This window comes from Streptomyces sp. NBC_00344, assembly GCF_036088315.1.
Lineage (GTDB): Bacteria > Actinomycetota > Actinomycetes > Streptomycetales > Streptomycetaceae > Streptomyces.
Genome location: NZ_CP107996.1, coordinates 4,578,601 through 4,636,271, shown reverse-complemented (window position 1 = coordinate 4,636,271; position 57,671 = coordinate 4,578,601). Strand labels below are relative to the sequence as shown.

Genomic DNA, 57,671 nt, shown 5'->3' with positions numbered 1-57,671 from the left:
GTTCTCGTACTGGGCGGCGCCCCGGATGACGCTCAACTGGTTCTACCGCGGCACCAGTTCCGAGCAGCTGGGCGTGGGCTGGTGGGAGGGCGTCGTGATGGCTCTCGGCCTCACCGCCTGCTCGATCGTGCTGACCGCTTGCTTCCTGGCACTGGTACCGCGCAACAAGACCTGGTTCACCTCACTCGGCGCGGGAACGCTCTGCGGCTATCTGCTGCACGGTCTGCTGATCAAGACCATCGAGTACACCGGCTGGATCGACGACTACGGCTGGCTGAAGAGTCCCCTCGGTGAGGTGTTCTCGACGCTCTTCATGGCGGCTGCGGTGACGGTGTTCTGCACCAAGCCGGTACGCCGGGTGATGCGTTTCGCCACGGAGCCCGAGATGGCCTGGGCCTTCCGGCCCGACCCGGTGGAAGGCGCCCGTCGGCGCGAGAAGGTCGCGGCCTGACAACCGGCCGCGGGGCCCGGCCGGCAGGTACGTCCGGCGGGGCCCCGCAGGTATGTGCGGGGCCCGCGTTCCCGGGCCTCCGAGGGGGCGGCGTCAGGCCACCGCACCCGCGTACGCCGGAGCGGTGAGGGCCGTCATACGCGCCGCGATCCGCTCCGCCGAGGTGCGCGGCAGGCTGTCCGCGATCTCGCCGTCGGCGAGGAAGAGCACCCGGTCCGCGTAGGCGGCGGCCGCCGGATCGTGGGTGACCATCACCACGGTGGCGCCGAGCATGTCCACCGCCTCGCGCAGCAGGGACAGCACCTCGGCCGCCGTCGTGGTGTCGAGGGCGCCGGTGGGTTCGTCGGCGAAGATCACATCGGGCCGTGTGACCAGGGCGCGGGCGATGGCGACGCGCTGCTGCTGGCCACCGGAGAGTTCACCGATGCGGCGTTTCGCCGTGCCGTCCAGGCCTACCCGGGCGAGGAGTTCGGCGGCCCGCCTGCGGTCCTGGCGCACACCGGCGAGCCGCATCGGCAGCAGGATGTTCTGCTCGACGGTGAGTGCGGGCAGCAGGTTGAACGACTGGAAGACGAAGCCGAGGCGGGAACGGCGCAGGGCGGTCAGCTTGTTCTCGCTCATTCCGGTGATCTCGGTGCCGCCCAGCCGTACGGAGCCGCCGGTGGGGCGGTCGAGGCCCGCCGCGCACTGCAGAAACGTCGACTTACCCGACCCGGACGGGCCCATCACCGCGGTGAAACCGGCGCGCGGCAGGCAGAGATCGATCCCGTGCAGGGCGTGCACCGCTGAGCTGCCGCGTCCGTACTGACGGCGCACTCCACGGAGCTCCACGGCCTGGTCCCCGTCGGCGGCGGGCTCCTGGATCCCGCGTCCGGCCTGCTGTGTGCCGCGCCGAAGCCCCATCGTGTCCGCCTTCCCGTGCTTCGCCCGATGTTCCACGCCTCCGACGCTACGGAGAGCGGCCGCTGCCGACCATGGCGGCTGCTGGCGGACCAGGGGTGGGGTTCTCCCCACCCCTGGGGCTGTCCCGCCCTCCTGGTGCCACGCTCCTCGCGTCCGTCCCCAAGTCCGCAGACGCGCGCCGCATCCGGAGCCGCGCGGACCCGAAAGGGGTGGCGCGGCAGCCGTCAGAGCACCGGTCCCGCGTCCGCGTCCCGGCAGATCAGCAGCAGCGCCCTGTCGTCATTGACATCCTTCGCCACCGCCTCGATCAGATGCCATGCCGCCCCCTCGAACGTCGAGGAGACATAGCGGTCCGCCTCGCCGGTCAGCCGGTCGATGCCCTCGCTGATGTCGCGGTCCGGCGCCTCGACCAGGCCGTCGGTGAACAGCATCAGGACGTCGCCGGGACGCAGTGTCCCCTTGGCGGGATCGAACTGCGCGCCGTCGTAGACGCCGAGCAGCGGGCCCTCGCCCGACTTCTCCTCCCAGCGACCGCTGCCCGCGTGGAGCTGGAGTGCGGGGAGGTGACCGGCCGAGAGCAGCTCGTAGTCGCCGGAGTCCAGGTCCAGGACCAGGTGGATCGAGGTGGCGAAGCCTTCGTCCCAGTCCTGGCGCAGCAGATAGCCGTTGGCCGCGGTCAGGAAGCCGTGCGGGGGGAGCGAGCCGAGCAGTCCGCCGAAGGCTCCGGAGAGCAGCAGGGCCCGGGAGCCCGCGTCCATGCCCTTGCCCGAGACATCCGTGAGAACGACTTCGAGGGTGCGGCCGCCGTTGGTGCGGGCGGCGACCACGAAGTCGCCGGAGAAGGACTGTCCGCCGGCCGGCCGCAGCGCCATCTCCCGGTGCCAGCCCTGTGGCAGCCTGGGAAGTTTGCTCTGGACCCGGATCCGCTCGCGAAGGTCGAAGAGCATGGTCCCGCCGCGCCGCCACGGCACCCCGACCCTGCTGCGGAACTGGGCGATCAGCAGTCCGAACAGCCCGCATGCCGCCACCGTGAGGACCGTACCGGGAGTGACCCGCCCCGGCCCCTGGGTGTAGGGGCCGAGTGTGACCGACTCGACGATCAGGGCCGCCGCGGCTGCCGCGTAGAGCCCCAGCAGGCTCGCCGGGCGCAGCAGCAGTCCGCCTGCCACGATCGGCAGGACCAGAGCGGAGGGGGCGCACCAGACCGGCGTGAACATCGTCGCGCAGGCGAGCGCCGGGACGGTCAGCAGCAGACCGGCCAGGGCGATCCAGTCCGAGCCGTCGCCCCTGAAGTAGTCGACGCCTGATCTGCGCAGCGCGATCCGGACCCGGTGCGCCGACTTCCGCATCCGGGCCGTGAATGAATCTGCTCCAGCGCCACGGGTCATTGCTCGGACCTTATCCACCCGCGCGGGCCCCGTGGAGGGGACCCCTCTGACATTGTGTTCGAAATCGACTCGCTCGGTGCGGGCCACGCTGGTAGGCATGGCCCATGAGTACAGAGCTGAAAGTACTGCGTCGCGCCGACTGGGACACCTGGTATGCGGGATTGATGCGTGCCTTCGGCGGTGTGGCCGAGTCCGAGCAGGAGCGCGCGCTCTGGAACGATCTGACCGAGTTCGAGCGGTCCATCGGCGCCTGGGACGGGGACCTCTGCGTGGGCACGGCAGGAGCGTTCAGCTTCCGGATGTCGGTGCCGGGAGGGGCGTTCGTGCCGGTGGCCGGGGTGACCATGGTCAGTGTCGCGGCGACGCACCGCCGCCGCGGTGTCCTGACCTCGATGATGCGGCGGCAGCTCGACGACGTACGGGCGCTGGGCGAGCCGCTGGCCGCGCTGACCGCTTCGGAACCTGCCATCTACGGTCGCTTCGGTTACGGCATCGCGAGCCGGCAGCTGTCCGCCGAGATCGACACCTCACGGGTGACGCTCTCGGTCCCGGCGGGGACCGACGCCGTGCGGTTGCGGTACGCGCCGGTCCAGGAGGTGGCCGAGCAGTGCGAGGCCCTGTACGTACGGTCGATCGGTTCGCGCCCCGGGATGCCCGCCCGTACGCCCGGCTGGGAACGGCTGCCGCTGCTGGACCCGCCCGAGGAACGTGACGGGGCATCACCCATGCAGTGTGTGGTCGCCGAGCGGGACGGCGGGATCGTGGGGTACGCCCGTTTCCATACGAAGCCCGAGTGGGACACGTCGGGTCCCAAGGGCTCGGTCGTACTGCGGCACATCGACGCGCTGGACCCGGCGGCGAGCGCCGCTCTGTGGCGCTTTCTCTTCGGCATCGATCTGACCTCGGCGCTGCATGTCCGCAACCGGCCCATCGACGACCCCTGGCAGTACCTGGTGTCGGACATCCGCCGGTGCCTGGTCCGGGTCCGTGATGTGCTGCATGTCCGGCTCGTGGATATCGGTGCCGCGCTCGGAGCCCGTGCCTACCGGACCCCGGTGGACGTGGTGTTCGGTGTCGAGGACGCCTTCTGCCCGTGGAATAGCGGGCGTTGGCGGCTGACCGGCGATACCGGCGGTGCTTCCTGTGTCCGGACCGATGAGGCACCCGATCTCGAACTGTCCGTACGGGAGCTGGGCGCCGCCTATCTGGGCGGTACCCCGCTCACCGCGCTGGCGGGCGCCGGTCTGGTGCGGGAACTGCGGCCCGGGGCGCTGGCCTCGGCGTCGCTCGCTTTCGGCTCGGAGCACGCGCCCTGGCTGCCGCACGGGTTCTAGGGGGCGAGGCCGCACGGGTTCTATGGAGTGAGAAGGAGCGGCATCCCCCAGCGAACAGCCCCTCGATCAAGGTCCGGAGCTCCGCGGCAGCCCTCGAGCCCCCTGCCGGCACCGGCTGGTGCGCTCAGGACCGCTGGCAGTCCGGGCACCAGAAGAGGTTGCGCGCGGCGAGCGGTGCGGTGCGGATCACGGCGCCGCAGAGATGGCAGGGCAGGGCGGCGCGCCGGTAGACGTACACCTCACCGCCGTGGTCGTCGACCCGCGGGGGCCGCCCCATGGCCTCAGGGGTGTGTTCGCTGCGGACGGTGTCGATGCGGTTGTTCCGCACGCCCTCACGCATCAGGGCGACGAGATCCGCCCAGACGGCATCCCACTCCGCGCGGGTGAGGTCTCTGCCTTCCCGGTACGGGTCGATGCCGTGCCGGAAGAGGACTTCCGCCCGGTAGACGTTGCCCACACCCGCGATGACCTTCTGGTCCATGAGCAGGGCTGCCACCGTGGTGCGGGAACGGGAGATCCGGGACCACGCCTTGTCGGGGGCGTCATCGGGCCGGAGCGGATCGGGGCCGAGGCGCTCGTGTATCGCCTGCTTCTCGCCGTCGGTGATCAGCGAGCAGGTGGTGGGCCCCCGCAGATCCGCGTACGCGCCGTCGTTGAGCAGCCGCAGTCGCACCGTGTCGGTGGGCGGGGGCGCCGGCACGGCACCGAAGCCGAGTTTGCCGAAGAGCCCCAGATGAATGTGGACCCAGCCGTTCGCGCCGAAGCCGAGAAAGAGGTGCTTGCCGTGCGCCTCCGTGGTGTCCATGACCTGCCCATCGACGAGCGAGGCGCTGTCGGAGAATTTGCCCTGCGGACTGGACGCGCGCACAGGCCGGCCGCCGAACCTCTCGAAGTGGTCGGCGGCCAGTCGGTGGATCGTGTGACCCTCGGGCATCAGGCCTCGGGCTGCGGGTGGTGGGCCGGGACGGGCGGCAGGTCTCCGGTCTCCTCGTAGGCGGAGAGCATGTCGATCCGGCGCTGGTGACGCTCCTCGCCGGAGTACGGGGTGGCGAGGAAGATCTCGACGAACTTCACCGCCTCCTCCTCCGTGTGCATCCGGCCGCCGACCGAGATCACGTTGGCGTTGTTGTGCTCACGGCCGAGCGCGGCGGTCTGCTCGCTCCAGGCCAGCACCGCGCGCACACCCTTGACCTTGTTGGCCGCGATCTGCTCGCCGTTGCCGGAGCCGCCGATCACGATGCCGAGGCTCTCCGGGTCGGCAGCGGTCCTCACCGCGGCACGGAGGCAGAACGGCGGGTAGTCGTCCACCGCGTCATAGATGTGCGGGCCGCAGTCCACGGGCTCGTGGCCCTGTGCCCTGAGCCACTCGACGAGGTGGTTCTTGAGTTCGAAACCGGCATGGTCGGAGCCGAGATACACGCGCATGCATCGAGTGTGGCACGAGGGGTAGGAGCCCCGCCTGACCGGGGCACGCAATGGGCGACCCGTTCGTGACGTTAGGGACGCAACGCATGGGTGTCACCCCTCCTCCGCAGGTCACCGGCCGGCCGTCTTCCGGCGACGCCCCCGACGGACTCCAGGCAGGCCTGAAGAACCGGCATTTGTCGATGATCGCCATCGGCGGGGTGATCGGTGCGGGTCTCTTCGTCGGTTCGGGAGCCGGCATCGCGGCCGCCGGGCCCGGCATTCTGCTCTCCTACGCGCTGACCGGACTGCTGGTCGTGCTGGTGATGCGGATGCTGGGCGAGATGGCCGCTGCCGACCCGGTCTCCGGTTCCTTCTCCACCTACGCCGACAGGTCGCTCGGCCGCTGGGCCGGATTCACCATCGGCTGGCTCTACTGGTTCTTCTGGGCGGTGGTGCTGGCCGTGGAAGCGACCGCGGCCGCCGGGATCCTGACGGGCTGGGTGCCCGCGATACCCCAGTGGGCGTGGGCGCTTCTGGTGATGCTGGTGCTGACCGGGACGAACCTGGTCTCGGTCGGGTCCTTCGGTGAATTCGAATTCTGGTTCGCCGGGATCAAGGTCGTCTCGATCATTGCCTTCATCGTGATCGGGCTGCTCGCCGTCTTCGGGCTGCCGCCCGGCGGCAACGCGTCGGGGATGTCGAATCTGACCGGGCACGGCGGCTTTCTGCCGAACGGCCCCGGGGCGATCCTCTCCGGGATGCTGCTGGTCGTCTTCTCCTTCATGGGATCGGAGATCGTGACGCTGGCGGCCGCCGAGTCGCCCGACCCGGTACTGGCCGTCCGCAAGGCCGTCAACAGCGTGATCTGGCGGATCGCCCTCTTCTACATCGGCTCGATCTTTGTGATCGTCACGCTGCTGCCGTGGGATTCCAAGGCGGTGGCGGCAAGCCCTTACGTCGCTGTGCTCGACTCCCTGGACATCCCGGGGGCCGGGACGATCATGGACATCGTGGTGCTGACCGCCGTGCTCTCCTGCCTCAACTCCGGTCTCTACACCGCGTCCCGGATGGCCTTCTCGCTCGGCCGGCGCGGCGACGCCCCGAAGGCCTTCGCCACGGTCAACAAGGGTGGCGTCCCGGCCGTCGCGATCTGGGCTTCCGTCGCCTTCGGCTTCGTCGCGGTCTTCTTCAACTACATCGCCAAGGACACCGTCTTCCAGTTCCTGCTGAACTCATCGGGTGCGGTCGCGCTCTTCGTCTGGCTGGTCATCTGCTTCTCGCAGCTGCGGATGCGCCGGAGGATCGAGGAGGAAGCCCCGGAGCGGCTGACCGTGCGGATGTGGCTGTATCCGTATCTCACCTGGGCGACGATCGCGCTGATCCTCTTCGTCGTCGGCTACATGCTCTACGACACCGAAGGGCGCAAGCAGATGCTGCTCTCGGTGCTGGTGGCCGCACTGGTCCTGGCCGTCGCCCTGGTGCGGCAGCGGAGCAGGAACGCATCGGGTGAAGCGGCCGCCGGGCCGGCGGCGCCGGACGTGGCCGGGCCCGGTTCCTGACATCTGGGCGGCCCGGCCCACAAGCCCGTCCGACGGACGGACGACCATACGAGGAGGGCCTGCACCCCTTTGTCCGGGTGCAGGCCCTCCTCGTGTGTTCCGCGCGGTACACGCGCCGCGGCCGGGGCCCGGTCAGCCGCGGCGGCCCGCCAGCTTCCAGGCGGCGGGCAGCGCGCCCATCGCCAGCGCCGCCTTCAGCGCGTCACCGATGAGGAACGGGGTCAGACCGGCGGCGACGGCCGCCGTGGCCGACATCCCGGTGGACAGCGCCAGGTACGGCACGCCGAGCCCGTAGATGATCGCCGAGCCCAGCAGCATGGTGCCCGCGGTGCGCAGCACCGACCGGTCGCCGCCGCGGCGGGCCAGCGCGCCGACCGCGGCGGAGGCGAGCACCATGCCCAGCACGTAGCCGAACGTGGCGCCGCCGGCGCCCGACGCGCCGTCCGCGAACCACGGCATTCCCGCCATGCCCAGCACCGCGTACAGCGCGAGGGAGAGGAAGCCGCGACGGGTGCCGAGCGAGGCGCCCACCAGAAGCGCCGCGAAGGTCTGGCCGGTGACCGGGACCGGGGAGCCGGGGATCGGCACGGCTATCTGCGCCGCGAGGCCGGTGAGCGCGGCGCCGCCGAGCACAAGAGCGATGTCCCGCGCGCGGGTGGCCGGCAGCAGATCGGCGAGGACCGCTCCGGGACGGGTGGTGACGGCAGCAGTGCTCATCGGGACTCCGCAGGTGAGGGCAGGTGGGAACAGAGTGACGTTAGCCCAGGGGGCGGCGCCCGATCACCATCAGCGGCCCACAAAGCGGAGGTTGACGGCTTGGTGGGTTTCATACAAAGACGGGTGTTCAATCTCCCGCCGACGTGATGCTTGTCACTGGAGGTAGCAGCGCCTCGATCATCATTGCGCATCACGCAGCCGGCTGGGGAGACTGTTGACTCCCACCAAATCACCAAGAGCATCGTGAGCGTCGAGCACCATGTCTGAGCCACTCCCCGCGGAACCCCTCTCCCACGGGCTGAAGCAACGCCATCTGACCATGCTCGGCCTCGGCGGGGTGATCGGCGCCGGGCTCTTCGTCGGCTCGGGCGCCGGGATCGCGGTCGCCGGGCCGGGCATCGTCATCTCGTATCTGATCGCGGGCACCCTCGCGATGCTGGTGATGCGGATGCTCGGCGAGATGTCGTCGGCGCTGCCCGCGTCCGGTTCCTTCTCGGTGCACGCGGAACGCGCACTCGGCCGGTGGGCGGGGTTCACGGTGGGCTGGCTGTACTGGTTCCTGCTGGTGGTCGTCCTCGCGGTGGAGGCGACGGCCGCGGCCGCGATCGCCGGCAGCTGGGTTCCCGGGATGCCGCAGTGGAGCTGGGTCCTGATCTTCATGGTGGTCTTCACCGGCGCCAACCTCACCGCGGTGCGCAATTTCGGCGAATTCGAGTTCTGGTTCGCGGCGTTGAAGGTCGGCGCGATCATTCTGTTCCTGGCGCTCGGACTGCTCGCGGTCTTCGGGGTCCTGCCGGACACCGATCCGGTGGGGTTCTCCCACCTCAGCGGTGACGGCGGCTTCCTCCCCAACGGCTGGCACGGCGTCGTCTCCGGTGTGCTGACCGTCGTCTTCGCCTTCGGCGGTCTCGAGGTGGTGACCATCGCCGCGGCCGAGACCGACGACCCGGCGCGCGCGGTCGGGCGGGCGGTGCGCAGCGCGGTGTTCCGGATCCTGTTCTTCTACGTGGGGTCGATGCTGGTCATCGTGACCGTGCTGCCCTGGACCGCGCAGCGGGCCGGCCTCTCGCCGTACGTCACCGTGCTCGACTCGATCGGCATCCCTTCGGCGGGAACCATCATGAACATCGTCGTCTTCGTGGCGCTGCTGTCCGCGCTCAACGCCAATCTCTACGGATCGTCGCGGATGATCTTCTCGCTGGCCGAGCGCGGCGAGGCACCGCGCGGACTGCTCAAGGTCGCGGGCAGCGTTCCGCGCCGGGCGGTGCTGGCATCGGTCGCCTTCGGCTTCGTCTCCGTACTGCTCAATCTGAAGTGGCCGGACAGCGTCTTCCTCTACATGCTCAACGCGGTAGGCGCGGTGCTGCTTTTCGTCTGGGCGCTCATCGCGGCCTCGCAGCTGCGGCTGCGCAGGAGGATCGAACGGGAGACACCGGAGCTGCTGCAGCTGCGGATGTGGGGCTTCCCCTGGCTGACCTGGGCCACCCTGGCCGGCCTCGCCGCCGTTCTCGTACTGATGCTGACCGATGACACGGCGCGGCCGCAGCTGCTGTGGTCGCTGGGTGCGACAGCGGCAGTGCTGGCGGTGGCCGGCGTGCGGGAGATACGCGGACGGCACACCGCCGACCGTGACTGACCTGCCTCCGGGCCCTCCTGCCGGGACATGTCCTGCTCGTGATCGTCTTCTCAGCCCCTCACGGCAGGCGGACAAGAACGGCAGCCCCCACGAGGACATGGCTCGCGGGGGCTGCCGTGCCGCGCGCTACGGGCTCAGCACATGGGGTACGGCCTCAGCACATGTACGGCCTCAGTCGAAAATCGGGCCCTGCGTGCGGGTCCGCTTGATCTCGTAGAAGCCCGGGATCGAGGCGACCATGAGCGTGCCGTCCCAGAGCTTGGCCGCTTCCTCGCCCTTGGGGGCGGGGGTGACCACTGGGCCGAAGAAGGCGATCTGCTCACCGTCGGACCCGGGTACCGCGATGACCGGGGTACCGACCTCCTGGCCGACCTTGTCGATGCCCTCCTTGTGGGAGGCGCGCAGTTCCGCGTCGAACTCGAAGGGGTCCTGGTCCGCGTAGTCGATCAGGCCGGCGGGCAGACCCACATCGTCCAGGGCCGCGGCGATGGCCTCACGGGTCGCGCCCTGGCCCTCGTTGTGGAAACGCGTGCCGAGCGCGGTGTACAGCTTGCCGACGACCTCGTCGCCGTGCTTCTGCTGGGCCGCGACGACGACCCGCACGGGAGCCCATGCCGTGGTCGAGAGCATCTCCCGGTAGTTCTCGGGCAGGTCGTCGAGCTTGTCCTCGTTGAGCACCGCGAGGCTCATCACGTGCCACCGGACCTCGATGTCCCGCAGCTTCTCGACCTCGAGCACCCAACGGGAGGTCATCCACGCCCACGGGCAGAGCGGGTCGAACCAGAAGTCGACGGGGGTCTTCTCTGACATGTCTCTCCTCGGAAGGGCTTCGGTCTCTTGGCGGACAACGTCCGGAGGGGCTCCGGCCATTCCCGGAAGCCGCCGTCGAGCGGCCCGTGGGAGGATGCGGACACGGATCGTATACACAAAGGAGTGTCCCGTGCCCGGTGAGAACCTGACCCGCGACGAAGCCCGGAGGCGGGCGGAGCTGCTTTCCGTCGAGGGGTACGAAGTCGCCCTCGATCTGCGCTCGGCGATCGGGGACGGTCCGGACAACGGGCTCCGGACGTTCCGCTCGGTGACCACGATCCGCTTCAGGTCGCAGCAGGCGGGAGTGTCCGCCTTCGCCGACCTGATCGCGCCGTCGCTGAACACGGTGACGCTGAACGGGCAGGCGCTGGACCCGGCCGTCGTCTTCGACGGGGCCCGGATCGCCCTGGAGGGGCTCGCCGCCGAGAACGTCCTGGTGGTGGATGCCCAGTGTGCGTACAGCAGGACCGGCGAGGGCATGCACCGCTTCGTCGATCCGGAGGACGGCGAGGTCTATCTCTACACGCAGTACGAACCGGCTGACGCCCGCCGGGTCTTCGCCAACTTCGAACAGCCGGACCTGAAGGCGCCCTATCTCTTCGAGGTGACCGCCCCGGACGGCTGGACGGTATGGAGCAACGGCGACGGCGAACTCGCCGACGGGGTGTGGAAGTTCTCGGCGACCAAGCCGATCTCCACCTACATCACGGCGGTCGTGGCCGGCCCCTACTACCGGGTGACGGATGTCTACCGGCGGACGTTCGACGACGGCACCGAGCTGGAGATCCCGCTGGGTGCCCTCTGCCGGAAGGGGCTGGCCAAGCACTTCGACTCCGACGACGTGTTCACGGTCACCAAGCAGGGGCTCGACTTCTTCCACGACCACTTCGACTACCCGTACCCCTTCGGCAAGTACGACCAGGCGTTCGTTCCGGAGTACAACCTCGGCGCGATGGAGAACCCGGGCCTGGTGACCTTCCGGGAGGAGTACATCTACCGCGGCAAGGTGACCCAGGCCGCCTACGAGCGCCGGGCCAACGTCATCCTGCATGAGATGGCCCACATGTGGTTCGGCGACCTGGTCACCATGGTGTGGTGGGACGACCTGTGGCTCAAGGAGTCGTTCGCGGACTTCATGGGGTCGTTCTCGATGGTGAACGCCACCCGCTTCACCGACGGCTGGATCACCTTCGCCAACAACCGCAAGTCCTGGGCGTACCGCGCGGACCAGCTTCCCTCCACTCATCCGATCACGGCCGACATCCGTGACCTGGAGGACGCCAAGCTCAACTTCGACGGCATCACCTACGCCAAGGGCGCGTCGGTGCTCAAGCAACTGGTCGCGTACGCCGGGCAGGACGCCTTCCTGGAGGGCGCCCGCCGCTACTTCAAGCGGAACGCCTACGGGAACACCAGGCTCGGCGATCTGCTGTCGGTGCTCGAGGAGACCAGTGGGCGGGACATGGCGTCCTGGTCGCGGTCCTGGCTGCAGACGGCCGGCGTCAACTCGCTCACCCCGGCGGTTCTCTGTGACGCGGGTGACCGGATCACCGAACTCGCGGTCCTCCAGGACGCGTCCGAGACCCATCCCGAGCTGCGCCCGCACCGAGTCGCCGTGGGCCTCTACCGCCTCGAGGGCGGAACGCTCTCGCGTTACGCACGCGCCGAGGCCGACGTCTCGGGTCCGCGGACGGTCGTGGGCGAGCTGACCGGCGCCGAGCGGCCCGATCTGGTGCTGGTCAACGACGACGACCTCACCTACTGCAAGATCCGCTTCGACGAGGGCTCGCTGGACACCCTTCGGGACCACCTCGGCGACATCACCGATCCGCTGGCCCGCGCGCTGTGCTGGTCCGCGCTGTGGAATCTGACCCGGGACGCGCTGATGCCCGCCCGGGACTTCATCGCGCTGGTGCTGCGTTTCGCCGGCCGCGAGTCCGACATCGGGGTGCTGCAGATGCTGCACACCTGGGCGGAGAGCGCGCTGGTCCACTACGCCGCTCCCGAGTGGCGCGGGACGGGCGGAAGTCTGCTCGCCGAGGGCGCCCTCCACGAGCTTCGGGCCGCCGAGCCCGGCGGCCAGCACCAGCTGACCTGGGCGCGGTTCTTCGCTGCCGTCGCGGCCTCTGACACCGACTTCCAGCTGCTCCAGGGGCTGCTCGACGGTACGGCGAGGATCGACGGCCTCGAAGTGGACCAGGAGCTGCGCTGGGCCCTCCTCGCACCGCTCGCCTCGCACGGCGTCGCGGACGAGCGGACCATCGACGCGGAACTGGCCCGTGACGACACCGCGTCCGGCAAGCGGCACCATGTGCGCGCCCTGGCATCGCGGCCGGCGGCGGCGGTCAAGGCGCAGGCCTGGGCGGCGCTCGTCGAGTCCGACGCGCTCTCCAACGCCCTGGTGGAGGCGACCATCGCGGGCTTCGGACAGGCGTCCCAGCGGGAGCTGATCGCGCCCTTCGCACCGAAGTACTTCGACGCGATCGAGGGTGTGTGGGCGAAGCGTTCGATCCAGATCGGAATGCTGGTGGTGAAGGGCCTCTTCCCCGGGCTCCAGGACGACCGGGCGACACTCGACTCCACCGATGCCTGGCTGGAGGAACACCGGGACGCGGCGCCCGCGCTGCGCCGCCTGGTGCTGGAAGCCCGGGACGACCTGGCGCGTTCGCTCCGCGGCCAGGCATGTGACGCCGCCGCGGGGTAATCGGCTCCGGCGGTCCACCCGGGTGCGGCTTCGCCGGACACGGAACCTGACTCCACCGTCTGAAAAGAGGCCTTTTGGTCCATTCGTGGGCCGACGTGGGGGGCCATTCGGGCGACGGCTGCTCGGCAGTCGAACGCCCGTACTTTAGGGCGGTGTTGTCCGGTTTTGTCGACGGTCGTGTAACAGCGGTTAGCGGGCGGGCACAACGCGGGAACCTGCGGAGCATGGATCGCAATTCCCCCCTCTGTGGCGGAGAGACCTCGTTCCCGTTCTCTCCCCGCCCCCTCAGCCACCTCTCCGTCCAGCGCCGGGTGCTCTCCGCCGCCCAGCTGCGCGACCACGGGGTGACCGCCGCCCGCACCACCGCACAGTGCCGTCCCGGAGGCCCCTGGCAGCAGTTGCTGCCAGGGGTCTTCGTGCTCCACCCGGGACCGCCGACCGGCGAGGAGCGGCTGCACGCGGCGCTGCTCTACGCCGGCCGGCCACCCGCCGACAGGGCCGGACACGTGCCGGTCCAGCCCGGCCCCGCGTCGCACGGCCCCGACCGGTACGCCGGACCTGCCCCTTCCGCGTACGGCAGCGCCATGGTCACGGGTCTCGCGGCGCTTGCCCTGCACGGCTTCTCCGCCGCTCCCCCGCTGATCGCGGTCGACCGGATCGACGTACTGGTGCCCCGTACCCGCCGGCTCCGCTCCACGGGCTGCGCCCGCCTGGTCCGCACCCAGACCCTGCCCGGCCCGCAGCAGATCGCCGATGTGCCGGTGGCCCCCGTGGAGCGCGCCCTCGCCGACGCCGTCGCCAAGCTGTCGGACCCGGAGGTGGTGCGCAGGCTGCTCACCGAGGCCGTGCGCGGCGGCCACTGCGACCCGGCGTCAGTGGTACGGGAGTTGACGAACGCGCAGCTGCTGTCCCTGCCGCATGTCACGGACGCGGTGGACGCGCTGGTGGCGGAGGGGAGGGCCATCGCCGAGGACGGGCTCTACGCGATGGTGCGCACCCATACGTTCTCCGACCCGCTGTGGAACGTGGACCTGAGGCTGCCCGGCGGGCCGTATCTCGGCGGAGTCGACGCGTACTGGCCCGACCAGGCCGTGGCGGTGGAACTGGAGACATCGCCGGGGGCGGCCGAATCGGCCCGCAAGCGGGAGCATCTCGAAAGGCTGGGGGTAACGGTGGTCCGCATCACTCCGAAGAGGCTGCGCGAGGCGCCGGCGGAGCAGGCCGCGGTGGTGCGTACGGCGCTGATGGCCGCAGCGGACCGCGAGCCCGCGGCCTATCTGGTGGTGCTGCCGCGGTGAAGCGGCAGGGGGGTGCGCCGGAAGGTCAGCGCTTCTTCAGGATCAGCTCGGTGTTGCGGTCACCCGCTTCGCCGCCGAGATCCGTGCGGGCGCCGGGTGCGTTGAACGACAGCTCCCGGTAGAGCGCGGCAAGCCCGGTCTGGGAGAGGTCGGCGAAGTCCGTACGGTGCGGCGCGGCGGACTCGATCAGGGTGGTGAAGAGGGAGAGTGTGCCGTCCTTGTTGTCCACCAGCTCGAAGACCCGGGCCAGTTGGGGAAAGTCGATGTGCGAGGCGGTGGTGATCTCCCAGAAGGAGCCGTGCGCCTCGATCCTGTTCCGGTGGCTGTGGCCGTTGATCCAGGCGACTGTGTTGCGGTGTTTGTTCAGCAGCGCCACGATCTCCTCGCCCGAGTGGTGACCCTCGCCGGGGTGCCCGGGGTCGGGGTGGGTGTTGGTGATCGTCCAGCTGTTGTGATGGCTGAAGACCACGACGCAGTCGTCCGGGTGGCTCTTCAGCGTCCGTTCCAACCACCGCAGTTGGGTGCTTCCCACGGTGCCGGTGAAGTGACCGCCGCGGTCGGTGGTGTCCAGGCTGACGCCGAGCACCCCATCGGCGATGCGGAAGGTGTAGTAGAGGGTGTCGCTGTCGAGGTTGGCCGCGGTGTAGCCGTGGCCCGCCGGTCCGGCTCCCGCGTGGGCCGGGTCGAGGTGGGCGGTGAGGTAGTCGCGCGGGGTGAACGGTGCGCGCCGCTCGTCCGGAGTGACGGAGTGCAGGCTTTTGGCGTGCCGGCGCATCAGAGCGGCGAAGTGGCTGCCGTCGAAGTCACCGTCCCTGCGGTCGGCGGCCAGTTGGGCCCGCGCCTCCGCGGCCGGCACCTCGTAGAGCTTCCGGCCGCCGACCGCGAAGTCGGCCAGGAAGTGACCGCGGGCCGCCATCGAACCGCTGCTCAGCGAGTCGTGGTTGCCGACGGTCGAGTACCACGGGAGGTGCAGTCCCGGGCTGTTGACGGTGCGCAGGGCCGCCGCGAGGAAGCCGTCGATACGCGGGAACCCGCGCTGCTTGTCCGCGTCGCGCAGGGCCGATTCCGGGTGCCAGAAGTGCTTCAGGCCGGAGTTCTGCACGCCCTCGTAGCGCTGCGGGGCTCCGGTGTCGGGGGTGATGCGACCGCCGCTCATCACCTTGAGGAACCAGTCGAGCTCGGCCCGGGAGTTGTTGTCGGTGTTGTCACCCGTGGTCATCACGAAGGACAGCGGCTCACCCGTCGCGGGGCCGCCGCGCAGTGCGTTGACCCGTTCGATCAGTGAGACCGCGCCGGGCACCGTCAGCGCCTCCTGCGGGCGCCAGCTCGCGCTGTCCGCGGGGCGCAGGAACTCACCGCGGACCGGATGCTGGACATCGGTGAGATGAAGATCCGTGAGCTGTACGAAGGCACCCATCGCGGTACGCCGGGCGGCCCTGCCGGTGCGCGCCGGGGCCAGCTGGGCACGCACCACCCGGCTCCAGCCGGGCCCGTCGCCGAGCCGCCGGTAGCCACTGCCCGGGTGTCCGGTGCGGGGGGCGGCAGACGTGAGCAGGGTGGTGCCGGCCCGTGACGGGGCTCCGGGGGCCGGCGCACGGGGCGCGAGGGCCGGACTCCGGGTCGCCGCCACTGCCACGGGCTCGACGGGGGCCGCGGAAGCGCCGCTGCCCGATCCGGTGACCACCGCCGTTCCGGTGGCGACGCCCACCGCGCCGGTGGCCGCGAGGAAGGCGCGGCGGTCGAACAGGTTGATCGCGGAGCGTGTGCGTGACATGCGCGGTCTCCCGGGTGCGAACGCATCTGCAAGGCCGGCGGGGTGGAATCCCCGCTCCTCCTTGATGGTTGACACCGGGCGTGACCTGCGCGTGAACGAGACCGCAACGGGCAACACCGATCACCACACAGGGATCACTCGCGACCGCGAACCGTCATCCGGCTCTCTCCGGTTCGCCCCGGGGCGCTCACGCGCCGTTCACCGTCCGGGGTAGCCGGCTCACCGTCCGGGGTAGCCGGCCCGTCCCAGCGGTGGCCGCTCCCGCCACAGCTCAAGTCCGGCGTCGACGAGGTCGACACGGTCGAGTGTCCCGACCTCGTCGAGGTGGTGCCAGGCCGCCAGATCGGTGGAGCCGCCGATTTCGGGGCGCAGTTCGCCGCCGGTGATCCGGCCTTCGTACACGATGCGCAGGCCGTGGAAGTCAGCGAACGTTCCCAGTTTGCGCGGATAGCGGCGGGTGATCGAGTCGAGGCCGAGCAGGCACACCGGTTCGCAGCTGTATCCGGTCTCCTCCGCGACCTCCCGGACGACCGTGTCGAGCGGGTCCTCGCCGTGATCCATTCCACCGCCCGGCAGGGTCCAGCGCTTGACTCCGTCGCGCGCCACCCAGCGGGCCAGCAGGATCCGTTCATCGCGTACGCAGATGGCGTACGCGGCCACCCTGAGCTCCTTGTTCATTGCGTGAGGCTACGGGCTGCCTCTCGGGGGACCACCGGACGGCGCCCGGGAGGAGGAACACCTATGACCCGCTAGGAGCCGCTATGTCCGCAGTGGCGTATGGCGGAAGTCCGCCATGAACTCATCACGCCTCGGACATCTCTCCCCAAACAGCTGTCACTTACGTAAAGCTAACCGGTCACCGGACACCGAATTCCGGACCCTCTTTCACATCCAGGGATGCTGATGACCCTCGAATTCCCCAGCTCCATAACCCGGGCGAGACGCACGTCCCGTATCGCGGCCGCCGCGGGCGTGGTGCTCGCGCTCGCCGCCGCCGGCGTGGCCCCCGCCGTTGCCACCACAGGTGCGGACGATCCCGCGCCGTCCGGAGTGAAGGCCGCCAGGTCCCCGGCGGACAAACTCGGCTCGTCCGACGCGCAGTTGCTCGACCGGGCCGAGGCACAGGGCGCCAAGACCGTCACGGTCATGGTCGCCACCGCACCGGGCGCGACCGAGCAGGTGCGCAGGCAGTTCGACGCCGTGTCCGGCGCACTCGTCGGCAAGACCGACGACAAGCTCGGCTATGTCAGGGCCACGCTGCCGACCCCCCGGGCCGATTCGGCCATCAAGGCGGCGGAGAAGCTCTCCTCGGTCCACGGGATCGATCTCAAGCAGGAGATCAAGCTGGACGACCCGACGCCGCAGGGCGACACGGTCAGGAGCGCGAACGTCCGCCCGACCGCATCGGGTGAGTACCGGGCACCGGACAAGAACACACCCGCGAAGAACCCCTACAACCCGTCCTTCGAGACGGGCGCGGTGGACTTCGTGAAGCAGCACCCCACGGCGGACGGCCGCGGCGTGACCATCGGCGTACTGGACGCCGGTGTGGACCTGGGCCACCCCGCGCTGAAGAAGACCACCACCGGCGAGCGCAAGATCGTCGACTGGGTGACGTCCACGGACCCGGTCGCGGACGGCGACCTGACCTGGCGCCGGATGAACAGCGCGGTCAGCGGGCCGTCGTTCACCTACAGCGGCCGGAGCTGGACGGCTCCGGCCGGCTCGTACGACGTCAGCATCTTCCGTGAGGCGGTCACCGCGGGCGGCGACGCCAAGGGCGACCTGAACCGGGACGGCGACACCACCGACGAGTGGGGTGTGCTGTACGACCCGGTCGCCGGAACCGTTCGGGTCGACCTGAACAACAACGGGGACTTCACCGACGACACCCCCATGAAGCCGTACAAGGACAAGTTCCAGATCGGCTACTTCGGCAAGGACAACCCGGCGACCCAGGTCGTCGAGCGCATCCCGTTCGTGGTGGAGATCCGCAAGAACGTCGTGTACGACGCCGCGGGCAGCACATCCGACTACGTCAACATCGGCGTCATCGAGTCCGAGCACGGCACCCACGTCGCGGGCATCACCGCCGCCAACGGCCTGTTCGGCGGCCGGATGAGCGGAGCGGCGCCCGGCGCGAAGATCGTCTCGTCGCGTGCCTGCACCTGGAGCGGCGGCTGCACCAACGTGGCGCTCACCGAGGGCATGATGGACCTCGTCGTGAACCGCGGTGTGGACATCGTCAACATGTCGATCGGCGGCCTGCCGGCGCTCAACGACGGCAACAACGCCCGCTCCGAGCTCTACAAGCGGCTCATCGACACCTACGGTGTCCAGCTGGTCATCTCGGCCGGCAACGAGGGCCCCGGCGTCAACACCATCGGGGACCCCGGCCTCGCCGACCACGTCATCTCGGTCGGCGCCACCATCTCGCAGGAGACCTGGGCGTCCAACTACGGCTCGGGGGTGACGAAGAAGTACGACATGCTGCCGTTCTCCTCCCGCGGTCCGCGTGAGGACGGCGGTTTCACCCCGACGCTCTCCGCGCCCGGCGCCTCCGTCAACTCCACGCAGACCTGGCTTCCCGGCGCCCCGGTCAAGGAGTCGGGCTACTCGCTGCCCGCCGGTTACTCCATGCTCCAGGGCACATCGATGGCCTCTCCGCAGGCAGCGGGCGCTGCGGCGCTGCTGCTCTCGGCGGCCAAGCAGAAGCACATCGACCTGCCGCCGGCCGATCTGCGTACCGCGCTGACCTCGACCGCCACGCACATCAAGGGCGTCCAGGCGTACGCCGAGGGTGCCGGCCTGATCAACGTCCTGGGCGCCTGGGACGCGATCAAGGCGGGCGCGACCGCGCATGAGTACAGCGTCAAGGCCCCGGTCGACACCGCGATCGACGACGCGCTCAAGACGCCGGGCTTCGGCACCGGCATCTACGACCGCGAGGGCGGCCTGCAGGCCGGGAAGAAGAAGACGTACACCGTCACGATCACCCGGACCACGGGTCCTGACCGCGCGGTCAAGCACAAGTTGTCGATCAAGAACAACGACGGCACCTACTCACTGCTCGGCTCCGGCAGCGTCGCGCTGCCGCTGGGCGAGCCGGTCACCGTCAAGGTCCGGGCGCAGCCTCGGTCGGCGGGCGTGCACAGCGCGATCCTGGAGGTCAACGACCCCCGCACGGTGGGCGTGGACCAGCAGATCCTCGCCACGGTGATCGTCTCCACCCCGCTGGCCAAGCCCTCATACGCCTTCAAGGCGTCCGGCTCGGTGCAGCGCAACAGCACCAGGTCCTACTTCGTGACGGTGCCGGAGGGCGCCAAGAGCCTTCAGGTCGCTATGAGCGCACTCCGCTCGGGCAGCCAGACCCGGTTCATCTCCATCCACCCCTACGGTGTCGCTGTCGACGACACGTCGACTCCGAGCTGCTACCCGAACTACGACAACCCGGCCAACACCTGCCGGCCGGACATGCGCTCCTACCCGGACCCGCAGGCCGGCGTCTGGGAGATCGAGGTCGAGTCGCGCCGTACGTCGTCGTACCTCGACAACCCGTACAAGCTGGATGTCGAGCTGCTCGGCGCCTCCTTCGACCCTGCGGTGCAGGTCGTCCCCGAGGCGAAGACCGGTACCCCGGCCCCGGTGCAGTGGAAGATCACCAACGGCTTCGCCGCCATCGACGGCAAGCTGAAGGGCGGCTCACTCGGCTCCGCCGTCGTCACCAAGCCGACGATCAAGCAGGGCGATCGGCAGATCACCACGGTCACCATCGGCGCCGGTGTGGAGCGTCTGGACGCCGCCATCGGCGGGGTCTCCGACACCTCGGCGGACCTGGACCTGACGGTCCTCAGGGACGGCGTGCAGGTCGGGCAGTCCGCGGACGGCGATTCGGAGGAGTCGGTCAGCCTGCTCAATCCGGCCGCCGGCACGTACACCATCTGGGTCGACGCCTACTCGGTGCCTTCCGGATCTACGGCGTACAACTACCGCGACGTCTACTACGCGCCGTCGCTCGGCTCGGTCCAGGTGGACGACGCGAAGGCCGTGAAGCTGGCCAACGGGGCTTCGGCCCAGGTCAGCGCAAATGTGGTGGCCGGCAGCGCGGCCCCCGAAGGACGGCAGTTCTTCGGTGAGGTGCAGCTGCTGAACAACCGCGGCACGGTCGCCGGCACGGGCAGCGTCCAGATCGCGAAGGTCACTCCGTAACCGTGTGAAGCGCGGCACAGAACGGTGTGAGTGAGAGGGCAGGGGGGCAGGCACCAGAACCGGTGCCTGTCCCTTTACCCCTTCCGCTGTCCGCACCCCGGACAATGGATTGGACAAGGCGCCGTCAGACATACGCATCATGGTGCCGCCGCCCGCGGCAGGCAGCTGTGCGCAGCAGGTGCGCACCACGTACGGAGGAGTCAGCGTGAGGGTCGGAATCGTCGGAGCCACCGGTCAGGTCGGCACGGTCATGCGCAAGATCCTCGCTGAACGGGATTTCCCGGTCGACGAGCTGCGGCTGTTCGCCTCCGCGCGCTCCGCGGGCACCACGCTCGCCTGGCGGAGCAAGGGTGTCACCGTCGAGGACGCGGCGACCGCGGACTTCTCCGGTCTGGACATCGTGCTCTTCTCCGCCGGCGGCGCCACCTCCAAGGCGCTCGCCGAGAAGGTCGCCGCGCAGGGACCCGTCGTGATCGACAACTCCTCCGCATGGCGCCGGGACCCCGAGGTCCCGCTGGTGGTCTCCGAGGTCAACCCGCACGCGATCGCGGACCGCCCCAAGGGCATCATCGCCAATCCGAACTGCACCACCATGGCCGCGATGCCGGTGCTGCGCCCGCTCCACGACGAAGCCGGCCTCGAAGCACTGATCGTCGCCACCTACCAGGCGGTCTCCGGTTCGGGTGTGGCCGGTGTCGCCGAGCTGCACGGGCAGGCGTCGAAGGTCGTCGCCGACGCGGACAAGCTGACCCACGACGGCGCGGCGGTGGACTTCCCCGAGCCCGGTGTCTACAAGCGCCCGATCGCCTTCAACGTGCTGCCGCTGGCGGGCTCGATCGTCGACGACGGTTCCTTCGAGACCGACGAGGAGCAGAAGCTCCGCAACGAGTCCCGCAAGATCCTTGAGATCCCGGAGCTCAAGGTCTCCGGAACCTGTGTCCGGGTCCCGGTCTTCTCGGGTCACTCGCTGCAGATCAACGTCCGGTTCGCCCGCCCGATCAGCGTGGCGCGCGCCTACGAGCTGCTGAAGGACGCGCCGGGCGTGGAGCTCTCGGAGATCCCCACCCCGCTCCAGGCGGCGGGCCAGGACCCCTCGTACGTGGGCCGGATCCGCAACGACGAGACCGTCGAGAACGGTCTCGCCCTCTTCGTCTCCAACGACAACCTCCGCAAGGGTGCCGCACTGAACGCGGTCCAGATCGCGGAGCTGGTGGCGGCCGAGCTCAAGGGCTGATCCCGGGGTGGATGCACCCGCCCCGCGGAACACCACCGCATATCACTGCCGCAGCGACCTGTCCGGTACGGACAGGTCGCTGCGGCAGTGATGCGGCCGGTCTCCCGCTGCCGCGCCTGCATGCTCAGGCATGGACCGAGCGGGCGGCGGCGCGCGCCGGATAGCGGGCGGTGAAGACCGCCGCGACCACGAAGCCCGCGATCTGCGCGAGGGTGGAGACCGTGCTGCCGAAACCTGCGGAGCTGATGGCGGTCACCGCCCCGGCGGTGAGCGTGAAGGACGCCGCCCAGAAGGCGGTGATCACCACGTTGATCCGGCGGAAGAGCGGGGTGTGCCACACCTCGCTCGGCGCCTGCTTCCGGGCGATCCCCGTGGTGAAGGGGCGGCCGGCGGCCAGCGTCGCCCAGGCCGTCAGCCCCAGCCAGCCCAGCGAAAGCGCGCCGCTCCAGTGCTGAAGACCGCTGTCCGGGCGGGCGAAGGCGAACGCGGTGAGCAGTGCGAAGAACACCACGGTACTGATCTCCAGGATCTTCGCACCGGCCTCCTCACCGGCCTGGCGGTCCCTGACGAGGAGCCACCCGCCGATCACCAGCGCGGCCGACGCACCCCACTGCCAGCCGGCCGACGAGACAACGGCGAAGGCGATCCACGGAACGAAACCGCGCAGGTAGTTCATTTTGAGCCCCCATCAGTCGCTGACGTTCTCCGCCGGGTTCCTCCCCCGACATGTCAAACATAGAAGGTGCGACTCCAACCTGTCAAGAATGGAATGTTGAAGGGTCCCCCACGGCCGCCCCGCTCCCGGAGCACCTTGCGCCGGGGCCGCTGCCCGGATGAAACGGCCTGCCGGGCGGCCGGACGGACCGCTGGACGGCCGGCCCCCGCACTCGCCTGCTGCGCCCCACCGCGGCGTGGAAGGATGACCGGATACGCCCGCCCGTCGGCCCCGTCGAGGCGCGCCGGGCCGCCCCATCCACATACCGAGGAGATCCCAAGGTGCCTGGCACGAATCTGACCCGCGAAGAGGCGCAGGAGCGGGCGCGCCTGCTCACCGTGGACGCCTACGAGATCGATCTCGATCTGAGCGGAGCGCAGGAGGGCGGCACCTACCGGTCCGTGACGACCGTGCGCTTCGCATCCGCGGACGCCGGGGCCGAGACCTTCATCGACCTGGTCGCGCCCACCGTGCACGAGGTGGTTCTCAACGGCGAGCCGCTGGAGGCCTCCGCACTCTTCAAGGACTCCCGGATCGCCCTGTCCGGGCTGCTCGCCGGGGACAACGAGCTGCGGGTGGTCGCCGACTGCGCGTACACCAACACCGGTGAGGGCCTGCACCGCTTCGTCGACCCGGTCGACGACCAGGCGTACCTCTACACCCAGTTCGAGGTCCCCGACGCGCGCCGGGTCTTCGCCAGCTTCGAGCAGCCCGACCTCAAGGCGACCTTCCGGTTCACCGTGAAGGCTCCGGAGGGCTGGACCGTGATCTCCAACTCGCCCGCGCCCGAGCCCCGTGACCATGTCTGGCACTTCGAGCCGACACCGCGGATCTCGACGTACATCACGGCGCTCATCGCCGGTCCGTACCACTCGGTGCACAGCACCTACGAGAAGGACGGCACGTCGGTACCGCTCGGCATCTACTGCCGTCCGTCGCTGGCCGAGTACCTCGACTCGGATGCGATCTTCGATGTGACCCGGCAGGGCTTCGTCTGGTTCCAGGAGAAGTTCGACTACGACTACCCCTTCGCCAAGTACGACCAGCTCTTCGTGCCGGAGTTCAACGCCGGGGCCATGGAGAACGCGGGCGCCGTGACCATCCGCGACCAGTACGTGTTCCGGTCCAAGGTCACCGACGCCGCCTACGAGGCGCGTGCCGAGACGATCCTCCATGAGCTCGCGCACATGTGGTTCGGCGACCTGGTCACCATGGAGTGGTGGAACGACCTCTGGCTGAACGAGTCGTTCGCCACCTACACCTCGATCGCCTGCCAGGCGTACGCGGCGGGTTCCAAGTGGCCGCAGTCCTGGACGACGTTCGCCAACTCCATGAAGACCTGGGCCTACCGCCAGGACCAGCTGCCCTCCACCCATCCGATCATGGCCGAGATCAACGACCTGGACGACGTCCTGGTCAACTTCGACGGCATCACCTACGCCAAGGGCGCGTCGGTGCTGAAGCAGCTGGTCGCCTACGTCGGGATGGACGAGTTCTTCCGGGGCGTGCAGGCGTACTTCAAGCAGCACGCCTTCGGCAACACCCGCCTCTCCGACCTTCTCGGTGCGCTGGAGGAGACCTCGGGCCGTGACCTCAAGGCCTGGTCGAAGGCGTGGCTGGAGACCGCGGGCATCAACATCCTCCGCCCGGAGATCGAGGTCGACGACGCGGGACACGTCACCTCCTTCGCCGTGCGGCAGGAGGCACCGGCACTGCCCGCGGGCGCCAAGGGCGAGCCGACGCTGCGCCCGCACCGCATCGCCATCGGCTGCTACGCCCTGGACGACGACGGCAAGCTCGTGCGCACCAGCCGGATCGAACTCGACGTCGACGGCGAACGCACCGATGTGCCGTTCCCCCAGAACACCCCGCGCCCCGCGGTGATCCTGCTCAACGACGACGACCTGTCCTACGCCAAGGTGCGTCTGGACGAGGAGTCCTTGCGGGTCGTCACCGAGCACCTGGGCGACTTCGCCGAGTCGTTGCCCCGCGCCCTGTCCTGGGCGTCCGCCTGGGACATGACCCGCGACGGCGAGCTGGCCACCCGGGACTATCTGGCGCTGGTGCTCTCCGGTATCGCCAAGGAGTCGGACATCGGTGTCGTCCAGTCGCTGCACCGTCAGGTGAAGCTGGCGCTCGACCTGTACGCGGACCCCGCCTGGCGTGAGCGGGGTCTGACCCAGTGGACCGACGCCACGCTGGCACATCTGCGGGCCGCCGAAGCGGGCAGCGACCATCAGCTGGCCTGGGCCCGTGCCTTCGCCGCGACGGCGCGTACGCCGATCCAGCTGGACCTGCTCAACGCGCTGCTCGAAGGCACCGAGACGATCGAGGGCCTGGCCGTCGACACCGAACTGCGCTGGGCGTTCGTGCACCGCCTCGCCGCCGTCGGCCGTTTCGACGAGGAGGAGATCGCCGGCGAGCTGGAACGGGACAGGACCTCGGCCGGTGAACGTCACGCGGCGAGTGCGCGTGCGGCGCGTCCGGTCGAGAGCGCCAAGGCGGAGGCCTGGGAGTCGGTCGTCGAGTCCGACAAGCTGCCCAACGCCGTCCAGGAAGCGGTGATCGGGGGCTTCATCCAGACCGACCAGCAGGAGCTGCTCGCCCCGTACACGGAGAAGTTCTTCGCCGCGGTGAAGGACGTCTGGGACTCGCGCAGCCATGAGATGGCTCAGCAGGTGGCGGTCGGGCTGTACCCGTCGTTGCAGGTGTCCCAGGAGACGCTGGACGCGACGGACGCGTGGCTGGCGTCGGCGGCGCCGAGCGCGGCGCTGCGCCGGCTGATGTCGGAGTCGCGGGCGGGTGTGGAGCGGGCGCTGCGCGCCCAGGCCGCTGACGCGGCTGCCGCGCGCGTGTAGGTGCGGTGGGCGGGCGGGACGGCCCGGCAGGGCCGTCCCCCTTCCCGCCCCCTTCCGCTCTGCCCGGTGCGCTCGGGGGTGGGGCCCCCTGCGACGCGCGGGTCAGGCGGTGTAGCGGCGACGCAGCTCCGTCAGGCCTTCGTCGGTGAAGGTGCCGTGCAGGCGCATGCGGGCCACACCGCCGTCCGGGAAGGTGTCCAGACGTACGTGGGTCACCGTCGCGGCGGTCGTGAGCGCGAAACGGTGCAGGGTGTCGGGCTGCAGCGCGGTGCGCGGCAGGATCTCGAACCACTCGCCCGTCTCACCGTCCCGTCCGCTCAGCGCGATCCAGCCGGCCGCGTTGCCCTTGAGGTAGGCGGTGTCGATCTCGACGGCGCGCACGGTGCCCTGGGCGGCGAGCCCGAAGCGGACCCAGTCGTTGGTGTCGCGGACCCGGCCGCGGCGGGTCTCCCAGCCGTCGTCCATCTTGCGGGAGGTGCCGGGCAGGATGATCTGGGTCGGCGACGAGTAGAACCGGTCCGAAGCGTCCTCGCACACACCTCCGTTGAGTACCGAGATCAGATCGACCGTGGAGAGCAGCTCGAGCCAGGCCGGGTCGGGGACGACCTCGCCGTGGACCCGGAGGCGGGCCACGCCGCCGTCGGGGTGCTGGCACAGCCGGACGTGGGTGTAGCGCCGGCCGGTGGTGACCTCGAAGCCGTTGGCCGCATGACCGAGCACCGGGGTCTGCGGGACGATCTCCTCCCACTTCACATCGTCGGCAAGCAGCTGCTCCGGGCTCGGCGAGCCTTCGACAGCCGTGGCCTGGACCGATATGCGCTGCGGGTAGTTGCCGCGGAAGTGGGCCGTGTCGACGACGACCCCGCGGATGACCCCGGCAGCTCCCAGGCGGACCAGCGCCCAGTCATGGTCTTCCGGAGCCGGGAAGGGAGCCCCGGTGGTACCCCGCCGGCGCCGGGTCTCCCAGCCGTCCATGATCTTGCCCTTGTGGCCGAAGCGCTCGGGGTCGAAGACCGCCCGCTCGCGGACCAGCAGGTTCTCGCGCTCGGCGAAGAACTCGTCATTGGCCGCGACGACACCGGCGCCGAGCCGGCGGTCGGCGAGGTCCACCAGCCCGGTGAAGCCGTGCTCCCCGCTGCTGCGGTAGTCGGCGTACGGGTCGCCGCCGCCGTAGGGGGAGGCGTCATTGGCGTGCGGGTCCTGGAAATCGGGGGCGACGTGTGCATGCTGTGAGGTCATGAGAAGACTGTCGCTCCCTCACACCAGTCACGTCTATCGAAAGTTTTCGCACAATTCTTTCAGTTATGGCGAACAGTGCTGCTGCTGTCCGCGGCATGGGCGTCCGCCGCGTCCCGCAGGGCGTCGAGCACCCTGGCCACCGCAGGACCGTCCTCGGCGCCGCGCCGTACCGCGGCGATCACATGGCGCTGTGGCTGATCGGCGCTGAGAATCCGGGTCACCACACCGGTACGGCGCTCCGCCGCGGCCATCCTGGGCACCAGCGCGACCCCCATCCCCGCCTCGACCATCGCCAGGATCGCCGTCCAGCCGGCCGCGCTGTGCGCCTGCTCGGGGACGAAACCGGCCGCCTCACAGGCGGCTGTGGTGATTTCCGACCAGGGCCCGCTGCCCCCGAAGATCCACGCTTCGGCGGAGAGATCGGCGAGCCGCAGTCCGTCCACGGCAGCAAGTCGGTGCCCGGCGGGCAGGGCCACATCGAGCGGGTCGGCCAGCAGGGGCACCCGGGTGAAACGGGGATCGCCCGCCGTCGGCGCGTGCGCGGCGAGCGACAGGGCCAGATCCACCTCGCCGCCCGACAGCAGCTCGTACGCCTCGGCCGCCTCAGCCTCCCTGATCCGCACGTCCAGACCCGGGCTGCTCAGCCGCAGGGTCTCCACCGCGGGCACCACCAGGGCGGGCACCGCGGTGGAGAAGGCACCGACCCGCACCTCACCGGCTTCGCCCTGGAGATAGCCGGCCAGCTCGGCGTCCGCCTGTTCCAGCTGCGCGAAGACCGCTTCGGCGTGCCGGAGCACGAGATGAGCCGCGTCGGTGAGCCTGACGCGCCGGCCGTGTGCCACGAGCAACGGGACCCCGAGCTGCTTGGCCAGATTGGTGAGCTGCTGGGAGACGGCCGACGGGGTCATCAGCAGAGCCTGCGCGGTGGCCGTCACGGTCCCGCGCTCGCTCAGCGTGCGCAGGATCCGGAGCTTCTTGATGTCCCACTCGGTCATTCCCGCAACCTATCCCCGCGGTCCCGGGTGCGGGCCGGACATCGGGTGGACGCGCAGCGGCTGGACCCGGCGGGCCCGGCCGCAGGTGTCCGTACGCACGCGGAGGCGCCGCGGGGTTGCCGGTGCAACCGCGCAGCGCCTCCGGAAAGCTTCGGTGTCAGGCCTTCTTGCGGGACTTGTCGAGCACCATCACCAGACCGGCGATGACCGCGAACAGCGCGAGCGGGATGATCACATAGAGGCCGACCGTGTCGATCACGCTCAGGCCGGGACCGGGGTCGTCGCCGTCGTCGCGGGTCAGCGCGAGCGCGGGGGACGACATGAGCAGCATCATCAGCGTCGTACCGGCTGCTACGGCGCCGGCGCGCAGGGCGTTCTTCTTGTCCACGGACCAAATGTAGCGAACGCCTAAGCGGGGCGCGCGCCCGGGGGTGCCGTACGCGGTGCGAACTCGGCCATCAGCCGGTGCAGCCCGGGTGACGCGATCAGCTCCTCCAGAGTGAGCGGGCGGCCCTGCGCATCGGCGATCGGCAGTCGCCAGTTGGGGTACTGGTCCCAGGTACCCGGAAGGTTCTGCGGTCTTCGGTCACCCACCGCGTCCGGCAGCCAGATACCGGTCATCAGGGCGGGGGTGCGCAGCAGGAAGCGGTACACGGCGCGGACTTCACCCTCCTCGCTGCCCAGTCCCTCCGGCAGCAGCCCGAGACGGGAGAGACATCCGAGCCACTCGGCGACCTCGGCCCTGTCCTCGGCCTGCTCCTGGCCGAGAGGCCGGGTCAGCAGGCCGAGCCGGTACCGCAGTTCGACGTGTTCGCCGGTCAGCCGGGCCGCGGTGGACGGCAGATCGTGGGTGGTGGCGGTGGCCACGCACTGCTCCCGCCATCGCTCCGGCGGCAACGGCCGGCCCGTTGCGCTCCAGTCCCGCTCGAACCAGAGCACGGAGGTGCCGAGCACACCCGACGAGGACAGGGTGTCCCGTACCCCGGACTCGACGGTGCCCAGGTCCTCGCCGATGACCGGGGCGCCCGCCCGGTGCGCCTCGAGGGCCAGTACGGCGAGCATCGCGTCCGCGTCGTAACGCACGTACGTGCCCTCGGTGGGATCGCTGCCTTCGGGCACCCACCAGAGCCGGAAAAGACCCATCACATGGTCGATCCGCAGCGCGCCCGCGTTGCGGAGAATCCCGCGCAGCAGTCCGCGGAACGGTGCGTACCCGGAAGCGGCGAGCACATCGGGGCGCCAGGGCGGCAGACCCCAGTCCTGGCCGCGGGCGTTGAAGGCATCCGGTGGCGCACCCACCGACATACCGGAGGCGAAGGCGTCCTGCTGCGCCCAGGCGTCGGCGCCGCCCGGGTGCACTCCGACGGCCAGATCGTGGACCAGACCGATGTCCATGCCCGCTTCGAGCGCCGTGCGCTGAGCATCGGCGAGCTGGGTGTCGGTCAGCCAGGCCAGCCACATGTGGAAGTCGACCCGCTGCTGGAGCTCGACCCGCGCCCGGGCGGTCTCCGGCGAGCGGGGATCACGCAGCCCGGCCGGCCATGTGTGCCAGTCGGGGCCGTGCGCCTCGGCCAGGGCGCACCAGGTGGCGTGGTCGTCGAGTGCCTGGCCCTGTTGGGCGAGGAAGTCCGCGTAGGCCGCACGGCGGCCAGGGCCGAGCGGAATCCTGGCGACGAGTTCCAGGGCCTCCTTCTTCAGGGCCCACACCGCGTCGCGGTCGATCAGAGCGTCCTTGCGCAGCACGGCGTCGCGCAGCACCGCGGCCCGCCCGGGATGGCTGTGGTCAGCCACGTAGGCGTACTCGGGGACCGCCTCGATCCGCAGATGGACGGGGTCGGGGAAGCGGCGGGACGACGGCCGGTAGGGCGAAGGGTCACTGGGTGTGCCGTGCACCGCCGCGTGCAGCGGATTGACCTGGACGAATCCCGTGCCGTACACACGTCCCGACCAGGCGGCGAGTTCGGCGAGGTCGCCCAGGTCACCCATGCCCCAGGAGCGGGTGGACAGCAGCGAGTACAGCTGCACCAGGAAGCCGTGGGTACGCCTCGGGGGCTGCGGCACCCTGCCGGGCGACACCACCAGCACGGCCCGGGCGGTCCGGCCGTCCGGCGCTTCGGCACGCAGCCGGTGGACCCCTAACGGCAACTGCTGCCATGCGCGGTCGGATTCGTCCCCGGGGCCGACGCGCACGACAGCCCCGTCCCCTTCGGTCTCGATGCGCAGCACCGTGCCGTCCGGGAGGTCGCGTACCGCCTGTGGCGGCGCGCTGTCCGCCGTGGCCACCACGGTGGGCGGCAGCAGACGTTCCGCCTCGGCCGCCTCCTGGCGTGCGAGCGCCTCACTCACCGCTTCCGGCGTCGATGCGTCGACGTCCATCGCCGCCAGTACGGCGATCACGGTGGTGTCGGAGACCGGGACGGTGACGTCGTCGGAAGGTGAGTAGGAGGTGGCCACTCCGTGCAGCGCAGCGAGCCTGGCAAGGCTCATGCGGACTCCCCGTTCGGGCTCGGGCCTGAAGGCGCCGGCGGGAGCCGGCTCCGGGCTGCGGCGTCAGATTCCGGCGGCTGTTCCGTAAGCGGTGGGCTCGCTGGTCAGCGGCGTGGCGTCGGCGAGAGGCGGCTCGCTGGTCAGCGGCGCGACGTCGGCGAGGGGTGGTTCACTCGTGAGGGGGAGCTCCATGGAGCTCGTGCTCGAATCGGGGTCCATCAGCGGGTCAGGCATGAGCTCGGGGACCCGTTTGGAAAGGGCCGGGGGCAGAAGCTGGGCTGAAGCGGCCACAAGGGCCTCCGTAAGGTCGGCTACGAGGTCGGACACAGCCCTACCCAGTGGGCGCGGACCCATCCGTATACGTTCGGCCAACGTGTGCCAGGTCACATTTCGTTCTGCGTGTTCGATTATCCTCGCCTCTTCCTTCGGGGGCAATTCAGGCGGCGCGGCCGGCACGCGTTGACACCTTCGTCACGGGGGTGGTGGGCTCACCACCCGAACGGCGCAGTCGTCGGCAGGTGTTTCCGGCAGATCAGGGGGATCGGGGTGCAGCGCCGGCGCGGGGGACGAACGGCGGCCTTCGCTTTCCCCGTCACCCGCGGACCGTCCGGCGCATCGGCCTGCGCCCCGGTTGCCCCGGGGAGCAGGTCCGCTCCCGGCGCCGATCCGTACGGCCTCCGCCGAACCCGGTGAACCGCCGGGCCCGGACCGGGCGATGGACGGAGCGTGAGACGGTTCCGCCCCGCACGGTCGGCCGGTACGCACCGGGGCGACGAGGCGGGCGGCTGGCTGCGGGCCACCGTCACCGACGGGCTGACCACCCCGTTCGGCACCGGCGCGCGGCGCACCGGCCAACACCCGCGGGGGCGCGGGCCGGGCAACGGCCAGGGCCTTCAGGCCGAGACGCCGTCGATCCTGGCCATGGCGTCATCCGCGCCGAACGGCTGCAGGTAGGGCAGCCAGCGCGGGTCCCGGTGCCCGGTGCCGATGATGCGCCAGGCGAGCCCGCTCGGCGGGGCGGGCTGGTGCCGCAGCCGCCAGCCGAGCTCCAGCAGGTGCCGGTCGGCCTTCACGTGATTGCAGCGGCGGCACGCGGCGACCACATTGTCCCAGCGGTGCTGTCCGCCACGGCTGCGCGGAACGACATGGTCGACGCTGGTTGCGACGCCACCGCAGTACATGCAGCGCCCGCCGTCCCTTGCGAACAGCGCGCGGCGGGTGAGCGGGACGGGACCCCGGTAGGGGACCCGCACGAACCGCTTCAGCCGTACGACGCTGGGCGCGGGGACGATGCGGGTGGCGCTGTGCATGAAGGCGCCGGATTCCTCGAGGGAGACTGCCTTGTTCTCCAGGACGAGGACAAGCGCGCGGCGGAGCGGTACGACGCCGAGGGGCTCGTACGACGCGTTGAGAACCAGGACATGCGGCACGGCGGATGCCTCCTTGTACGCCGGCGGCGCGTGGCTCGCGCCGGGACGATCTGCTCTCAGTCTCTACTCCTGCCAGGTCGAAGCGCTACCAACGTCAGGTAACGGGCTCGGAGTGTTTTCGCCCACACTTCACGGTTGCGCAGGTGGGAACGGTCTCCTGGCCGGAGTACGGCACGAGGACGCCCCGATGCGCCGTTAGTGTGGATGGTCCGTCCGTACTTATGGAGGTTCCTGCCGTGACTGCCGTGACCTGGTCCGCTGCGTCGGGCGACAGCACCGGGCCCGGATCGGCCGACACCCTTGACGGGGCGCAGCAGTCGGCCACCAACGCCGCGGACTGGGTGGAGCAGAACTGGTCCACCTGGCTGTCGATCGGACTGCGTATCGCGCTGATCCTGGTCATCGCCGTGGTGCTGCGCTCCATCATCCGGCGTGCGCTGACCCGGCTCATAGACCGGATGAACCGCAGCGCCACGGCCGTCCAGGGCACCGCGCTCGGCGGCCTGCTGGTGAACGCCGAACGCCGCCGGCAGCGTTCCGAGGCCATCGGTTCGGTGCTGCGCTCGGTCGCGTCCTTCGTCATCCTCGGCACTGCCGCCCTGATGGTCCTCTCCACGCTGAAGATCGACCTGGCACCGCTGCTGGCATCGGCCGGCGTGGCCGGTGTCGCGATCGGTTTCGGTGCACGCAATCTGGTCACCGACTTCCTCTCCGGTGTCTTCATGATCATGGAGGACCAGTACGGCGTCGGGGACAGCATCGACGCCGGCGTCGCGTCGGGTGAAGTCATAGAGGTCGGCCTGCGGGTGACCAAGCTCCGCGGTGACCTGGGCGAGATCTGGTACGTCCGCAACGGTGAGATCAAGCGGATCGGCAACCTCAGCCAGGGCTGGGCGACGGCAGCCGTGGACGTACAGGTCAAGCCGTCCGAGGACCTGGAGCGGCTGCGTGAGGTGATCGGCACGGTGGCCGACGAACTGGCCAAGTCCGAGCCGTGGAACGAACGCCTCTGGGGTCCGATCGAGGTCCTGGGCCTTGATTCGGTACTGCTGGACTCGATGGTGCTGCGGGTCTCGGCCAAGACGATGCCGGGCAAGGCCCTGGGCGTGGAGCGCGAGCTGCGCTGGCGTCTCAAGCGTGCCCTGGACGAGGCCGGGATCCGTATCGTCGGCGGCCCGGTCGCGGTGGACACGCAGGAGCCGCCGGTCGACTCGGCGGCCTCGGTCGCCGCGCCTTCGGCCCTGGCGAGCCCGACCTCCGCGCAGTCCATCGCCGCGTCGCCGATCCCGCCGCAGGACCTGTCGAAGTAACAGCTCCGCGCGAGAGCCGACGGCCGGTCGGCGCCGCTGTCCCCCTCTCGTACACAAGGGCGCTCCCGCTGCACGCGGGGGCGCCCTTGTGCGCTGTCCAGGTAACGCTTTGGTTGCCGCACCGGGGCAGCCCATTGACGCCCGGCTGACCTGCGGCCTACGTTCCTCCCACCGAATTGGAAAGTTTCCTAACAGTGCCCGAAGGGCAGGTGCGTGCGGCATGACCGGTGGAACGACCCCCGGAACCCCGCGGGTTCTGCGAGCGATGAACGACCGCGCGGCGCTCGATCTCCTGCTGGAGCACGGCCCGCTCTCGCGCACCAGGATCGGCAAGCTGACCGGGCTCTCCAAACCGACCGCGTCCCAGCTGCTGGCGCGTCTCGAGGCGGCCGGTCTGGTGGTGGCCACCGGTACCAGCGAAGGCCGGCCGGGACCCAGCGCCCAGCTGTACGCGGTGAATGCCCGCGCCGCCCACGCGGCCGGGATCGACGTCAATCCGCAGCGCATCCGGGCCGCCGTCGCCGACATCACCGGGCGGACCGTCGGTGAGTTCAGACTGGCCACACCGGGGCGCCGCGGTACCGGCGCCGTCCAGCAGGTGACCGAAGCCCTGGACGGCGCCGTCAAGGCAGCCGGCCTGGTGCGGGCCGACGTACGGCGGGTGGTCATGGGCACCCCCGGCGCGTTCGACCCGAACACCGGGCGCCTGCGCTACGCCTCCCACCTGCCCGGCTGGCACTCCCCCACGCTGCTCGACGAGCTGGCGGCCGCACTGCCGATGCCCGTCGAGTACGAGAACGACGTCAACCTGGCCGCCATCGCCGAACAGCGGCTGGGAGCGGCCCGCGGGCACGACGACTTCGTACTGCTCTGGAACGAGGAGGGTGTCGGCGCCGCCGTCGTGCTCGGCGGCAGGCTGCATCGCGGCTTCACCGGGGGAGCCGGCGAGGTCGGCTTCATGCCGGTGCCCGGCGCGCCGCTGGTGCGGCAGGTCACCAAGGCCAACTCGGGCGGCTTCCAGGAACTGGCCGGGTCGCAGGCACTGGCCCGGCTGGCCCGTGAGGCCGGTATCGAGGACATCGGACATGGCTCGCACGCCGAGGTGGCGGCCGCACTGATCACACGGGCCGCACAGGCCACGACCGGGCCCTACCGGCACCTCCTCGAGGTCTTCGCCACCGGGATCGCCACCGGGCTGGCCTCACTGGTCGCCGTGCTCGACCCCGAACTGCTCGTGCTGTCCGGCGATCTGATCGTCGCGGGCGGGGAGCCGCTGCGTGAGCTCGTCCAGCGCGAGCTCGCCGAACTGGCCGCCGCACGGCCCCGGCTGGTGCTCGGTTCAGTACAGGAGCAGCCGGTACTGCGGGGCGCGCTGGAGAGCGCGCTGGCCACGACCCGCGACGAGGTGTTCGACACCTCGGCCCACTGACCCGCACCCGCCCGGCACACCCCGCCCCGTACACCCCGACCGCACAGCGCACGTCCGTCACAGCCTTCCCGTACCGCCCTTCGTACAGCCCGGATCCGCCAGAGGGAGATTCCGTCATGCCCAGAAACGCCCGAGTCGCCGCGGCCGTCGTCGCCGCTGCGTCCGTGTCCCTGCTCGCCGCCGCCTGTACGGGCCAGAGCTCCGGCGGGGCGGACGACGACGCCAACGCGAAGACCACCATCACCTTCTGGCACGGCTGGAGCGCGGCCGGCGAGGTCAAGGCGATCCAGGCGGACGTCGCCCGCTTCGAGAAGGTCCATCCGAACATCACGGTCAAGGTCGTCGGCAACATGACCGACGACAAGATCAACCAGGCCTTGCGGGGCGGCGGTTCCTCGGCTCCGGATGTGGTCTCGTCCTTCACCACCGACAACGTCGGAAAGTTCTGCTCGTCCGGCGCCTTCGCCGATCTGAAGCCGTTCATCGACAAGTCGAGGATCGACCTCGACAAGACGTTCACCAAGCCGCTTCAGGATTACACCCAGTTCGAAGGCAAGCGCTGCACTCTTCCCCTGCTCAGCGACGCATACGCGCTGTACTACAACAAGGACGCGTTCAAGGCGGCCGGAATAACCTCCCCGCCGAAGACCTGGACCGAGTTCGACAAGGACGCGGTCAAGCTGACCGAGCCCAAGGGCGACTCCTACCAGCAGCTCGGATTCATGCCGACCTTCCACGGCTACGAATCCACCCCCACCCATCTGGTGGCCCAGTGGAGCCCTGCCTATGTGGACGGCGCCGGCAAGTCCAACATCGCCAAGGACCCCGCGTTCGCGCGGATGTTCACCTGGCAGCAGGGGCTGGTGAAGAAGCTCGGCGGCTTCGCCCGACTGGAGAAGTACCGATCGGGCTTCGGTGACGAGTGGGGCGCCAAACACCCGTTCCAGACCGGACAGGTCGCCATGCAGCTGGACGGCGAATGGCGGCTCGGTATGGCCGAGGACGCCAAGTCGAAGGCCGACATCGGCGTGGCTCCGCTGCCGGTGCCCGAGGACCAGGCCGGCACCTACGGCAAGGGCTACATCACCGGCACGATCGTCGGCATTCCTTCGACCAGCAGGAAGCAGAACGCGGCCTGGGAGTTCGTCAGGTACATCACCACCGACACCGACGCCGTCGTGGACTTCGCCAACGACATCCACAACGTCCCGTCCACGCTGGCCGCCCTCAAGTCGCCGAAGCTGAAATTCGACCCGCGCCTGAAGACCTTCCTCGACATCGCGCGGAACCCGGACTCCAACACCACACCCGCCTCCGTGAACGGAGGCACCTACCAGGTGACGCTGCAGGACTTCGGCTACGACTTCGAGTCGGGCAGGACGAAGGATCTGAAGGCCGGTCTGCGAAAGACCGCAGCGCAGATCGACAAGGACATCGAGAAGGCGAAGTAGCCTCCCGTGACCACGTACACCCCGCGCTCGAAGCGCCGCAGGGCGGCCCTTCGGACGGCGGCCTTCATGTCGCCCTGGCTCATCGGATTCAGCGTCTTCTTCGTCTATCCGCTGGTCTCGACCGTCTACTTCTCGTTCACCGACTACGACGGCTTCAAGCAGCCGGTCTTCAACGGGCTGAAGAACTGGACGTATGTCTTCACCGACTATCCGGACTTCTGGCCCGCGATGCGCAACACTCTGTGGCTGGTGATCGTCATGGTGGCCTGCCGGGTGGTGTTCGGCCTCGGTATCGGGCTGCTGATCACCAGGATCAAGACCGGCGCCGGGATCTTCAGGACCCTCTTCTATCTGCCCTATCTGGCGCCCCCGGTCGCCGCCACCCTCGCCTTCGTCTTCCTGCTCAACCCGGGTACCGGCCCGGCCAATTCGGTTCTCGGCGACATCGGCCTGCCGACACCCGGCTGGTTCACCGACGCGAGCTGGTCGAAGCCGGCCCTGACGATGCTCGCGGTCTGGGGCATCGGCGACCTGATGGTGATCTTCATGGCCGCGTTGCTCGACGTGCCGAGAGAGCAGTACGAGGCCGCCGAGCTCGACGGGGCTTCAGCGGTGCAGCGCTTCCGGTTCGTGACACTGCCGAACATCTCGCCCATCGTGATGTTCGCCGTGGTCACCGGGATCATCCAGGCGATGCAGTACTACACCCAGCCCCTGGTGGCCGGGAAGGTCGCGTCGGGGATCATCGGCGGCAGCGGCCAGCAGTTCACGCCCGGCTTTCCGGACAAGTCCACGCTGACCCTGCCGCAGCTCGTCTACTCACTCGGCTTCCAGCGCTTCGACTACGGCTCGGCGTGTGTGGTCGCGCTGGTGCTCTTCGCCCTCGCCATGGCCTTCACCGCACTGCTGATGCGGCGTCGCGGCGGACTCGTACAGGCAGGTGACTGACCGTCATGACCCAGCTCACCCATGCCGCCGACGCCTCGTCCGCCCGGACAGGGAACGGAGCCGGTGCCGAGCGGGCCGCGCGCCGCAGGACACTGCTGCACTGGACAGCCGTGCACGCCCTGGGCGTCGCCGCCGCGCTCTTCTTCGTGCTGCCGTTCGTCTTCCTGGTCCTCACCTCTCTGATGAGCGACCAGCAGACACTGACCCGCGATCTGTGGCCGCACACCTTCGAGTGGTCCAACTACCGCAAGGTCTTCGACACCCCGGGCTTCCTGACCTGGTGGCGGAACACCCTGCTGTACGCAGGCCTCGGCACGGTGCTGACCGTCGTCTCCTCGCTGCCGGTCGCCTACGCGCTCGCCAAGTTCCGCTTCCGCGGCCGGCATCTGTCCCTGATGCTCGTCATCTCGATGATGATGCTGCCGCCCCAGGTCGTGATCATCCCGATGTATCTGTTCTGGGCGAAACAGCTGGACCTGTCCGGCACACTCTGGCCGCTGATCATTCCGATGGCCTTCGGCGACGCGTTCTCCATCTTCCTGCTGCGGCAGTTCCTGCTGACCATCCCCAACGAGTACATCGACTCCGCCCGGGTCGACGGCTGCGGCGAGTTCCGCACGCTGATCAAGGTCATTGTCCCGATGGCCAAGCCGGGCATCGCGGCCGTCGCGCTCTTCCAGTTCTTCTACGCCTGGAACGACTACTTCGGACCGCAGATCTACACCTCGGAGAACCCGGCGGCCTGGACGCTGTCCTACGGCCTCGAGTCCTTCAAAGGCGCACACCACACCGACTGGAACCTGACCATGGCCGCGACCGTACTGGTCATGGCCCCCGTGATCCTCGTCTTCTTCTTCGCACAGAAGGCCTTTGTCGAGGGCGTCACACTGACCGGAGTGAAGGGCTGATCTCCATATGAAGCTCGCAGTAGTGGGGGGCGGGTCGACCTACACCCCCGAACTCATCGACGGTTTCGCCCGGTTGCGCGACACGCTTCCGATCAGTGAGCTGGTACTCGTCGACCCTGCGGCCGACCGCCTTGCACTGGTGGGCGGCCTGGCCCGGCGGATCTTCGCCAGACAGGGCCACCCCGGTGTCATCACCACGACATCGGACCTGGACGCGGGCATCGCCGACGCCGACGCCGTACTCCTCCAGCTGCGGGTCGGCGGGCAGGCGGCCCGTCAGCAGGACGAGACCTGGCCACTGGACTGCGGCTGCGTCGGCCAGGAGACGACGGGGGCCGGAGGGCTCGCCAAGGCGCTGCGCACCGTGCCGGTGGTGCTCGACATCGCCGAGCGGGTCCGGCGCACCAACCCGGACGCCTGGATCATCGACTTCACCAACCCGGTGGGCATCGTCACGCGGGCGCTGCTGCAGGCCGGGCACAAGGCCGTGGGGCTGTGCAATGTCGCCATCGGCTTCCAGCGGAAGTTCGCCGCCAGGCTCGACGTCGCGCCGTCCGACGTGTTCCTCGATCACGTGGGCCTCAACCACCTCAGCTGGGAGCTCGGAGTCCGCATCGGCGGTCCCGAAGGCGAGGACGTACTGCCGAAGCTGCTGGCCGAGCACGGCGACTCGATCGCCGGCGATCTGCACCTGCCGCGCTCGGTGCTCGACCGGCTCGGCGTGGTGCCGTCGTACTACCTGCGCTACTTCTACGCGCACGACGAGGTCGTACGGGAGATGCGGACCAAGCCGTCCCGGGCCGCCGAGGTCGCCGCGATGGAGAAGGAACTGCTCACCCTGTACGGCGACCCCCAGCTGGACGAGAAGCCCGCGCTGCTCGCCAAGCGGGGCGGCGCCTTCTACTCGGAGGCCGCCGTGGACCTGGCGTCCTCGCTGCTCGGCGGAGGAAGCGGCTCCCCGGCCCGGGGCGGCGACGGGCGACGGGCGGGCGGCTCCCGCCACCAGGTGGTGAACACCCTCAACAACGGCACGCTGCCCTTCCTCGCCGACGACGCGGTGATCGAGGTTCAGGCCAGGGTGGACGGCAGCGGCGCGACACCGCTGGCCGTACCCGCGCTCGATCCGCTCTACGCAGGGCTGATCGCGCAGGTCACGGCGTACGAGGACCTCGCCCTGGACGCCGCGCTGCGCGGCGGGCGCGACCGCGTCTTCCGGGCGCTGCTGGCACACCCGCTCATCGGGCAGTACGCGTACGCGGACGAGCTGACGGACAAGCTCCTCGCGCACAACCGGGAGCATCTCGCGTGGGCGTGACAGCAAGTGTGCTGGCGATAGACGCCGGCAACAGCAAGACCGACGTGGCCGTGGTGGCCGCGGACGGCACCGTCATCGGCCGGGGCCGGGCCGGCGGCTTCCAGCCGCCGGTGGTGGGGATCGACGCCGCGGTCGACGTCCTGGCCCGCGCGGTGGACGCGGCGCTGCGCCAGGCCGGCTGCTCGGGCGAAGGGCCGTTCGCCGGGCTCGTCTCGGCATGTCTGGCCAACGCCGATCTCCCGGTCGAGGAACGTGAACTCGCCACCGCGATACGGGCCCGCCGCTGGGGCCGTGCGGTGGAGGTGCGCAACGACACCTTCGCGATCCTCCGGGCGGGTGTGGACGAACCGCGCGGGGTGGCCGTGGTCTGCGGGGCCGGCATCAACTGCGTGGGCATGACCCCCGACGGGCGCACCGCCCGCTTTCCCGCGATCGGCCGGATCTCCGGCGACTGGGGCGGCGGCGGCGGACTGGCCGAGGAGGCACTGTGGCACGCGGCGCGGGCCGAGGACGGGAGGGGCGGACCGACCGAGCTGGCACGGGCGCTGCCCGCGCACTTCGGGCTGCCGACCATGTACGCGCTGATCGAGGCGCTGCATCTGGGCCGGGTCACGGCCGAGCGCAGACATGAGCTGACCCCGGTGCTCTTCGCCACCGCGGCGGCCGGCGACCCGATCGCCAAGACACTCGTCGAGCGGCAGGCCGAGGAGGTCGTCTCGCTCGCCTCGGTGGCGCTCGGGCGGCTCGGACTGCTCGACGACGAGGTCCCGGTGCTGCTGGGCGGCAGCGTACTGGCCGCCCGCCACCCGCAGTTGGACGATCACATCCGCCGGCTGCTGGCGGGACGGGCCCCGAAGGCCGTCCCGCGTGTGGTGACGGCGCCCCCGGTGCTCGGCGCGGCCCTGCTGGGGCTCGACCGGGTGGCGGCGCCCGCGGAGTCCTACGCCCGGGTGCGGGCGCAGTACGCGTAACGTTCCGGCCGCTGCCGGGCAGGGGGGTGCGGGCCGCGAGTGCGGCCCGCACCCCCCTTTCCACGTGCCGGTGTTGTGCCGCCGCACCCGCGGGCGAACATGCGGGTGAACAGCTGATCGGCAGGGCTCGAACGGGAACCGAATTGATCCCCGCGGCGTATTCATGAGGGGGACACAGCGGGGAGGCGGGCGACAGGTCGATCAAGATCGAGTCAATCCTGGTGTGGATGTCGCTCCCTGCCGCCATACTGCTGGCCGGGCACCCGTATCCCGACGCCGCGGGAGACGGGAAACCGTCCGTGACCGAGGGGGAGGTCAAGTGGTACAGCCGCCGAACGGGGGCACAGCGCAGGCTTCACCGCCCGTGCAGGCCCCCCCGCCCGTGCGTCCGCCCGCGCCCGGCAACGGCCGGGCCGGGTCCAGGAGCCGGCTCCGCGCGGCGGCGACGACCGAGCCCGGACGGCTGTGGATCATCGGCTCCGTGGTGGCGGCGCTGCTGGTGGCCTTCGGAGCGGTGACGGCGGTCGAGATCTCCGACCGCGCCGCGGCCGCCGACGACGTGGTGAACCACAGCCAGCCGCTCAGCGCGGACGCCGCGAACATCTACCGCTCGCTGGCCGACGCGGACACCGCGGCGGCGAGCGGCTTCCTGGCCGGCACCCAGGAACCGGCGGATGTGCGCGCCCGCTACGACAGGGACATCAGCACGGCCTCCCGACTGCTGGTGAAGGCCGCGGCCAACACCGACCGGTCCACCGACTCGGCGCGGCAGATAGCCCGGATCAACGAACAACTCCCCCGCTACACCGGCCTGATCGAGCGCGCCCGGGCCGCCAACCGGCAGGGCCTGCCGCTCGGCGGCGCGTATCTGCGCTATGCCAATGAGCAGATGAACACCCAGCTCCTCCCGGCCGCCGAGAAGCTGTACGAGGCCGAGACCGGCCGGCTGTACGACGACTACGACTCCGCGACGGTCTGGCCGTACTTCGGCACGGTGGTGGGGGTTCTGGCGCTCGGCGGACTGCTCTGGATCCAGCGGCGGAACTTCCTGCGCACCAACCGGGTCTTCAACCACGGCCTGGTGGCCGCGTCGGCCGCCGCCGTCGTCGTCCTGCTGTGGACGGTGGCCGGGCATCTGGTCGCGGACGCCGATCTGCGGGACTCCCGGGCCAACGGCCAGGAATCGCTCAAGGTCCTCAACGACGCCCGGATCAGCTCGCTCAAGGCACGCTCCAACGAGAACCTCACGCTGGTCGCCCGTGGCGCCGTGCTGACCAAGGACGGCAAGCACGACCAGTACGAGTTCGACTACGCCAAGGAGATGGCGTCCCTGGTCAGCGGGCTCAACAGGGCGAAGGCCCTGGCCGACGACACCGCGGGCAGCACACCGGTGCGGAACGCGGTGAAGGACGTCGGTATCTGGAAGGGCAGGCACGCCACCGCACGGCACACGGACGACAGCGGCGACTACAACGGCGCGCTGGCGGAGGTCATCGGCACGACGAACTCCACCGGCCAGTGCTTCGACCAGGTGGACAAGGCTCTTGAGCAGGCGCTCACCCATGAGCAGAACGAATTCACCGGGGCCGCTTCGGACGGACGGGGCGCGCTGACCGGACTTCCGGTGGGCGCTGCCGTGCTGGCAGCTCTCGGTGCGGCGGCTGCCGGGCTGGGTGTCAGCCGCAGGCTTTCGGAGTACAGGTGAGGAGGCGCAGCGTGCTGAATTCTGCCGGGGAACACACCCCGTCCCCCCACTTCGGACCCGACGGCCCGGGGACCGGCCGGCTACGCGGTCACGGGGGCAGCCGGCTGCGCGGCTGGGGCGGTGTCACGGGCATGGCCGCGGCCTGTGTGCTGACGGCCGCCGCGACCCTGGTTCCCCTGGCGCTGGGCGCCGGCAGCTCAGGCGACCGCGGTCAGCTGGGCGGGCAGAGGGTGGCGCAGGCCTCCCCCGCCAAGGCGGACACCTGCAAGGACCCGGAGGCGAGCCTCCCGCCTTCGAGCGCCGACGGCCCCACCATCGACAGGATCAAGCAGGCGGACAGGCTGGTCGTGGGAGTCGACCAGAACAGCTACCGCTGGGGCTACCGCGATCCGGCGGGCGGCAAGCTCGAGGGCTTCGACATCGACCTCGTCCGTGCCATAGCGAAGAACATCCTGGGAGATCCCGACAAGGTCACGTACCGGGCCATTCCGACCAATCAGCGGATCGAAGCGCTGCAGGAGGACAAGGTCGACATCGTGGTCCGGACGATGACGGTCAACTGCGCGCGGATCAAGCAGGTGGCCTTCTCGACCGCCTACTTCCAGGCGGGGCAGCAGGTACTCGCCCCCAAGGACTCCTCGATCACCGGGTACAACGACACGCTGAAGGGCAAGGAGGTCTGCACCGCCACCGGTTCGACGGCCTACGACGCACTCAAGGAGAAGTCGTTCGGCGCGCTCTTCGCCGACACGGAAACCGAGCAGCGCACCGTGCCCAGCCAGCTCGACTGTCTGGTCCGGATCCAGCTGGGACTGGTCGACGCCGTGGTGACGGACAACGCGCTTGCGGCCGGCCAGGCGGCGCAGGATCCAGCGGTCGCGCTCAAGGGTGAGCCCTTCACCACCGAGTACTACGGCGTCGCGACCAAGTCCGGCAATGACGATCTGGTGCGCCGGATCAACCAGGTGCTGGTCGACTACCGCAAGGGCGGCGCCGACAGCCCCTGGATGAAGGCGTACAACAAGTGGCTCGCCGCCGACCTGAAGGGGATATCGGGCCCGCCGGCACCCAAGTACCGGTAGAGCGCGGCATTTACGGTCCGAGGAGGGTCGCGGACCGGCGGTATGGGCAGGACTCAATCCGAGTGGAGAGGTGATTGATGGGCGTCGCGGGTTCCGTCCCCAGTGCCGGGGGGCCGGAGAGGTCTCCTCGGCCGGTGATGGACCGGGACGAGGTGGACCGTGCTCTGGCGCGGCTCGGCGCGGAGCACGAGGCGATCGAGACCTCGCTCCTCGCCCTGCAGGACCACGCCGGCCGCCGCCTCCTCGAGGGTGCCGAACTCACGGGGGTCACGAAGGACCGCTGGGCCGCCACCGAGCAGTCCATCACCGTGCTGTGGGCGTACTTCGACGCCTATGCGGCGGCGCTGGACAACGCCCGTACCCTGCGGGCCCGCAGGCGCTGGCCCAGCCGGGACGATCTGGCCGACCTCACCGATGTGCTGCGTGGCCGGGGCATCACCCTGGCCGGCGCGGCCACCCACTCCGCACCCGCCTACCCGGCCCTGGCACTCGAAGGACCGGCCGTGCTCACCGAGCGGTTCTCGCTCGAGGAGCTGGTGAGCAGGATGAACGAGCTGTACGCCCGGTCCCTGGACATGGTCGTCGCATCGGACTCCGTGTGGTCCGCACTGCCTGCCCGGATAGATCTGCTCTCCGCCGAGCTGGCGCGCACCCGCTCGCTCGCGCACTCCGTCGGCGTACGCCCCGGCGAACATCCGGCGGGCGACGAGCTGGAGGCGATCACCGATGAGCTGAGCGCCCTGCGCGCCGAGGTGATCTCCGACCCGCTGGCCTACTGGCACAGCGCGCGGGGCAGTTCGGCGCCGGGCGGCGGCCGCCCCGACACCGAGCGCTACGACACGGCAGCCCGCGCCCTCGATGACATCAGGCGGGAGATCGACGCGGTTCTCACCGTGCGGCAGGACGCCGAACAGCGGCTGCTGCGGCTGCGGGACGTGCTGACCCGCGCCGACCGCACACTCACCGAGGCGAGATCGGCGCGTGGCGAGGTGCTGGCGAAGATCGCCGCGTCCGAGGTCCCCGCGGTGAGCGGGCCTTCGACCATGCTGCAGGAGCAGCTGCGCGCCGCGGCCGAATACCGCAGGCACGCCCAGTGGCACCGTCTCTCACCGCTTCTGGAGTCGCTCGAGCAGGAGGCAGAGGACGAACTGCTGCGCGCCCGTGAGTCGTTGTCGGCGGTCACCGAGCCGCTCGCGGTCCGCGCGGAGCTGCGGGGCAGGCTGGACGCGTACAAGGCAAAGGTCGCCCGGCACGGGATGGCCGAGGATCCGCTGCTGATCGAGCGGTACGACGCGGCCCGCAGAATGCTGTGGAGCGCGCCGTGCGATCTGCGCGTCGCCGAACAGGCGGTACTGCGCTATCAGCAGGCCGCGGCGGAGGCCCTGGTCCCGAGGCAGTCCGGGCCTGCCGACCACAGGGGGAACGCATGAGGAAAACGGTATGAGCGACCAGCGGAAGTGCCAGCGGCCCGGTTGTGAGGGCAGCTACGAGGACATGGGCGGCGGCGAGCTGTACTGCGGCGTCTGCGGGCTCGCCCCGGTCGTCTCGCCCACCGGCAGGGTGAGCTCACCGCCGACCGGCGTCACCCGGGCCGGACGCGGCAGCGACAGTTCGTCGGCGCGGAGCGGCTCGTCGTCACGCGCGTCCGCGCGTTCGTCGTCCCGCTCCTCCACCTCGCGCAGGTCTGTCTCCGGGCGGCTCTCGCGTTCGGTGTCGGGACGGACATCGGCCCGTTCGGTATCGGTGCGCAGCTCCGGGGCGTCGGCGAGTTCGTCGGCGCGCAGCCGGCTCGGTGCCGGTCTTGTCTCCGTTCCGGACGTGCCGCGTCCCGATCCGCGGTCCGCGGTGATGGAGCATCCCGAGGTCCCCGAGCGGAAGCGTTTCTGCTCACGATCCGACTGCGGTGCGCAGGTCGGGCGTTCACGGGGTGACAGGCCGGGCAGGACCGAGGGGTTCTGCACCAAGTGCGGGCATCCGTACTCCTTCGTGCCGAAGCTGGTCACCGGTGACATCGTGCACGGGCAGTACGAAGTGATGGGCTGCCTGGCACACGGCGGTCTCGGCTGGGTCTATCTCGCCGTCGACCGCGCGGTGTCCGACCGCTGGGTGGTGCTCAAGGGCCTGCTGGACACGGGAGACCAGGACGCCATGGCCGCCGCGATCTCGGAGCGGCGCTTCCTCGCCGAGATCGAGCACTCCAACATCGTGCGGATCTACAACTTCGTCGAGCATCTCGATCAGCGCACCGGCTCCATGGACGGTTACATCGTCATGGAGTACGTCGGCGGCAAGTCGCTCAAGGAGATCGCCAACGAGCGGCGCAGCAGCACCGGCAAGCGGGACCCGCTGCCGGTGGAGCAGGCGTGTGCGTACGGCATCGAGGCCCTGGAGGCGCTCGGCCATCTGCACAGCCGCAATGTGCTGTACTGCGACTTCAAGGTGGACAACGCGATCCAGCAGCAGGACCAGCTGAAGCTCATCGACATGGGCGCGGTGCGCAGGATGGACGACAACGAGTCGGCCATCTACGGCACGGTCGGCTACCAGGCGCCCGAGGTCGCCGATGCCGGGCCGTCGATCGCGTCCGATCTGTACACGGTGGCGCGCACGCTCGCGGTGCTGACCTTCGACTTCCAGGGCTACACGAATGTCTTCGTGGACAGCCTTCCCGACCCGGACAACATCGAGGTCTTCCGCACCTACGAGTCCTTCTACCGGCTGCTGGTCCGGGCGACCGATCCGGATCCGGCGCGCAGGTTCTCCTCCGCCGCCGAGATGGCCGAGCAGCTGACGGGGGTACTGCGCGAGGTCGTAGCGGTCCAGACCGGCCGTCCGAGGCCCGCGCTCTCGACGCTGTTCGGACCGGAGGTGAGGGTCACCGACACCACCTTGTTCGCCGAGCTGACCGGGGACGTGTCCGTGCTCGGGGCACGCACCGGGCCGGCCGGGCGGCGCACCGCCAAGCGGGACGCCCGGCGCGGCGCGGCAGTCCACGGCGGGGCGGCCACCTCCAGCGGCCACCCGGGCGCCCTGGCCGCCGCGGGGGCCGCGCCGGTCGGCGTGGTCTTCGCCCGGTCTCCCGCCCAGGCGCCGATCCCCGCCCAGCGGCCACCGCGGCCCGCCGTACCGGCAGTCCCGCCCCAGGCGTTCATCGCCGGTCTCGATGCCAGGGCCACCGCGCTGGCCCTGCCATTGCCGCGGGTCGACCCGAACGACCCCAACGCCGGTTTCCTGGCGGGTCTGATGGCCTCCGCCCCCGCCGAGCTGATCGCCGCCCTCGATGCCGCACCGGGCGATTCGCTGGAACGCGATCTGCGCCGGGTGCGCGCCCTTCTGGACAACCAGGACACCTACTCGGCGATCGGTCTGATCGAGACGCTGGAGGCGCACCACCCCGAGGACTGGCGGGTCGTCTGGTACCGGGGTCTTGCCTCGCTGGTGACCGGCGACCACGGGACGGCGGCGGTCTCCTTCGACGCGATCTACGACGCGTTCCCCGGTGAGCCGTCCCCGAAGCTGGCGCTCGGTGTCTGCGCCGAGGTCCTCGGCCAGCTGGACAACGCCGCCGAGTACTACCGCCTGGTGTGGTCGACCGATCCGGGTTTCGTCAGCGCGGCCTTCAGCCTGGCCAGGGTCCAGCTCGCCATGGGTGAACGCGGCGGCGCCGTACGGACACTGGAGTCCGTTGCCGAATCCTCGATCCACTTCACGGCGGCCCGCGTCGCCGCCGTACGGGCGCGGCTGCGCCGGCGGGCGGCGACCGACCCGCTGCTGGACGACCTGCGGGCGGCCGCGGACCAGGTGGCGGCTCTCCAGCAGTTCGGACTCGACGCCGTACGCCGCGAACAGCTGACCACCGAAGTGCTGGGTACGGCCCTCGACTGGGTACTCTCCGGGGGCCGGGGCGGCCAAGTGGCGGGGACCACCACCCTGCTCGGCAGCCCACTCGACGAGCGAGGCCTGCGCTTCGGTCTTGAACGCTCGTACCGGGTACTCGCCCGGCTCGCCCAGCGTGGCGAGGAGAGGATCGACCTGGTGGAGCGGGCCAACCGTTTCCGCCCCCGGACGTGGGTGTGAGTTGATGTCCCAGATGAACCAGTTGGCGGCCTGCCCCAGCTGCGAGGAGCCGCTGGAGGCCGGCGACTTGTTCTGCGGCGCCTGCGGCTACGACCTGTCGGCCGTGCCCGAGCCACCGGACGACCGCCCCGCCCCCGTCGGCGGGACCGATCCCGTCGGCGGGACGCCCGGCGGCACGGCTGTGCCCGGCCCCGGCACCCACGGCGCGGCCGGGGGCGAAGTCGCCTGGCCGGACGCGCAGGTACGGGAGGGCTCCGGCAGTCCGGTGCCCGTCCAGACGGCCGCCGATGTTCCGGGCCTCGAATCAGGGGGCGGCGAGCTGCCGTCGCCCGTACGGTTCGACGACGCTCCCACGCCCGGGGACTATCCGCTGCCGGCGCCCGACCCACGGGCCTCCGTCGGTGCGGCGCCCACTCCCTCCGAGGCGGCGAAGGTCTGCGTGGCCTGCCGTACCGGCAGCATCGACGGCGACGGTTACTGCGAGAACTGCGGACATGCCCAGCCGCGCGAACGCGACCACATGGAGGCTGAACTCCCCGCGGTGGCCGCGGTCAGTGACCGCGGACTGCGCCATCACCGCAACGAGGACTCCTTCGCGGTCTGTGCCGTCGCCCTGCCGGATGGTTCACCCGCCGCCGTGGCCGTGGTCTGTGACGGTGTGTCATCCGCCACCCGGCCCGACGAGGCGTCGGCGGCGGCAGCAGCAGCGGCGCAGGAGGCGCTGCGGCTCTCACTGCCGCAGGGGGCCCACCCGCAGCAGGCGCTGCACGACGCCATCGTCTCCGCGTCGGAGGCGGTCAACGCGCTGGCGGAGGAACCGTCCCAGGCGATGGAGCACGACGCGCCCCGCCATCAGAACGCCCCGGCCTGCACCCTGGTCGCGTCCATCGTGGCAGACGGGCTGCTGGTCGTCGGCTGGGTCGGCGACAGCCGCGTCTACTGGGTGCCCGACGACCGCAGCGCTCATCCGTCCCGGCTCACCGAGGACGACTCCTGGGCCGCGCAGATGGTCGCGACCGGACTGATGAGCGAGGCGCAGGCGTACGCGGACGAGCGAGCGCACGCCATCACCGGCTGGCTCGGCGCCGACGCCTACGAACTGGAGCCGCACACCGCCTCCTTCAAGCCCGACCGTCCGGGAGTGGTGGTGGTCTGCTCGGACGGGCTCTGGAACTACGCCGAGTCGGCGCAGGAGATGGCCCAGGTGGTCACCGCCGATGCCGGGACGCGGCCGCTGCACTGCGCGCAGGTACTCGTCGGTCATGCGCTCGACGGCGGGGGCCACGACAACGTAACAGTGGCCGTGCTGCCGTTCCTCATGGCGCAACCAGGGGCAGGATCCGCCTACAAGACGGCGTGAAGCCCGCTATATCCGTATCCGTTCATGTGCTGCGACAGCTGCGTGCCCTCAAGGAGCCGCTCCGATGGCCAACTTCTCCAAGTCGAACGTGCCGCAGTTCTCCGTCGACGTCTATCAGAACGAGTTCCTGCCGGAAGGCGGGCGCGAGGTGAACGCCATCGTCACGGTCACCTCGACCGGGGGCACCCTCGCGGGGCCGACCGCACCGGGCTCTCCCGGGTCCGGCCAGGGTTCGGGCGCCGCCGTAGTGATCATGGTGGACTGTTCGGGGTCGATGGACTATCCGCCGACCAAGATGCGCAACGCGCGCGACGCGACAGCCGCGGCCATCGACACCCTGCGGGACGGCACCGCCTTCTCGGTGGTCGCGGGCACTCATGTGGCCAAGGACATCTATCCGGGCAACGGCGCGCTGGCCGTGGCCGATCCGGGGACACGCGCCCAGGCCAAGGAGGCGCTGCGGAGGCTGAGCGCGGGCGGCGGCACGGCGATCGGCACCTGGCTGCGCCTCGCGGACCGGCTGCTGAACTCGGCCGACGCCGCGTTGAACGGCTCCGTGATACGCCACGGCATCCTGCTCACCGACGGCCGCAACGAGCATGAGACGCCCGAGGATCTGCGGGCCGCCCTCGACGCCTGCGCCGGCCGCTTCACCTGCGACGCCCGCGGTGTCGGCACGGACTGGGAGGTCAAGGAGGTGACCGGCATCGCATCCGCGCTGCTGGGCACGGCGGACATCGTGGCCGATCCGGCAGGTCTTGCCGCGGACTTCACCCACATGATGGAGAACGCGATGGGCAAGGAGGTCGCGGACGTATCGCTGCGGTTGTGGACGCCTGTCGGCGTGGAGATCGGCTTCGTCAAACAAGTGGCGCCCAGGGTCGAGCAGTTGACGGACCGGCGCACTGAGGCCGGCCCCCGGGCCGGTGACTGTCCGACCGGCTCATGGGGCGACGAGTCCCGTGACTACCACGTCTGCGTCCGGGTTCCCGAGGCCGGTATCGGCCAGGAGATGCTCGCAGCGCGGGTCTCCCTGGTGCTGCCCGATCCGTCCGGCGGGACACCGCAGACGCTGTCCCAGGGTCTGGTGCGTGCGGTGTGGACGGACGACATGGTGGCGTCCACCTCCATCAATCCGCAGGTGGCGCACTACAGCGGACAGGCCGAACTGGCACAAGCAATCCAACAGGGTCTCGATGCCCGCAAGTCGGGCAATCTGGACGGCGCGACAGCAAAGCTCGGCCGTGCGGTACAGCTGGCGGCAGCCTCCGGGAACGAGGACACTGCGAAACTGCTTGCGAAGGTGGTGGATGTGGTCGACGAGGTGGCAGGTACTGTGCGACTGAAGGCAAAAGTCGCGGAGGCGGACGAGATGACCCTCGAAACGCGCTCCACGAAGACAGTTCGCGTCAAGAAGTAACAAAAGCAGCAGAAGCAATTGTTTGCGGCCTCCGGGCCGGATGAGGAGAGGGGGAAGCGACTCCATGCCGACCTGCCCGAACGGACACCAGTCGGGTTCCGACGACTGGTGCGAGGTCTGCGGCCATCGCATGGGCGCCGTGCCGCCGCCTCCCCCACCTCCGCCGCCGTACGCCGGCGGAGGAGCGCCGCAGCAGCCCCAGCAGAGCCGGCACCCCGCCGCCGGTTACGGCTACCCGCAGCAGCCCACCGCCCAGGCGGAACTCTGCCCGCAGTGCCGTACGCCGCGTGAGACCGGAGCGCCGTTCTGCGAGGAATGCCGCTGGAACTTCCTCACCAACACCGCGACGTCCTACACGCCGGTGGCCCCGAACCTGCCGCAGGGCTTCCAGTCCCAGCAGCCGCCCCGGCCGCCGGACGCGTTCGACTACCAGAGTTCGCGGCCCTCGCAGATGAACCGTCCCGCCGAGCCGCTGACGGGCGATCCCTCGATGCAGCAGGGCCCGCCGCCGTCGCCCTACCAGCAGCAGTCCGGGCCTCAGCCGCCGCCTTCCTTCGCCCAGCAGCAGTCCGGGCCTCCGCCGCCGCCCTCGTTCGCCCAGCCGCCGCGGGCGCCGCAGGCCCCTCAGCAGCCTCATCAACCGAGTGCCGACGACTGGCTGCTGCCGCCCCCTTCACGGGCAGAGCAGCAGGGACAGCAGCCGCCTCCGCAGGTCCAGCAGGCGCAGCACCAGCAGCCGCAGCATTTCCAGCCTCCGCAGCAGCAGCAGCAGCCCCAGGTTCCGCAGCAGCCCCAGGGTGCGGGTGACTGGTCGCTCACCGTGGGTCCCGACCGTGAGTACTTCATGGCGATGATGCAGCGGAGCGGTCCCGAGGCCACCGGCCTCAATCTGCCCGCGTACTCACCGGAGCAGCAGCTTCCGCTCACCGGCGGCCAGATCACCATCGGCCGGCGCCGGCACTCCACGGGCGAGTCCCCCGACATCGACCTTTCGGTGCCGCCCGAGGACCCGGGGGTCTCGCACCAGCATGCGGTCCTGGTCCAGCAGCCTGACGGCTCCTGGGCCGTGGTCGACCAGAACTCGACCAACGGCACCACCGTCAACGGCGCCGAGGACCCGATCCAGCCCTATGTACCGGTCCAGCTCGAAGAGGGCGACCGGGTCCATGTCGGCGCCTGGACGACCATCACGATCCGCCGGGGCTGATCCGGACGAAAGGCCCTAAGAGCTGACGCCGGACGCCTCCACCGGGGGTCCGAGCGGCCAGGTGTACGGCCCTTCGGGGTCGTCCAGCCAGGCCCACTCGCGGCCTTCGGACAGGGTCAGGCCGTATCTCTCCCTCTGCGGGCGCTCCTCGCGCTCCCAGAGGGAGAGTGTTTCCCTCGGGTCCATGCTGCCCGCGGTCAGGGTGAACAAGAACCGGAAGAGTTCGTTGCCCAGCGCGCTGCGCGGCAGCCCCTCGCCGAGCAGCCGGCTCTCCGCCCCCGAGCCCCGCAGGGGTACGAAGTAGGCGGACGTCGGCAGAAACCGCCCCTGGGCGTGCCCCGCGTCCCGCACCCGGAGCAGGATCAGCCCGGTCGACAGCGGAGCCAGGATCCTCGCCCCCGGCCGGCACTGCGCGAGCCAGGTCCGCGGCACGGAGGGCAGCGCGCACGTCGCGATGATCCCGTCGAAGGGGCCACGGCCGGGGCACCCCCGCGCTCCGTCCCCGGTGAGCACGGCCGGTGCGTATCCGGCGGCCTGCAGATGGCCGCGGGCGGACTCGGTGATCTCGGGATCGAGATCGATCGTGGTGACCAGGGAATCCCCGAGCCGATGGGCCAGCAGAGCCGCGTTGTAACCGCTGCCCGCACCGATCTCCAGTACCGCGTCCCCGTCCCGCAGTTCCAGCGCCTCCAGCATCCGCGCCATCAGGGAGGGCTGGCTGCTGGACGAGACCAGTTCCCCGTCCCGGATCCGGGTGGCCAGCGCCTCATCCGCGTACGCCCCCTCCAGCCAGCGCCTGCGCCGGGCCGGATCGGGATCGTCGCACCACAGCCGCTCGCGTCCCGTCAGTCCGCCCACGAAGAAATACGGCACGAAGAGGTGCCGCGGCACCTCGGCGAACGCCACTCGCCAGGCCGGATCCGCCAGTGCGCCGCTCTCCGCGATCTCCCGCACCAGTGATGCCCGCAATTCCTGGTCTGCGCCCATACCTCCACTGTGCGCGGTGCCTGTCCGCGAGGCGAGCGGTCCTGGGCCCTCCGTCCTCCGCCGCGCCGTCTGAGACCATGGACATGTGACAGAGATCCCGCACGGCACGCTTCAGGAGCAGACCTTCTACGAGCAGGTCGGCGGCGAGGAGACCTTCCGGCGCTTGGTGCACCACTTCTACCAGGGTGTCGCGGAGGACCCGCTGCTGCGGCCGATGTACCCGGAGGAGGATCTGGGCCCTGCCGAGGAACGGCTCACCCTGTTCCTCATCCAGTACTGGGGCGGCCCCCGTACCTACAGCGACAACCGCGGCCATCCGCGACTCCGGATGCGCCACTCGCCCTTCCAGGTGGACCGGGCGGCCCATGACGCATGGCTGAAGCACATGAGGGCGGCCCTCGACGAACTCGGCCTGGCCGAAGAACACGAGCGGGAGCTCTGGAAGTACCTCACCTATGCCGCCGCGTCGATGGTGAACACCGAGGGCTGAGCGGTTCGGCTGCCGCGTGGCCGCACTCTCCCGCCGCGCGGCAGGCTCCTGCGGAACACCGCTCGGCTGACCGGGCGGGACTTCACGGAGGCGCCCTATGCGGGGGTGACGCTCAGCCCGCCGAGGCCGTTCGGATCCGAGGCCCTGCGCACCGCGACCGAGCCGTAGGGAGTACGCAGCCGCAGCCAGGAACCCGCGGCGAGCAGCGCCGGCTGATCCATGTGGCGGGCAGCCGTACCGAGGTCCGGCACCGCGACCCGCACGGGACGCAGAAAGCCCAGCGACTGGGCGGCGTGCGCGGCGCGTACCGGGAGGTCGGTGTCGCCCAGCGGCCGGGACCAGATCTCGCGCCCGATCCGGTCGAGTTCCGCGCGGGTGCGCAGCTCGGCCGGCAACTTCTCGGTGCGGGTGCGGAATTCGGTGACGACAGCGGCGACGGCGGACCGCACGGCATCGGGCGAGGGCAGTCCGGGAAGCTGGCGCCAGCCACCGCGGGGCGGCAGCAGGCCGGCCCAGGGCGGGCCGGTGACCGCTGCGGGGACGGTGGCCGTGCCGGCCGTGATGTCGAGCCCCTCGAGGAGTTCACCCGCGGAAACGGTGACATCGAGACCGGCCGCGCTGTCGACACGGGCCGTTCGGATGGCCAGCACCTCGAACGAGGGCGGCCTGCCGAAGACCGCCAGGCTCTGTTCACTGCCGCTGCCTGCGACCGGGCCTGCCTGCAGCCGTACCGCGGCCGCCCGGTCGTAGTGGATCAGCCGGGCGAGGAAGGCGGCGAGATCCGCCGCCTCCCCCGCGTCGGCGAACGCCAGGGCGGCCGTCATGCGACGAGCACTCCCGGCGTGTCCAGATACTCCTGGAGATAGGACTTCTCATCGGCGGTGATCCGCCGGGGCCGCTGCGCCTCGAGGTCGTAGGGGACGACGATGGTCGACGCCCGGACATAGACCTGGTCGTCGTCCTTGACCTCGTACGCGATGGTCAGGGACGCCGCGCTGATCTTCGTCACCCAGGACTCCACGGTCACCGGTTCGTGCCGGTGGACGAGTGGGCGCACGTAGTCGATCTCGTGCCGGGCCACCACGGACCCGCCGGAGAACGACGGCGAGCCGTCCCCCGGCGCGAGACGGAACATGAAGTCGATCCGTGCCTCTTCCAGATACCGCAGGAAGACCACGTTGTTGACGTGCCCGAAGGCATCCATGTCCGACCAGCGCAGGGGGCAGGCGTAAATGTGGCGCACGCTCAGCCTCGCGTCAGCTTCTTGTATGTGGCGCGGTGCGGGCGCACCGCGTCCGCACCGAGACGTTCGACCTTGTTCTTCTCGTACGACTCGAAGTTGCCCTCGAACCAGTACCACTTGGACTCGCCCTCGTACGCCAGGATGTGCGTGGCGACCCGGTCGAGGAACCAGCGGTCGTGGGAGATGACCACGGCCGCACCCGGGAATTCGAGCAGCGCGTTCTCCAGCGAGGACAGCGTCTCCACGTCGAGGTCGTTCGTCGGCTCGTCGAGGAGCAGCAGGTTGCCGCCCTCCTTGAGCGTCAGTGCCAGGTTGAGGCGGTTGCGCTCACCACCGGAGAGCACGCCGGCCGGCTTCTGCTGGTCCGGGCCCTTGAAGCCGAACGCGGAGACGTACGCCCGCGAGGGCATCTCGACCTGGCCGACGTTGATGTAGTCCAGCTCGTCCGAGACGACCGCCCAGAGGGTCTTCTTCGGGTCGATGTTGGCGCGGCTCTGGTCGACGTAGGAGATCTTGACCGTGTCGCCGACCTTGATGGAGCCGTTGTCCGGCGTCTCGAGGCCCTGGATCATCTTGAACAGCGTGGTCTTGCCCGCACCGTTCGGGCCGATGACGCCGACGATGCCGTTGCGCGGCAGCGTGAAGGACAGGTCGTCGATGAGGACCTTGTCGCCGAACGCCTTCGAGAGCTTCTCGACCTCGACCACGATCGATCCGAGCCGCGGGCCCGGCGGGATCTGGATCTCTTCGAAGTCCAGCTTCCGCATCTTGTCCGCCTCGGCGGCCATCTCCTCGTAACGGGCGAGGCGCGCCTTGGACTTGGTCTGACGGCCCTTGGCGTTGGAGCGGACCCACTCGAGCTCTTCCTTGAGCCGCTTGGCGCGCTTCTCGTCCTTGCGGCCCTCGACCTTGAGGCGGGCGGACTTCTTGTCGAGGTAGGTGGAGTAGTTGCCCTCGTAGGGGAGAGCGCGGCCGCGGTCGAGCTCGAGGATCCACTCGGCGACGTTGTTCAGGAAGTACCGGTCGTGGGTGACGGCGACAACCGCACCGGGGTACTTCGAGAGGTGCTGCTCCAGCCAGTTCACCGACTCGGCGTCCAGGTGGTTGGTGGGCTCGTCGAGGAGCAGCAGGTCGGGCGCCTCGATCAGCAGCTTGCAGAGCGCCACGCGGCGCTTCTCGCCACCGGAGAGGTTCACCACGGGCCAGTCGCCGGGCGGGCAGCCCAGGGCGTCCATGGCCTGCTCGAGCTGAGCGTCGAGGTCCCAGGCGTTGGAGTGGTCCAGGTCCTCCTGGAGCTTGCCCATCTCCTCCATCAGCGCGTCGGAGTAGTCGGTCGCCATCAGTTCGGCGACCTCGTTGAAGCGGTGCAGCTTGCCCATGAGTTCGGCGGCGCCGTCCTGCACGTTCTGCAGAACGGTCTTCGACTCGTCGAGCTTCGGCTCCTGCATCAGGATGCCGACGCTGTAACCGGGCGAGATGTACGCCTCGCCGTTGGAGGGCTGCTCCAGCCCTGCCATGATCTTCAGCACCGTGGACTTACCAGCACCGTTGGGGCCCACGACACCGATCTTCGCGCCGGGCAGGAAGTTCAGGGTGACGTCATCGAGAATCACCTTGTCGCCGTGCGCCTTGCGCGTCTTGCGCATGGTGTAGATGAACTCAGCCAAGAGAAACCGTCCGGCAATAGATGTGTGGGCAGATACACCCCATCTTGCCTGACGTCCATCCCTCGATGGAAACCCGTATGGCCGAGCGTCCGCGACCTGGCCTTTTCTCCTGTCCCGCCGGTAGCCGATCTGTCACTGGTTGTCGCCGCCGGTCACGGCCGGGCGTCCCGCGCGGCCCGGGGACGGGCCGGGGGGGTCCGGGGACGGACCGGGCGCGGCCCGGGAGGTGGCCGCCGTCGCGGATACGACGCAGGCCGCTCCCGGCCGCCCGGGCCGTCACACCAGCGGCTGCCCTGGCTACCGGGAGCTGTCCGCCGTACGACCAGGAGAAGGGGCGGTCCGGTTCGGGACGGGCGTCCGGCCCGCGCACGATGTGCGCACACAGGCGCGTTCCGGCCACACAGGGCGAAGGGCCCTCCTCTCCGCCGCTCCGATCACCCTGGGGACGGAACCGGTGCGTGTCTGCGTCATCCGGATGCGGGCGGGGAGGCCTTGATGACGGCGAACGTGCTTCCCTGCGGGTCCTGGACCACGGCCATGCGGCCGGCGATCATGTCGAACGGTGGCTTGAGGACCGAGCCGCCCGCGCGGATCAGGGCGTCGACGGTGCTGTCGGTGTCGTCCACCGCGAAGTACGTCAGCCAGTGCGACGGCGTGCCGGGCGGCAGCCCTTCGATGTTGCCGAGTCCCTGCATGCCGCCGACCGCCCGCCCGTCCGCTTCGAACGCGAAGTATCCGCTCGCGCCCTCCATCGGGGCCGCCTTGATGCCCAGCGCTTTGGAGTAGAAGCCTGACACGGCGTCCGGGTCGCTGGTGTTCAGCTCGTTCCAGACGACTGCGCCTGGCTCGTTGACGACGGCCGCGCCCTGGAAGTCCCGGGCCTGCCACAGGCCGAACACCGCGCCCGAGGGATCGGCGACGACCGCCATCCGGCCGAGAGCGAGCACGTCCGCAGGAGGCATGGTCACCGTGCCGCCGCTCTTGGTGACCGCCGACTGGGTGGCGTCCACGTCGTCGGTCGCCAGATAGGTGGTCCATACGCTCGGCAGGGGCGGGTCGGGGATCTTCCCGTCGGGCGTCATCGCGGTCATGATCCCCGCAACCGGCTTGCCGCGCATCGAGCAGACCGCGTATCCGCCGGCCTCCGGGGGCCCGGCCTCGCCCTGCCAGCCGAACAGGTCACGGTAGAAGTCGAGGGCCGCCTGCTGGTCGGGGACCATCAGGTCGACCCAGCAGGGGGTGCCTGGCCTGTAAGGAGCGGAAACCTCGGGCATGAGCAGCCTCCATGGACTCATCCGGCGGCGTCTCCACCGGTGGGACCAGATATCCCCTGCCGCACGGCAAGGGAGCCCTGAAGGTGACGATTGAGGCGTATTTACCCCGAGATGGCGTATTACCTGACACCTGGGTGCGTCCTCACCGCGCAGTGCCCGAGCCGCGGCCGGGCACTGCGCCATGGTGAGTTCTCCGGTCGCTGCCACTGCCTGTCCGTGCCGGTCACGGGGGGGGCGCCGCACCGCCCTCGGAACGGCTCCGGGGACGATGCGGCGCCGCCGCACTTCCGGTGTGCGCTCAGCTGTGGGAGACGGTGAGTCCGTAGAAACCGACGCGGGCACCCTTGGTGGTGCTGTCGGAGGACGACTGGTTGTACGAGCCGGCCTTGAAGTACTGCTTGTAGCCGTCGAAGGACGAGGGGATGGCGTAGTGCGTGGTACTGCCGTTGACCGTCAGGTCGATCGTGTGGCCGCCCGAGACGGCGATGGTGTAGCTCCACGTCTTGCCGACCGGGACGTTGCCCACCGTGTGCAGGGTCTGACCGCCCGACGGTGAGTTCTCGGTCCCCGCGACGATGTCGCCGCTCGACCGGTAGTACAGCTCGATCAGCGGTTTGGTGGACGAGCCGCCGGTGCCGAGGTGGATCTGTCCGACGCAGACGTTCGACGTCACGGACACCACGCGCAGCGTCGCGTTCAGCCGGTGAGAGCCGCTGAGCGACCAGTTGGCCGCGCTCCCGTCACGGTTCATCTCGCGCAGTTCCGAGCGGGCGTAGTTGGAGTTCGGTGTGGTGACGCCTTTCTCCGGCGCCCAGAACGTCATCGCGCCGTCACGGGTGTCCGTGTAGAAGTACGAGTCCTGGAAGCCGTTCGCCCCCTGGAGCCGGGACGACGGGATCGTGGTCGGGGAGCCGGCGGAGCCTACCGGCTCCTGGAGCTGCCACACCGACAGGTCGAAGTTGCCGCCGGGGGCGACGGTCGGGTCCCCGAGGACTCGAGCGCCGCTGTTGGCGCCTGCCTGGGCGCCGGGCGCGCCGGTTCTGCCCACGGCGGGGACGTGAGTGGAGCCCGGTGTGGCTGACGAGGCGGGGCCCGCGAACGCCAGGCCGCCCGTGGCGGCGGTCGCGGTGACCAGGGAGATGAGCAGCGTACGGATGCGCATGGGGGGTGCCTTCCCGTCGACTCGGTGGTCTCGGCCGGTGGGCGCGGTATTCGCCGCCCCCACTGTGTTCATCACCTTGAACAAAGTGTGTGGATGTGAACAGCATGGACAGTAAGGCTCTGACGTGAGCGCGTCAACGCTTCCGGCAGGGCGAGCCGGGGGGAGGAGATCCGGAGCGCGCCGGGCAACCGGGGCGGGGCGTCCGGGAGTGGCTGACATCCGCACGGGCACTCCCGGCCCGCATCGCTCACCGAACGGAAACGCGGAGAGGCCCCGACACACCGTCGTGTCGGAGCCTCTCCGCGTTCGTCCAGCGCTGCCGCGGGGTTGCCGCGGATCTTTTACTGACCCGAAGCGGTCTTCCTGCGGAGCATGAAGACCGCGCCGCCACCGAGGACCACGAGCGCGATCGCGATACCGGCGATCATCGGCGTGGAGCTGGAGCTACCGGTCTCGGCGAGGTCGCCGCCGTTGCTGCCCGACGAGCTGCCGCCGGCCGAGGCCGGGCTGGGCTGAG

46 protein-coding genes (2 of these 46 only partly in view) are annotated in these 57,671 nt (G+C 70.1%); 24 read left to right on the top strand and 22 right to left on the bottom strand.

The genetic code is table 11. The features are described 5' to 3' along the window. A protein-coding gene (locus OHS16_RS20880; protein ID WP_328538744.1) for an acyltransferase family protein crosses the window boundary here: on the top strand, positions 1 to 451 show its end. The gene continues 725 nt to the left of window position 1, outside the view; the window shows 451 of its 1,176 coding nt (coding positions 726-1,176); its start codon lies beyond the left edge, outside the window; its stop codon occupies positions 449 to 451. A 93-nt stretch (positions 452 to 544) separates the two neighbouring features. On the opposite strand, the gene OHS16_RS20875 is transcribed toward OHS16_RS20880, so the two are convergent. Further along, the gene (locus OHS16_RS20875; RefSeq protein WP_328540927.1) at positions 545 to 1,354 is read right to left on the bottom strand and encodes an ABC transporter ATP-binding protein; all 810 of its coding nucleotides are present in this window, start codon (positions 1,352 to 1,354) and stop codon (positions 545 to 547) included. A gap of 224 nt (positions 1,355 to 1,578) precedes the next feature. Next, positions 1,579 to 2,742, bottom strand: coding sequence for a PP2C family protein-serine/threonine phosphatase (locus OHS16_RS20870; RefSeq protein WP_328538743.1), 1,164 nt, complete (start codon positions 2,740 to 2,742; stop codon positions 1,579 to 1,581). 104 nt (positions 2,743 to 2,846) lie between these two features. Here OHS16_RS20870 and OHS16_RS20865 point away from each other — a divergent pair, with 104 nt between their 5' ends. Next, positions 2,847 to 4,076, top strand: coding sequence for a GNAT family N-acetyltransferase (locus tag OHS16_RS20865; protein WP_328538742.1), 1,230 nt, complete (start codon positions 2,847 to 2,849; stop codon positions 4,074 to 4,076). A gap of 124 nt (positions 4,077 to 4,200) precedes the next feature. Here the strand turns inward: OHS16_RS20865 and OHS16_RS20860 are convergent, their stop codons facing one another. Both OHS16_RS20860 and OHS16_RS20855 read right to left on the bottom strand, forming a co-directional pair. Further along, on the bottom strand, positions 4,201 to 5,010 hold the full coding sequence (locus OHS16_RS20860; protein ID WP_328538741.1) for an Fpg/Nei family DNA glycosylase: 810 nt from the start codon (positions 5,008 to 5,010) through the stop codon (positions 4,201 to 4,203). Then, positions 5,010 to 5,501 carry a ribose-5-phosphate isomerase gene (locus tag OHS16_RS20855; protein WP_328538740.1) on the bottom strand — a complete coding sequence of 164 codons (492 nt, stop codon included), beginning with the start codon at positions 5,499 to 5,501 and terminating at the stop codon, positions 5,010 to 5,012. Before OHS16_RS20855 ends, OHS16_RS20860 begins: the two co-directional genes overlap by 1 nt. Before the next feature lie 86 nt (positions 5,502 to 5,587). Between OHS16_RS20855 and OHS16_RS20850 the strand changes: the two genes are divergently transcribed. Further along, on the top strand, positions 5,588 to 7,042 hold the full coding sequence (locus OHS16_RS20850; protein ID WP_328538739.1) for an amino acid permease: 1,455 nt from the start codon (positions 5,588 to 5,590) through the stop codon (positions 7,040 to 7,042). Between the two features lie 132 nt (positions 7,043 to 7,174). On the opposite strand, the gene OHS16_RS20845 is transcribed toward OHS16_RS20850, so the two are convergent. Continuing rightward, positions 7,175 to 7,759 (bottom strand): biotin transporter BioY, encoded by a 585-nt coding sequence (locus OHS16_RS20845; protein WP_328538738.1) that lies wholly within the window; start codon positions 7,757 to 7,759, stop codon positions 7,175 to 7,177. A 259-nt stretch (positions 7,760 to 8,018) separates the two neighbouring features. Here OHS16_RS20845 and OHS16_RS20840 point away from each other — a divergent pair, with 259 nt between their 5' ends. Continuing rightward, positions 8,019 to 9,395: an amino acid permease gene (locus OHS16_RS20840; protein WP_328538737.1), complete on the top strand. Its 1,377-nt coding sequence runs from the start codon at positions 8,019 to 8,021 to the stop codon at positions 9,393 to 9,395. Between the two features lie 171 nt (positions 9,396 to 9,566). Here OHS16_RS20840 and OHS16_RS20835 read toward each other — a convergent pair whose 3' ends face one another. Then, a complete protein-coding gene (locus tag OHS16_RS20835; protein WP_328538736.1) occupies positions 9,567 to 10,205 on the bottom strand; it encodes a mycothiol-dependent nitroreductase Rv2466c family protein in 639 nt (212 codons plus the stop codon). Positions 10,206 to 10,335: 130 nt separating this feature from the next. On the opposite strand from OHS16_RS20835, the gene pepN (OHS16_RS20830) reads away from it, so the two are divergent. Then, positions 10,336 to 12,909 carry an aminopeptidase N gene (gene pepN, locus OHS16_RS20830; protein ID WP_328538735.1) on the top strand — a complete coding sequence of 858 codons (2,574 nt, stop codon included), beginning with the start codon at positions 10,336 to 10,338 and terminating at the stop codon, positions 12,907 to 12,909. Between the two features lie 224 nt (positions 12,910 to 13,133). Next, complete coding sequence (locus OHS16_RS20825) at positions 13,134 to 14,207, top strand: hypothetical protein (protein WP_328538734.1); 1,074 nt, start codon at positions 13,134 to 13,136, stop codon at positions 14,205 to 14,207. A 25-nt stretch (positions 14,208 to 14,232) separates the two neighbouring features. Here OHS16_RS20825 and OHS16_RS20820 read toward each other — a convergent pair whose 3' ends face one another. Further along, positions 14,233 to 15,981, bottom strand: a complete 1,749-nt coding sequence (locus OHS16_RS20820) for a TIGR03767 family metallophosphoesterase (RefSeq protein WP_328538733.1) — start codon at positions 15,979 to 15,981, stop codon at positions 14,233 to 14,235. A gap of 219 nt (positions 15,982 to 16,200) precedes the next feature. After that, on the bottom strand, positions 16,201 to 16,659 hold the full coding sequence (locus OHS16_RS20815; RefSeq protein ID WP_328538732.1) for an NUDIX hydrolase: 459 nt from the start codon (positions 16,657 to 16,659) through the stop codon (positions 16,201 to 16,203). Between the two features lie 219 nt (positions 16,660 to 16,878). Between OHS16_RS20815 and OHS16_RS20810 the strand changes: the two genes are divergently transcribed. Together OHS16_RS20810 and OHS16_RS20805 are read left to right on the top strand one after the other, a co-directional pair. Beyond that, positions 16,879 to 20,190, top strand: a complete 3,312-nt coding sequence (locus tag OHS16_RS20810) for a S8 family serine peptidase (RefSeq protein ID WP_328538731.1) — start codon at positions 16,879 to 16,881, stop codon at positions 20,188 to 20,190. A gap of 205 nt (positions 20,191 to 20,395) precedes the next feature. Then, positions 20,396 to 21,424, top strand: coding sequence for an aspartate-semialdehyde dehydrogenase (locus OHS16_RS20805; protein WP_328538730.1), 1,029 nt, complete (start codon positions 20,396 to 20,398; stop codon positions 21,422 to 21,424). A gap of 124 nt (positions 21,425 to 21,548) precedes the next feature. Here OHS16_RS20805 and OHS16_RS20800 read toward each other — a convergent pair whose 3' ends face one another. Further along, positions 21,549 to 22,100 carry a hypothetical protein gene (locus OHS16_RS20800; protein WP_328538729.1) on the bottom strand — a complete coding sequence of 184 codons (552 nt, stop codon included), beginning with the start codon at positions 22,098 to 22,100 and terminating at the stop codon, positions 21,549 to 21,551. A gap of 320 nt (positions 22,101 to 22,420) precedes the next feature. Here OHS16_RS20800 and pepN (OHS16_RS20795) point away from each other — a divergent pair, with 320 nt between their 5' ends. Beyond that, complete coding sequence (gene pepN / locus OHS16_RS20795; protein ID WP_328538728.1) at positions 22,421 to 24,997, top strand: aminopeptidase N; 2,577 nt, start codon at positions 22,421 to 22,423, stop codon at positions 24,995 to 24,997. 102 nt (positions 24,998 to 25,099) lie between these two features. Here the strand turns inward: pepN (OHS16_RS20795) and alc are convergent, their stop codons facing one another. From alc to OHS16_RS20765, 6 genes are all read right to left on the bottom strand, one after another. After that, entirely contained in the window at positions 25,100 to 26,236 is a 1,137-nt protein-coding gene (alc, locus tag OHS16_RS20790) for an allantoicase (protein ID WP_328538727.1), read from the bottom strand. 59 nt (positions 26,237 to 26,295) lie between these two features. After that, positions 26,296 to 27,231 (bottom strand): LysR family transcriptional regulator, encoded by a 936-nt coding sequence (locus OHS16_RS20785; RefSeq protein WP_328538726.1) that lies wholly within the window; start codon positions 27,229 to 27,231, stop codon positions 26,296 to 26,298. A 157-nt stretch (positions 27,232 to 27,388) separates the two neighbouring features. After that, positions 27,389 to 27,619, bottom strand: coding sequence for a hypothetical protein (locus tag OHS16_RS20780; protein WP_328538725.1), 231 nt, complete (start codon positions 27,617 to 27,619; stop codon positions 27,389 to 27,391). Between the two features lie 20 nt (positions 27,620 to 27,639). Further along, the gene (gene malQ, locus OHS16_RS20775; RefSeq protein WP_328538724.1) at positions 27,640 to 29,718 is read right to left on the bottom strand and encodes a 4-alpha-glucanotransferase; all 2,079 of its coding nucleotides are present in this window, start codon (positions 29,716 to 29,718) and stop codon (positions 27,640 to 27,642) included. Positions 29,719 to 29,781: 63 nt separating this feature from the next. Then, positions 29,782 to 30,009 carry a hypothetical protein gene (locus OHS16_RS20770; RefSeq protein WP_328538723.1) on the bottom strand — a complete coding sequence of 76 codons (228 nt, stop codon included), beginning with the start codon at positions 30,007 to 30,009 and terminating at the stop codon, positions 29,782 to 29,784. Positions 30,010 to 30,611: 602 nt separating this feature from the next. Next, complete coding sequence (locus OHS16_RS20765; protein WP_328538722.1) at positions 30,612 to 31,148, bottom strand: HNH endonuclease; 537 nt, start codon at positions 31,146 to 31,148, stop codon at positions 30,612 to 30,614. 221 nt (positions 31,149 to 31,369) lie between these two features. Between OHS16_RS20765 and OHS16_RS20760 the strand changes: the two genes are divergently transcribed. From OHS16_RS20760 to OHS16_RS20695, 14 genes are all read left to right on the top strand, one after another. After that, positions 31,370 to 32,458, top strand: a complete 1,089-nt coding sequence (locus tag OHS16_RS20760; protein WP_328538721.1) for a mechanosensitive ion channel family protein — start codon at positions 31,370 to 31,372, stop codon at positions 32,456 to 32,458. A gap of 220 nt (positions 32,459 to 32,678) precedes the next feature. Then, positions 32,679 to 33,887 (top strand): ROK family transcriptional regulator, encoded by a 1,209-nt coding sequence (locus OHS16_RS20755; protein WP_328538720.1) that lies wholly within the window; start codon positions 32,679 to 32,681, stop codon positions 33,885 to 33,887. 116 nt (positions 33,888 to 34,003) lie between these two features. Next, positions 34,004 to 35,338, top strand: coding sequence for an ABC transporter substrate-binding protein (locus OHS16_RS20750; protein ID WP_328538719.1), 1,335 nt, complete (start codon positions 34,004 to 34,006; stop codon positions 35,336 to 35,338). Positions 35,339 to 35,344: 6 nt separating this feature from the next. After that, positions 35,345 to 36,286, top strand: a complete 942-nt coding sequence (locus OHS16_RS20745) for a carbohydrate ABC transporter permease (RefSeq protein ID WP_328538718.1) — start codon at positions 35,345 to 35,347, stop codon at positions 36,284 to 36,286. A gap of 5 nt (positions 36,287 to 36,291) precedes the next feature. Then, on the top strand, positions 36,292 to 37,194 hold the full coding sequence (locus OHS16_RS20740) for a carbohydrate ABC transporter permease (RefSeq protein WP_328538717.1): 903 nt from the start codon (positions 36,292 to 36,294) through the stop codon (positions 37,192 to 37,194). 7 nt (positions 37,195 to 37,201) lie between these two features. Next, positions 37,202 to 38,509, top strand: a complete 1,308-nt coding sequence (locus OHS16_RS20735; RefSeq protein WP_328538716.1) for a 6-phospho-beta-glucosidase — start codon at positions 37,202 to 37,204, stop codon at positions 38,507 to 38,509. Beyond that, positions 38,500 to 39,480 carry an N-acetylglucosamine kinase gene (locus OHS16_RS20730; RefSeq protein WP_328538715.1) on the top strand — a complete coding sequence of 327 codons (981 nt, stop codon included), beginning with the start codon at positions 38,500 to 38,502 and terminating at the stop codon, positions 39,478 to 39,480. The genes OHS16_RS20735 and OHS16_RS20730 overlap by 10 nt, the downstream gene beginning before the upstream one ends. Positions 39,481 to 39,799: 319 nt before the next feature. Continuing rightward, on the top strand, positions 39,800 to 41,185 hold the full coding sequence (locus tag OHS16_RS20725) for a hypothetical protein (RefSeq protein WP_443042658.1): 1,386 nt from the start codon (positions 39,800 to 39,802) through the stop codon (positions 41,183 to 41,185). Between the two features lie 131 nt (positions 41,186 to 41,316). After that, positions 41,317 to 42,267: a glutamate ABC transporter substrate-binding protein gene (locus OHS16_RS20720; RefSeq protein ID WP_328540925.1), complete on the top strand. Its 951-nt coding sequence runs from the start codon at positions 41,317 to 41,319 to the stop codon at positions 42,265 to 42,267. A 77-nt stretch (positions 42,268 to 42,344) separates the two neighbouring features. Beyond that, complete coding sequence (locus OHS16_RS20715) at positions 42,345 to 43,697, top strand: hypothetical protein (RefSeq protein ID WP_328538714.1); 1,353 nt, start codon at positions 42,345 to 42,347, stop codon at positions 43,695 to 43,697. Between the two features lie 10 nt (positions 43,698 to 43,707). Next, the gene (locus OHS16_RS20710; protein WP_328538713.1) at positions 43,708 to 46,344 is read left to right on the top strand and encodes a serine/threonine-protein kinase; all 2,637 of its coding nucleotides are present in this window, start codon (positions 43,708 to 43,710) and stop codon (positions 46,342 to 46,344) included. A 4-nt stretch (positions 46,345 to 46,348) separates the two neighbouring features. Next, positions 46,349 to 47,704, top strand: coding sequence for a PP2C family serine/threonine-protein phosphatase (locus tag OHS16_RS20705; protein ID WP_328538712.1), 1,356 nt, complete (start codon positions 46,349 to 46,351; stop codon positions 47,702 to 47,704). A 64-nt stretch (positions 47,705 to 47,768) separates the two neighbouring features. Further along, entirely contained in the window at positions 47,769 to 49,124 is a 1,356-nt protein-coding gene (locus OHS16_RS20700) for a vWA domain-containing protein (RefSeq protein ID WP_328538711.1), read from the top strand. Between the two features lie 64 nt (positions 49,125 to 49,188). After that, positions 49,189 to 50,331: an FHA domain-containing protein gene (locus OHS16_RS20695; protein ID WP_328538710.1), complete on the top strand. Its 1,143-nt coding sequence runs from the start codon at positions 49,189 to 49,191 to the stop codon at positions 50,329 to 50,331. 15 nt (positions 50,332 to 50,346) lie between these two features. Here the strand turns inward: OHS16_RS20695 and OHS16_RS20690 are convergent, their stop codons facing one another. Continuing rightward, on the bottom strand, positions 50,347 to 51,318 hold the full coding sequence (locus tag OHS16_RS20690; protein ID WP_328538709.1) for a methyltransferase domain-containing protein: 972 nt from the start codon (positions 51,316 to 51,318) through the stop codon (positions 50,347 to 50,349). Positions 51,319 to 51,403: 85 nt separating this feature from the next. Here OHS16_RS20690 and OHS16_RS20685 point away from each other — a divergent pair, with 85 nt between their 5' ends. Then, positions 51,404 to 51,808: a globin gene (locus OHS16_RS20685; protein WP_328538708.1), complete on the top strand. Its 405-nt coding sequence runs from the start codon at positions 51,404 to 51,406 to the stop codon at positions 51,806 to 51,808. A gap of 95 nt (positions 51,809 to 51,903) precedes the next feature. Here the strand turns inward: OHS16_RS20685 and OHS16_RS20680 are convergent, their stop codons facing one another. From OHS16_RS20680 to OHS16_RS20655, 6 genes are all read right to left on the bottom strand, one after another. Next, a complete protein-coding gene (locus tag OHS16_RS20680; RefSeq protein WP_328538707.1) occupies positions 51,904 to 52,632 on the bottom strand; it encodes a hypothetical protein in 729 nt (242 codons plus the stop codon). Beyond that, entirely contained in the window at positions 52,629 to 53,051 is a 423-nt protein-coding gene (locus OHS16_RS20675; protein WP_328538706.1) for an acyl-CoA thioesterase, read from the bottom strand. The genes OHS16_RS20680 and OHS16_RS20675 overlap by 4 nt, the downstream gene beginning before the upstream one ends. Positions 53,052 to 53,053: 2 nt before the next feature. Further along, on the bottom strand, positions 53,054 to 54,718 hold the full coding sequence (gene ettA, locus OHS16_RS20670) for an energy-dependent translational throttle protein EttA (protein WP_328538705.1): 1,665 nt from the start codon (positions 54,716 to 54,718) through the stop codon (positions 53,054 to 53,056). A 467-nt stretch (positions 54,719 to 55,185) separates the two neighbouring features. Then, positions 55,186 to 55,992, bottom strand: a complete 807-nt coding sequence (locus OHS16_RS20665) for a VOC family protein (RefSeq protein ID WP_328538704.1) — start codon at positions 55,990 to 55,992, stop codon at positions 55,186 to 55,188. A 298-nt stretch (positions 55,993 to 56,290) separates the two neighbouring features. Continuing rightward, on the bottom strand, positions 56,291 to 57,154 hold the full coding sequence (locus OHS16_RS20660) for a polysaccharide lyase family 7 protein (RefSeq protein WP_328538703.1): 864 nt from the start codon (positions 57,152 to 57,154) through the stop codon (positions 56,291 to 56,293). A 341-nt stretch (positions 57,155 to 57,495) separates the two neighbouring features. Beyond that, positions 57,496 to 57,671, bottom strand: partial view of an LAETG motif-containing sortase-dependent surface protein gene (locus OHS16_RS20655; RefSeq protein WP_328538702.1) — the final stretch only. It continues 1,153 nt past the right edge of the window; 176 of the gene's 1,329 nt are visible here — the last part of the coding sequence; the start codon falls outside the window, past its right edge; its stop codon occupies positions 57,496 to 57,498.

What these genes read in the sequence shown, in the direction of transcription:
- OHS16_RS20875 (WP_328540927.1), bottom strand. Translation starts at nt 1,354, where the DNA reads ATGGGGCTTCGGCGCGGCACACAGCAGGCCGGACGCGGGATCCAGGAG.
- OHS16_RS20870 (WP_328538743.1), bottom strand. Translation starts at nt 2,742, where the DNA reads ATGACCCGTGGCGCTGGAGCAGATTCATTCACGGCCCGGATGCGGAAG.
- OHS16_RS20865 (WP_328538742.1), top strand. Translation starts at nt 2,847, where the DNA reads ATGAGTACAGAGCTGAAAGTACTGCGTCGCGCCGACTGGGACACCTGG.
- OHS16_RS20860 (WP_328538741.1), bottom strand. Translation starts at nt 5,010, where the DNA reads ATGCCCGAGGGTCACACGATCCACCGACTGGCCGCCGACCACTTCGAG.
- OHS16_RS20855 (WP_328538740.1), bottom strand. Translation starts at nt 5,501, where the DNA reads ATGCGCGTGTATCTCGGCTCCGACCATGCCGGTTTCGAACTCAAGAAC.
- OHS16_RS20850 (WP_328538739.1), top strand. Translation starts at nt 5,588, where the DNA reads ATGGGTGTCACCCCTCCTCCGCAGGTCACCGGCCGGCCGTCTTCCGGC.
- OHS16_RS20845 (WP_328538738.1), bottom strand. Translation starts at nt 7,759, where the DNA reads ATGAGCACTGCTGCCGTCACCACCCGTCCCGGAGCGGTCCTCGCCGAT.
- OHS16_RS20840 (WP_328538737.1), top strand. Translation starts at nt 8,019, where the DNA reads ATGTCTGAGCCACTCCCCGCGGAACCCCTCTCCCACGGGCTGAAGCAA.
- OHS16_RS20835 (WP_328538736.1), bottom strand. Translation starts at nt 10,205, where the DNA reads ATGTCAGAGAAGACCCCCGTCGACTTCTGGTTCGACCCGCTCTGCCCG.
- OHS16_RS20825 (WP_328538734.1), top strand. Translation starts at nt 13,134, where the DNA reads ATGGATCGCAATTCCCCCCTCTGTGGCGGAGAGACCTCGTTCCCGTTC.
- OHS16_RS20820 (WP_328538733.1), bottom strand. Translation starts at nt 15,981, where the DNA reads ATGTCACGCACACGCTCCGCGATCAACCTGTTCGACCGCCGCGCCTTC.
- OHS16_RS20815 (WP_328538732.1), bottom strand. Translation starts at nt 16,659, where the DNA reads ATGAACAAGGAGCTCAGGGTGGCCGCGTACGCCATCTGCGTACGCGAT.
- OHS16_RS20810 (WP_328538731.1), top strand. Translation starts at nt 16,879, where the DNA reads ATGCTGATGACCCTCGAATTCCCCAGCTCCATAACCCGGGCGAGACGC.
- OHS16_RS20800 (WP_328538729.1), bottom strand. Translation starts at nt 22,100, where the DNA reads ATGAACTACCTGCGCGGTTTCGTTCCGTGGATCGCCTTCGCCGTTGTC.
- alc (WP_328538727.1), bottom strand. Translation starts at nt 26,236, where the DNA reads ATGACCTCACAGCATGCACACGTCGCCCCCGATTTCCAGGACCCGCAC.
- OHS16_RS20785 (WP_328538726.1), bottom strand. Translation starts at nt 27,231, where the DNA reads ATGACCGAGTGGGACATCAAGAAGCTCCGGATCCTGCGCACGCTGAGC.
- malQ (WP_328538724.1), bottom strand. Translation starts at nt 29,718, where the DNA reads ATGAGCCTTGCCAGGCTCGCTGCGCTGCACGGAGTGGCCACCTCCTAC.
- OHS16_RS20760 (WP_328538721.1), top strand. Translation starts at nt 31,370, where the DNA reads ATGGAGGTTCCTGCCGTGACTGCCGTGACCTGGTCCGCTGCGTCGGGC.
- OHS16_RS20755 (WP_328538720.1), top strand. Translation starts at nt 32,679, where the DNA reads ATGACCGGTGGAACGACCCCCGGAACCCCGCGGGTTCTGCGAGCGATG.
- OHS16_RS20750 (WP_328538719.1), top strand. Translation starts at nt 34,004, where the DNA reads ATGCCCAGAAACGCCCGAGTCGCCGCGGCCGTCGTCGCCGCTGCGTCC.
- OHS16_RS20740 (WP_328538717.1), top strand. Translation starts at nt 36,292, where the DNA reads ATGACCCAGCTCACCCATGCCGCCGACGCCTCGTCCGCCCGGACAGGG.
- OHS16_RS20735 (WP_328538716.1), top strand. Translation starts at nt 37,202, where the DNA reads ATGAAGCTCGCAGTAGTGGGGGGCGGGTCGACCTACACCCCCGAACTC.
- OHS16_RS20720 (WP_328540925.1), top strand. Translation starts at nt 41,317, where the DNA reads ATGGCCGCGGCCTGTGTGCTGACGGCCGCCGCGACCCTGGTTCCCCTG.
- OHS16_RS20715 (WP_328538714.1), top strand. Translation starts at nt 42,345, where the DNA reads ATGGGCGTCGCGGGTTCCGTCCCCAGTGCCGGGGGGCCGGAGAGGTCT.
- OHS16_RS20710 (WP_328538713.1), top strand. Translation starts at nt 43,708, where the DNA reads ATGAGCGACCAGCGGAAGTGCCAGCGGCCCGGTTGTGAGGGCAGCTAC.
- OHS16_RS20705 (WP_328538712.1), top strand. Translation starts at nt 46,349, where the DNA reads ATGTCCCAGATGAACCAGTTGGCGGCCTGCCCCAGCTGCGAGGAGCCG.
- OHS16_RS20700 (WP_328538711.1), top strand. Translation starts at nt 47,769, where the DNA reads ATGGCCAACTTCTCCAAGTCGAACGTGCCGCAGTTCTCCGTCGACGTC.
- OHS16_RS20695 (WP_328538710.1), top strand. Translation starts at nt 49,189, where the DNA reads ATGCCGACCTGCCCGAACGGACACCAGTCGGGTTCCGACGACTGGTGC.
- OHS16_RS20690 (WP_328538709.1), bottom strand. Translation starts at nt 51,318, where the DNA reads ATGGGCGCAGACCAGGAATTGCGGGCATCACTGGTGCGGGAGATCGCG.
- OHS16_RS20680 (WP_328538707.1), bottom strand. Translation starts at nt 52,632, where the DNA reads ATGACGGCCGCCCTGGCGTTCGCCGACGCGGGGGAGGCGGCGGATCTC.
- OHS16_RS20665 (WP_328538704.1), bottom strand. Translation starts at nt 55,992, where the DNA reads ATGCCCGAGGTTTCCGCTCCTTACAGGCCAGGCACCCCCTGCTGGGTC.
- OHS16_RS20660 (WP_328538703.1), bottom strand. Translation starts at nt 57,154, where the DNA reads ATGCGCATCCGTACGCTGCTCATCTCCCTGGTCACCGCGACCGCCGCC.